General features: G+C 71.0%; 53 protein-coding genes and 1 pseudogene (1 of these 54 only partly in view). 26 read left to right on the top strand and 28 right to left on the bottom strand.

Translation table 11 applies throughout. From position 1 onward, the window contains the following. Window positions 1–1,227, top strand: the 3' portion of a protein-coding gene (locus tag EBH09_RS24185) for a fumarate reductase/succinate dehydrogenase flavoprotein subunit (protein ID WP_121749036.1). The gene continues 753 nt to the left of window position 1, outside the view; the window shows 1,227 of its 1,980 coding nt (coding positions 754–1,980); its start codon lies beyond the left edge, outside the window; its stop codon occupies window positions 1,225–1,227. Continuing rightward, the gene (locus EBH09_RS24180) at window positions 1,227–1,994 is read left to right on the top strand and encodes a succinate dehydrogenase/fumarate reductase iron-sulfur subunit (RefSeq protein WP_121749035.1); all 768 of its coding nucleotides are present in this window, start codon (window positions 1,227–1,229) and stop codon (window positions 1,992–1,994) included. Before EBH09_RS24185 ends, EBH09_RS24180 begins: the two co-directional genes overlap by 1 nt. A 24-nt stretch (window positions 1,995–2,018) precedes the next feature. Here the strand turns inward: EBH09_RS24180 and EBH09_RS24175 are convergent, their stop codons facing one another. From EBH09_RS24175 to EBH09_RS24145, 7 genes are all read right to left on the bottom strand, one after another. Further along, window positions 2,019–3,134 (bottom strand): glycosyl hydrolase family 18 protein, encoded by a 1,116-nt coding sequence (locus EBH09_RS24175; protein ID WP_238697430.1) that lies wholly within the window; start codon window positions 3,132–3,134, stop codon window positions 2,019–2,021. Between the two features lie 242 nt (window positions 3,135–3,376). Next, window positions 3,377–5,962: a SpoIIE family protein phosphatase gene (locus tag EBH09_RS24170; protein WP_121749034.1), complete on the bottom strand. Its 2,586-nt coding sequence runs from the start codon at window positions 5,960–5,962 to the stop codon at window positions 3,377–3,379. Window positions 5,963–6,253: 291 nt separating this feature from the next. After that, on the bottom strand, window positions 6,254–6,691 hold the full coding sequence (locus tag EBH09_RS24165; protein ID WP_121749033.1) for an ATP-binding protein: 438 nt from the start codon (window positions 6,689–6,691) through the stop codon (window positions 6,254–6,256). 109 nt (window positions 6,692–6,800) lie between these two features. After that, window positions 6,801–7,223, bottom strand: coding sequence for a (deoxy)nucleoside triphosphate pyrophosphohydrolase (locus EBH09_RS24160; RefSeq protein ID WP_121749032.1), 423 nt, complete (start codon window positions 7,221–7,223; stop codon window positions 6,801–6,803). Window positions 7,224–7,257: 34 nt separating this feature from the next. Further along, on the bottom strand, window positions 7,258–7,449 hold the full coding sequence (locus tag EBH09_RS24155; protein ID WP_121749031.1) for an SPOR domain-containing protein: 192 nt from the start codon (window positions 7,447–7,449) through the stop codon (window positions 7,258–7,260). Window positions 7,450–7,823: 374 nt separating this feature from the next. Beyond that, window positions 7,824–8,576: a GntR family transcriptional regulator gene (locus EBH09_RS24150; RefSeq protein ID WP_121749030.1), complete on the bottom strand. Its 753-nt coding sequence runs from the start codon at window positions 8,574–8,576 to the stop codon at window positions 7,824–7,826. 147 nt (window positions 8,577–8,723) lie between these two features. Beyond that, window positions 8,724–9,920: a DUF4190 domain-containing protein gene (locus tag EBH09_RS24145; protein ID WP_121749029.1), complete on the bottom strand. Its 1,197-nt coding sequence runs from the start codon at window positions 9,918–9,920 to the stop codon at window positions 8,724–8,726. A 93-nt stretch (window positions 9,921–10,013) separates the two neighbouring features. Between EBH09_RS24145 and EBH09_RS24140 the strand changes: the two genes are divergently transcribed. Further along, complete coding sequence (locus tag EBH09_RS24140; protein WP_238697429.1) at window positions 10,014–11,243, top strand: serpin family protein; 1,230 nt, start codon at window positions 10,014–10,016, stop codon at window positions 11,241–11,243. A 24-nt stretch (window positions 11,244–11,267) separates the two neighbouring features. On the opposite strand, the gene EBH09_RS24135 is transcribed toward EBH09_RS24140, so the two are convergent. Beyond that, complete coding sequence (locus tag EBH09_RS24135) at window positions 11,268–12,851, bottom strand: S8 family peptidase (protein ID WP_121749027.1); 1,584 nt, start codon at window positions 12,849–12,851, stop codon at window positions 11,268–11,270. A 264-nt stretch (window positions 12,852–13,115) separates the two neighbouring features. Further along, window positions 13,116–13,703 carry an XRE family transcriptional regulator gene (locus tag EBH09_RS24130; protein WP_121749026.1) on the bottom strand — a complete coding sequence of 196 codons (588 nt, stop codon included), beginning with the start codon at window positions 13,701–13,703 and terminating at the stop codon, window positions 13,116–13,118. Between the two features lie 129 nt (window positions 13,704–13,832). On the opposite strand from EBH09_RS24130, the gene EBH09_RS24125 reads away from it, so the two are divergent. From EBH09_RS24125 to EBH09_RS24115, 3 genes are all read left to right on the top strand, one after another. Beyond that, window positions 13,833–14,459, top strand: a complete 627-nt coding sequence (locus tag EBH09_RS24125) for a class I SAM-dependent methyltransferase (protein WP_121749025.1) — start codon at window positions 13,833–13,835, stop codon at window positions 14,457–14,459. A 79-nt stretch (window positions 14,460–14,538) separates the two neighbouring features. Then, window positions 14,539–15,030 (top strand): DinB family protein, encoded by a 492-nt coding sequence (locus EBH09_RS24120; RefSeq protein ID WP_121749024.1) that lies wholly within the window; start codon window positions 14,539–14,541, stop codon window positions 15,028–15,030. Between the two features lie 293 nt (window positions 15,031–15,323). Further along, window positions 15,324–16,508, top strand: coding sequence for a type III polyketide synthase (locus EBH09_RS24115; protein ID WP_121749023.1), 1,185 nt, complete (start codon window positions 15,324–15,326; stop codon window positions 16,506–16,508). Between the two features lie 21 nt (window positions 16,509–16,529). Here EBH09_RS24115 and EBH09_RS24110 read toward each other — a convergent pair whose 3' ends face one another. The 3 genes from EBH09_RS24110 to EBH09_RS24100 form a co-directional block, all read right to left on the bottom strand. Then, complete coding sequence (locus EBH09_RS24110) at window positions 16,530–18,692, bottom strand: SpoIIE family protein phosphatase (RefSeq protein ID WP_121749022.1); 2,163 nt, start codon at window positions 18,690–18,692, stop codon at window positions 16,530–16,532. A 552-nt stretch (window positions 18,693–19,244) separates the two neighbouring features. Beyond that, on the bottom strand, window positions 19,245–20,741 hold the full coding sequence (locus EBH09_RS24105; RefSeq protein WP_121749021.1) for a carboxylesterase family protein: 1,497 nt from the start codon (window positions 20,739–20,741) through the stop codon (window positions 19,245–19,247). A gap of 23 nt (window positions 20,742–20,764) precedes the next feature. Further along, window positions 20,765–21,679 carry an MBL fold metallo-hydrolase gene (locus tag EBH09_RS24100; RefSeq protein ID WP_121749020.1) on the bottom strand — a complete coding sequence of 305 codons (915 nt, stop codon included), beginning with the start codon at window positions 21,677–21,679 and terminating at the stop codon, window positions 20,765–20,767. A 431-nt stretch (window positions 21,680–22,110) separates the two neighbouring features. On the opposite strand from EBH09_RS24100, the gene EBH09_RS24095 reads away from it, so the two are divergent. After that, window positions 22,111–24,963: a LuxR family transcriptional regulator gene (locus tag EBH09_RS24095; RefSeq protein WP_121749019.1), complete on the top strand. Its 2,853-nt coding sequence runs from the start codon at window positions 22,111–22,113 to the stop codon at window positions 24,961–24,963. A gap of 268 nt (window positions 24,964–25,231) precedes the next feature. Here EBH09_RS24095 and EBH09_RS24090 read toward each other — a convergent pair whose 3' ends face one another. The 3 genes from EBH09_RS24090 to EBH09_RS24080 form a co-directional block, all read right to left on the bottom strand. Then, window positions 25,232–26,494 (bottom strand): cellulase family glycosylhydrolase, encoded by a 1,263-nt coding sequence (locus EBH09_RS24090; protein WP_121749018.1) that lies wholly within the window; start codon window positions 26,492–26,494, stop codon window positions 25,232–25,234. A 536-nt stretch (window positions 26,495–27,030) separates the two neighbouring features. Next, window positions 27,031–28,059: a LacI family DNA-binding transcriptional regulator gene (locus EBH09_RS24085; RefSeq protein ID WP_121749017.1), complete on the bottom strand. Its 1,029-nt coding sequence runs from the start codon at window positions 28,057–28,059 to the stop codon at window positions 27,031–27,033. Continuing rightward, window positions 28,056–30,500, bottom strand: a complete 2,445-nt coding sequence (locus EBH09_RS24080; protein WP_121749016.1) for a glycoside hydrolase family 2 protein — start codon at window positions 30,498–30,500, stop codon at window positions 28,056–28,058. The genes EBH09_RS24085 and EBH09_RS24080 overlap by 4 nt, the downstream gene beginning before the upstream one ends. A 272-nt stretch (window positions 30,501–30,772) precedes the next feature. Here EBH09_RS24080 and EBH09_RS24075 point away from each other — a divergent pair, with 272 nt between their 5' ends. From EBH09_RS24075 to EBH09_RS24050, 6 genes are all read left to right on the top strand, one after another. Then, a complete protein-coding gene (locus tag EBH09_RS24075) occupies window positions 30,773–32,095 on the top strand; it encodes an extracellular solute-binding protein (protein WP_121749015.1) in 1,323 nt (440 codons plus the stop codon). A 110-nt stretch (window positions 32,096–32,205) separates the two neighbouring features. Next, a complete protein-coding gene (locus EBH09_RS24070; protein ID WP_121749014.1) occupies window positions 32,206–33,186 on the top strand; it encodes a sugar ABC transporter permease in 981 nt (326 codons plus the stop codon). Then, window positions 33,183–34,052, top strand: a complete 870-nt coding sequence (locus EBH09_RS24065) for a carbohydrate ABC transporter permease (protein WP_121749013.1) — start codon at window positions 33,183–33,185, stop codon at window positions 34,050–34,052. Before EBH09_RS24070 ends, EBH09_RS24065 begins: the two co-directional genes overlap by 4 nt. A gap of 552 nt (window positions 34,053–34,604) precedes the next feature. After that, window positions 34,605–34,991 (top strand): CPCC family cysteine-rich protein, encoded by a 387-nt coding sequence (locus tag EBH09_RS24060; RefSeq protein ID WP_121749012.1) that lies wholly within the window; start codon window positions 34,605–34,607, stop codon window positions 34,989–34,991. After that, the gene (locus EBH09_RS24055; protein WP_121749011.1) at window positions 34,988–35,719 is read left to right on the top strand and encodes a HEAT repeat domain-containing protein; all 732 of its coding nucleotides are present in this window, start codon (window positions 34,988–34,990) and stop codon (window positions 35,717–35,719) included. The genes EBH09_RS24060 and EBH09_RS24055 overlap by 4 nt, the downstream gene beginning before the upstream one ends. 3 nt (window positions 35,720–35,722) lie before the next feature. Beyond that, window positions 35,723–36,352: a DUF6000 family protein gene (locus EBH09_RS24050; RefSeq protein ID WP_121749010.1), complete on the top strand. Its 630-nt coding sequence runs from the start codon at window positions 35,723–35,725 to the stop codon at window positions 36,350–36,352. Window positions 36,353–36,369: 17 nt separating this feature from the next. Here the strand turns inward: EBH09_RS24050 and EBH09_RS24045 are convergent, their stop codons facing one another. Together EBH09_RS24045 and EBH09_RS24040 are read right to left on the bottom strand one after the other, a co-directional pair. Further along, window positions 36,370–36,906 (bottom strand): CbrC family protein, encoded by a 537-nt coding sequence (locus EBH09_RS24045; protein WP_121749523.1) that lies wholly within the window; start codon window positions 36,904–36,906, stop codon window positions 36,370–36,372. A 66-nt stretch (window positions 36,907–36,972) separates the two neighbouring features. Then, the gene (locus EBH09_RS24040; RefSeq protein ID WP_121749009.1) at window positions 36,973–37,329 is read right to left on the bottom strand and encodes a hypothetical protein; all 357 of its coding nucleotides are present in this window, start codon (window positions 37,327–37,329) and stop codon (window positions 36,973–36,975) included. Between the two features lie 97 nt (window positions 37,330–37,426). Here EBH09_RS24040 and EBH09_RS24035 point away from each other — a divergent pair, with 97 nt between their 5' ends. After that, a complete protein-coding gene (locus EBH09_RS24035) occupies window positions 37,427–37,966 on the top strand; it encodes a hypothetical protein (RefSeq protein WP_121749008.1) in 540 nt (179 codons plus the stop codon). 18 nt (window positions 37,967–37,984) lie between these two features. On the opposite strand, the gene EBH09_RS24030 is transcribed toward EBH09_RS24035, so the two are convergent. From EBH09_RS24030 to EBH09_RS24020, 3 genes are all read right to left on the bottom strand, one after another. After that, window positions 37,985–38,218 (bottom strand): hypothetical protein, encoded by a 234-nt coding sequence (locus EBH09_RS24030; protein WP_121749007.1) that lies wholly within the window; start codon window positions 38,216–38,218, stop codon window positions 37,985–37,987. A 223-nt stretch (window positions 38,219–38,441) separates the two neighbouring features. Next, the gene (locus tag EBH09_RS24025) at window positions 38,442–38,978 is read right to left on the bottom strand and encodes an NUDIX domain-containing protein (RefSeq protein ID WP_121749006.1); all 537 of its coding nucleotides are present in this window, start codon (window positions 38,976–38,978) and stop codon (window positions 38,442–38,444) included. Window position 38,979: 1 nt separating this feature from the next. Beyond that, window positions 38,980–40,335, bottom strand: coding sequence for a tetratricopeptide repeat protein (locus EBH09_RS24020; protein WP_121749005.1), 1,356 nt, complete (start codon window positions 40,333–40,335; stop codon window positions 38,980–38,982). 224 nt (window positions 40,336–40,559) lie between these two features. Here EBH09_RS24020 and EBH09_RS24015 point away from each other — a divergent pair, with 224 nt between their 5' ends. From EBH09_RS24015 to EBH09_RS24000, 4 genes are all read left to right on the top strand, one after another. Then, window positions 40,560–41,309 carry a hypothetical protein gene (locus EBH09_RS24015; protein ID WP_121749004.1) on the top strand — a complete coding sequence of 250 codons (750 nt, stop codon included), beginning with the start codon at window positions 40,560–40,562 and terminating at the stop codon, window positions 41,307–41,309. A gap of 78 nt (window positions 41,310–41,387) precedes the next feature. Further along, window positions 41,388–42,299 (top strand): phosphotransferase, encoded by a 912-nt coding sequence (locus tag EBH09_RS24010; protein WP_121749003.1) that lies wholly within the window; start codon window positions 41,388–41,390, stop codon window positions 42,297–42,299. A 1-nt stretch (window position 42,300) separates the two neighbouring features. Next, complete coding sequence (locus EBH09_RS24005; RefSeq protein WP_121749002.1) at window positions 42,301–42,993, top strand: class I SAM-dependent methyltransferase; 693 nt, start codon at window positions 42,301–42,303, stop codon at window positions 42,991–42,993. A 31-nt stretch (window positions 42,994–43,024) separates the two neighbouring features. Continuing rightward, the gene (locus EBH09_RS24000) at window positions 43,025–43,570 is read left to right on the top strand and encodes an HAD domain-containing protein (RefSeq protein WP_121749001.1); all 546 of its coding nucleotides are present in this window, start codon (window positions 43,025–43,027) and stop codon (window positions 43,568–43,570) included. A 144-nt stretch (window positions 43,571–43,714) separates the two neighbouring features. On the opposite strand, the gene EBH09_RS23995 is transcribed toward EBH09_RS24000, so the two are convergent. Next, entirely contained in the window at window positions 43,715–44,311 is a 597-nt protein-coding gene (locus tag EBH09_RS23995) for a hypothetical protein (RefSeq protein ID WP_238697427.1), read from the bottom strand. Window positions 44,312–44,536: 225 nt separating this feature from the next. On the opposite strand from EBH09_RS23995, the gene EBH09_RS23990 reads away from it, so the two are divergent. Further along, entirely contained in the window at window positions 44,537–45,070 is a 534-nt protein-coding gene (locus tag EBH09_RS23990) for an SMI1/KNR4 family protein (RefSeq protein ID WP_121749000.1), read from the top strand. Window positions 45,071–45,121: 51 nt separating this feature from the next. Here EBH09_RS23990 and EBH09_RS39195 read toward each other — a convergent pair. Next, window positions 45,122–45,359: pseudogene (locus EBH09_RS39195) on the bottom strand (mobilization protein); the annotation flags it as partial. A gap of 2 nt (window positions 45,360–45,361) precedes the next feature. On the opposite strand from EBH09_RS39195, the gene EBH09_RS39830 reads away from it, so the two are divergent. Continuing rightward, window positions 45,362–45,484, top strand: coding sequence for a hypothetical protein (locus EBH09_RS39830; RefSeq protein WP_274595147.1), 123 nt, complete (start codon window positions 45,362–45,364; stop codon window positions 45,482–45,484). A gap of 108 nt (window positions 45,485–45,592) precedes the next feature. On the opposite strand, the gene ychF is transcribed toward EBH09_RS39830, so the two are convergent. Continuing rightward, on the bottom strand, window positions 45,593–46,681 hold the full coding sequence (ychF, locus tag EBH09_RS23975; RefSeq protein ID WP_121748999.1) for a redox-regulated ATPase YchF: 1,089 nt from the start codon (window positions 46,679–46,681) through the stop codon (window positions 45,593–45,595). Between the two features lie 176 nt (window positions 46,682–46,857). Between ychF and EBH09_RS23970 the strand changes: the two genes are divergently transcribed. Continuing rightward, complete coding sequence (locus tag EBH09_RS23970; protein ID WP_121748998.1) at window positions 46,858–47,496, top strand: DUF6542 domain-containing protein; 639 nt, start codon at window positions 46,858–46,860, stop codon at window positions 47,494–47,496. Window positions 47,497–47,772: 276 nt separating this feature from the next. Here the strand turns inward: EBH09_RS23970 and EBH09_RS23965 are convergent, their stop codons facing one another. Then, the gene (locus tag EBH09_RS23965) at window positions 47,773–48,537 is read right to left on the bottom strand and encodes a polyphosphate--glucose phosphotransferase (RefSeq protein WP_121748997.1); all 765 of its coding nucleotides are present in this window, start codon (window positions 48,535–48,537) and stop codon (window positions 47,773–47,775) included. 29 nt (window positions 48,538–48,566) lie between these two features. Further along, window positions 48,567–49,583: a 4-hydroxy-3-methylbut-2-enyl diphosphate reductase gene (locus EBH09_RS23960; RefSeq protein ID WP_121748996.1), complete on the bottom strand. Its 1,017-nt coding sequence runs from the start codon at window positions 49,581–49,583 to the stop codon at window positions 48,567–48,569. Window positions 49,584–49,711: 128 nt separating this feature from the next. On the opposite strand from EBH09_RS23960, the gene EBH09_RS23955 reads away from it, so the two are divergent. From EBH09_RS23955 to EBH09_RS23945, 3 genes are all read left to right on the top strand, one after another. Continuing rightward, window positions 49,712–51,085 (top strand): APC family permease, encoded by a 1,374-nt coding sequence (locus EBH09_RS23955; RefSeq protein ID WP_121748995.1) that lies wholly within the window; start codon window positions 49,712–49,714, stop codon window positions 51,083–51,085. Between the two features lie 75 nt (window positions 51,086–51,160). After that, complete coding sequence (xseA, locus tag EBH09_RS23950) at window positions 51,161–52,369, top strand: exodeoxyribonuclease VII large subunit (protein WP_121748994.1); 1,209 nt, start codon at window positions 51,161–51,163, stop codon at window positions 52,367–52,369. Window positions 52,370–52,378: 9 nt separating this feature from the next. Next, the gene (locus EBH09_RS23945) at window positions 52,379–52,624 is read left to right on the top strand and encodes an exodeoxyribonuclease VII small subunit (protein WP_121748993.1); all 246 of its coding nucleotides are present in this window, start codon (window positions 52,379–52,381) and stop codon (window positions 52,622–52,624) included. Between the two features lie 210 nt (window positions 52,625–52,834). Here the strand turns inward: EBH09_RS23945 and EBH09_RS23940 are convergent, their stop codons facing one another. Both EBH09_RS23940 and EBH09_RS37535 read right to left on the bottom strand, forming a co-directional pair. Continuing rightward, a complete protein-coding gene (locus EBH09_RS23940) occupies window positions 52,835–53,047 on the bottom strand; it encodes a DUF4287 domain-containing protein (RefSeq protein ID WP_121748992.1) in 213 nt (70 codons plus the stop codon). A 107-nt stretch (window positions 53,048–53,154) separates the two neighbouring features. Beyond that, window positions 53,155–53,340: a hypothetical protein gene (locus EBH09_RS37535; RefSeq protein ID WP_153182704.1), complete on the bottom strand. Its 186-nt coding sequence runs from the start codon at window positions 53,338–53,340 to the stop codon at window positions 53,155–53,157. A gap of 271 nt (window positions 53,341–53,611) precedes the next feature. Between EBH09_RS37535 and EBH09_RS23935 the strand changes: the two genes are divergently transcribed. Further along, window positions 53,612–54,202: a malonic semialdehyde reductase gene (locus tag EBH09_RS23935; protein ID WP_121748991.1), complete on the top strand. Its 591-nt coding sequence runs from the start codon at window positions 53,612–53,614 to the stop codon at window positions 54,200–54,202. A gap of 80 nt (window positions 54,203–54,282) precedes the next feature. Here EBH09_RS23935 and EBH09_RS23930 read toward each other — a convergent pair whose 3' ends face one another. Further along, window positions 54,283–54,816: a DUF4245 domain-containing protein gene (locus tag EBH09_RS23930; protein WP_193776495.1), complete on the bottom strand. Its 534-nt coding sequence runs from the start codon at window positions 54,814–54,816 to the stop codon at window positions 54,283–54,285. A gap of 126 nt (window positions 54,817–54,942) precedes the next feature. Between EBH09_RS23930 and glpX the strand changes: the two genes are divergently transcribed. Next, on the top strand, window positions 54,943–55,974 hold the full coding sequence (gene glpX, locus EBH09_RS23925) for a class II fructose-bisphosphatase (protein ID WP_121748989.1): 1,032 nt from the start codon (window positions 54,943–54,945) through the stop codon (window positions 55,972–55,974). Window positions 55,975–56,198 lie beyond the last annotated feature (224 nt).

The following is a 56,198-nucleotide window of genomic DNA, read 5'->3' as shown; positions in this document are numbered from 1 at the left end:
CCGCTGCTGAACATGGAGTTCGTGCAGTTCCACCCGACGGGCATGGTCTGGCCGCCGTCGGTGAAGGGCATCCTCGTCACCGAGTCGGTGCGCGGCGACGGCGGGGTGCTCAGGAACTCCGAGGGCAAACGGTTCATGTTCGACTACGTCCCCGACGTCTTCAAGGACAAGTACGCGGTGACGGAGGAGGAGGGCGACCGCTGGTACGACGACCCCGACCACAACCGGCGCCCCCCGGAGCTGCTTCCCCGGGACGAGGTCGCGCGCGCGATCAACTCCGAGGTGAAGGAGGGCCGGGGCTCACCGCACGGCGGTGTCTTCCTCGACGTCTCGACCCGGATGCCGGCCGAGGTGATCAAGCGGCGGCTGCCCTCGATGTACCACCAGTTCAAGGAGCTGGCCGACGTCGACATCACGGCGGAGCCGATGGAGGTCGGGCCCACCTGCCACTACGTGATGGGCGGCATCGCCGTCGACTCCGACACCGCCGCCGCGCGCGGGGTGCCGGGGCTGTTCGCGGCCGGTGAGGTGGCCGGCGGCATGCACGGCTCCAACCGGCTCGGCGGCAACTCGCTCTCCGACCTGCTGGTGTTCGGGCGCCGGGCGGGCTGGCACGCCGCCGAGTACGCGGCGGGGCGGGCGTCCGGAGCGCGGCCCCGGGTGGACGACGCCCAGGTCGACGCCGCCGCCGCGGAGGCGCTGCGGCCGTTCTCCGCCGAGGCCGAGGCGCCCGAGCCGTCCGACGGCCCGCCGGAGAACCCGTACACCCTCCACCAGGAGCTCCAGCAGACGATGAACGACCTGGTCGGCATCATCCGCCGCGAACCGGAGATGAAGCAGGCCCTGGAGAAGCTCGCGGAGCTGCGGGTACGGGCCCGCCGGGCCGGAGTCGAGGGGCACCGCCAGTTCAACCCGGGCTGGCACCTCGCCCTGGACCTGCGCAACATGCTGCTGGTCAGCGAGTGCGTGGCGCGGGCCGCGCTGGAACGCACCGAGTCGCGCGGCGGGCACACCCGCGAGGACCATCCGTCGATGGACCGCCGGTGGCGCCCGGCCAACCTGCTGTGCTCCCTGGCCGACCCGAGCGGCGGTCCGGCGGCGACGGATCCCGAGCGCGGCCAGATCACTCTGGAGCGGCGGACCACCGAGCCCGTCCGACCCGACCTGCTCGCCCTCTTCGAGAAGGACGAGCTGGCCAAGTACCTCGCCGAGGAGGAGTTGTCCTGATGAGCGGCTACGAGGCCCGCTTCAAGGTGTGGCGGGGCGACGTCGAGGGCGGCGGCCTGGAGGACTTCAGGGTCGAGGTGAACGAGGGCGAGGTGGTCCTCGACATCATCCACCGCCTCCAGGCCACCCAGGCCCCCGACCTCGCCGTGCGCTGGAACTGCAAGGCGGGCAAGTGCGGTTCGTGCTCGGCGGAGATCAACGGACGGCCGCGGCTGCTGTGCATGACCCGCATGTCCGTCTTCACCCCCGAGGAGACGATCACCGTCACGCCGCTGCGCGCCTTCCCGGTCGTCCGCGACCTGGTGACGGACGTCGGCTTCAACTACACCAAGGCCCGCGAGGTCCCGTCCTTCGTCCCGCCCGCCGACCTCGGGCCGGGCGAGTACCGGATGATGCAGGAGGACGTGGACCGGTCGCAGGAGTTCCGCAAGTGCATCGAGTGCTTCCTGTGCCAGGACACCTGCCATGTCGTCCGTGACCACGAGGAGAACAAGCCGGCTTTCGCGGGCCCGCGTTTCCTCATGCGCGTCGCCGAACTGGACATGCACCCGCTGGACTCGGCCGGCGACACCGGCCTGGACCGCGGACGCACGGCCCAGGACGAGCACGGCCTCGGCTACTGCAACATCACCAAGTGCTGCACGGAGGTCTGCCCAGAGGGCATCAAGATCACCGACAACGCGCTGATCCCGCTGAAGGAACGGGCGGTGGACCGCAAGTACGACCCGCTGGTGTGGCTGGGGTCGAAGATCGGGCGCCGGACCTAGCAGGCCGTACGGCCTCGGCGCTGCTCAGCGGACCCAGCCCTCGCGGTACTCGTCCCAGTTCGTCTCCGTCGCCGCGAAGTCGATGTACGGGGCGACACCGAAGAGCTTCCGGTCGGCGTCCGTCCGGGACAGACCGAGGCGGACGCCCCGGACGGCGGCCTCGACGGTCTCGGCGTGGCCCCAGTGGTCGAAGTTGCTCTCGTAGTAGAAGGGCAGGCCCATCAGCAGATGTGTGGTGGGCGGGGTGACCTCCAGGGCGAGGGAGGTCTGCTGGGCCACGTAGCCGCCGTAGGTGCCCTCCAGCGGCTGCGCGGTGTCGTAGGTCATCACGGCGATCTGGTCGACGCGGCGGGCGACCTGGCCGAAGAACTTCTGCGACCACCACTTGGGGTTCTCGGTGAAGACGCCGAAGACGGAGTGGAGGGCCGGGAGCGGGTCGATCTGGTGGGCGGCCACCGAGAGCCGCGCGTCCTGGGCACGGGTGACGGCGCGCAGGTCGTCCAGGAGGGAGAGGTAGTCCCGGTCGCCGGAGCGCACGGGCTCCAGGTCGAGGTGGACGCCGTCGTAGCCCGCGTCCAGGACCTGGCGGGCGGAGTCGACGACGGCGGCGCGGGTGTCGGCCTTCGCCAGCCGCATGCCCCCGGCGCCCTCGGTGACCAGGACGTCGCCGAGGAAGGCCTGGACACGGACGCCGGGCAGCTCGCGGTGCACGGCGTCGATCAGCCAACGGGCCTTGGGATAGCGCGCCTCGGGCAGGGTGCCGTCGTGCTCCAGCGGGCCGGTGTGAACGTACAGGTCGCGGATGCCGGTGTTCTCGATGCGGCGGGCGAAGGCGGCGAGGTCGGCGTCGTCCTTGCGGCCGTCGACCCAGGCGTGGCCGAGCCACATCGCGTCGCGGTTCCTGGTGTGGGTGCCGTCGGCGGGGTCGCCCATGTAGTTGACGCGGAGGGCCGCCGCGGCGGTGAGGAGGGGCACGAGCAGGACCAGCAGGACGGCGAGGGTGACGCGGCGCAGGCGGCGGAGCCGCCTCTTCCTGTTCGGGTTCCCGTCCGCACCGGCCGTGCGGCTCTCGTCGTCGGACTCGGGTGGTCCCTGTGGGGTGTCCTCGCCGCCGTCGGCTTTCGGTTCCGTGTGCTCCACGTCGTTCCCCTCCCTGTGGCCCGTCCCCGGTCGCGGTGGCCGGTACACGCGCATACGCTCCGAACGTGCTGCCAGCGTGGACGACTCGAACCGGTGTTCCGGTTGCGGTCGGGAGCGGGGCGCGATGATCTCCGCCGACCTGGTGCCGCCCCTGATCACAGCCGGGGCGGCGCTGCTCCTGGCCGGATACGGCCGCGTGCGCCGCACCCGGCGCGCCCGGAACCGTACGACACCGGGCCGGGTCAGAACAGGCTCAGCAGGGCCTCCGCCGGGTCCGTGAGCTGGGTGTCGGCGCCCGGGAGGGGCAGCTCGAACCACACCGTCTTGCCGCGCGGCGTACGGCGTGAGCCCCAGGCCGCGCTGAGCAGGCCGACCAGCTGCAGGCCCCGGCCGCCCTCGTCGGTGTCGCGGGCGCGGCGCCGGCGGGGCTGGACCAGGCCGGAGTCCCAGACCTCGCAGACCAGGGTGCGGTCGAGGAGGAGGCGGAGTCTGATCTCGCCCTCGCCGTATCGGAGGGCGTTGGTGACCAGCTCGCTCACGAGCAGCTCCGTCGTGTCGACCAGCGACTCCATGTCCCAGTCGAGCAGCTTGGCACGGGACAGCTCGCGGGCCCGGCCCACGCTGCGCGGTTCGCGCGGCAGGGTCCAGTCGCCGACGGACTCGCTGGGCAGGCCCTGGACGCGGGCCATCAGCAGGGCGATGTCGTCCTCGCCGTGGTGGCTGTCGAGGGTGTTGAGGACCTGGTCGCAGACGTCCTCAAGGGGGCGCGCCGGGTCCGTGAGTGCCCCCACGAAGGCCTGGAGCCCCTCGTCGAGGGGGTGATCGCGGCTTTCGACCAGTCCATCCGTGTAGAGCGCGAGCAGGGAGCCTTCGGGCAGTTCGACCTCCACCTCCTCGAAGGGCTCGCCCCCGACACCGAGCGGCAGTCCCGGCGGCACGTCCAGCATCAGCGCGGACTCGCCGGGCTCGACCAGGACGGGCGGCAGGTGGCCCGCGTTGGCGAAGGTGCAGCGCCTGGTCACCGAGTCGTAGACGGCGTAGACGCAGGTCGCCAGGTAGACCTCGGAGAGGTCCGCCTCGCGGGGACGGCGGGCGGCCCGGGTCGCCTGCTGGACGCCGCCCGGGGCGCCGAGACCGCGCGCGATCTCGTCCAGCTGCGAGAGCACCTCGGCCGGTTCGATGTCGAGCTGCGCCAGCGTCCTTACCGCCGTGCGGAGTTCACCCATCGCGACGGCGGCGCGCAGACCGCGCCCCATGACGTCGCCGACCACCAACGCGGTGCGGTGACCGGGGAGTTCGATCACGTCGAACCAGTCGCCGCCGACCTCGCTGGGCCGGCCGGTGGCCGCGTTGCCGGGCAGGTAGCGGCAGGCGATGTCGAGGCCGGACGCCTCGGGGTCGCCGGGCGGGAGCAGGGAGCGTTGCAGTATCAGCGCGCGTTCGTGTTCGCGCCGGTAGAGGCGGGCGTTGTCGATGCAGACGGCGGCCCGCGCGGCCAGTTCCACGGCGAGGTCGCGGTCGCGGTCCCCGAACGGCTCGCTGCCCTTCGTCCGGGCGAACCGGGCGAGTCCCACGACCGTGTCGTGGGCGACCATCGGCACGGCGAGCGTGGACTGCACGAGGCCGCCGGCCTCGGCCGGGACGATGCGCGGGCGGGCGGTTCGCAGGGCGTCGGCGCAGGGCGAGTTGAACCCGTAGTGGTGGACGGCGCCGAGCTCGACCTGCTCGCCGGTGCCGTGGAACGGCGCGTCGGAGACGGCGCTGGAGAAGGCGACGCGGCGCAGCTCCGCGCTGCCGTCGGCGAGGCCGGGCGGGGTCTCGTCGCCCACCAGCAGCCCCTGGTAGAGGTCGACGGTGGCCAGGTCGCAGAAGCCGGGGACGACGACGTCGAGGAGTTCTCGGGCGGTGGTCTCCAGGTCGAGGGAGTTGCCGATGCGGGCGCCCGCCTCGTTGAGCAGGGCGAGGTTGCGGCGGGCGGCGGCGGCCTCACGGGCGGCCTCGCGGCGGGCGGTGATGTCGGTTCCCAGCCAGGCCACGCCGATGGGCCGGCCGGAACCGCTGTGCACGCGGTAGAGGTTGACGGACCAGTGGCGGCGTCCCTCGGTGCCCGGCACGAAGCCCGTGACGTGCATGTCGGTGATGGAATCGCCGGTCTCCAGCACCCGGCGCAGGGTGGCGGAGACCCGGTCGCCCTCGGCGCGCGGCAGGTAGTCGTGGACGCCCTTGCCGCGGTGGTCGTCGGGCGTGCCGCCGAAGACGGAGGCGAACCGCTGGTTGGCGCGGCGCACCCGGAGGTCGGGGTCGATCAGCAGGAAGCCGAACGGAGACTGGCCGAATATGGCCTGCGAGGCGGCGAGGTCGGTCTCGATGCTGCGCAGGACGCGGACGTCGACGACGATGCAGACGGCGGCCTTCTCCCCGTCCTGCGTGCGCGTCGGCATGACGTACACCTCGGCGAGCCCGCGCTGCCCGCGTCCGCGCTGTGCGCCGCCGGCCTCGGCGTCCGGCACCCGGAAGGGGACCACACCGGTCCACTCCCGTCCGTCGAGGATCTCGGCCATCTTGCGCTGGCCGCGTTCCCGCAGATCGGGATCGATGAAGGCCTCAATGGGGTCGGTGCCCACGGCGTGCTCGGCCGGAATGCCGAGCAGTTGCTCCGCGCGCAGGCTCCACTGGTCGACGAGTCCGTCGGCGCCGATGGAGAAGGACGCGACCTTGATGTAGTCGTAGATGGAGCCGGGCGGGCTGCTCTGCCACACCGCGTCACCGAACGGCACACCGTCCGACGGGCCCTCGGACCCCGTGGCCCTCGCTGGTATCTCGCTCACGCGAACCGTCCCCTCCAGCTCACCGCGTCCGGCACCGGTCACCGGGGGCGGCTGCCCGCAGTATCCAGCACTACGGCGCCGCACAACACGGTGTTCACGATCACAGCACGGTCCCGATGGTTTTCGGTCCGGACCGTGACAACACTTCCAGTCTTCTAACCAGCGGACACGGCATCGAATCACGTAGTTCCACAACTGCCACTGGCCTGAACCAGTTGGCCCGTGGGGCCGGGCCCGGCGCGGGGGCGTTTCGGCACGGTTCCGGGCGTCGTGAAACGGTGTGACACCCGGTCATTCCGGCACCGTGAGTTCGAACCACACCGTCTTGCCCACCTCTCCGGGCCGCGTCCCCCAGCGGTGTGCGGAGGAGGCGACCAGTTGCAGGCCCCGGCCGTCCTCGTCCCCGGGGCGGGCGACGCGCTCGCGGGGCGGGTCCGGAAGCGGGTCGGAGACCTCCACCAGCAGCATGCCGTCCGGTCCGGCGGGGTGGCGTACCAGGCGGACGCCGATGGGGCCGGTGGCGTGCCGCAGGGCGTTGGTGACCAGCTCGCTGACCAGCAGGGCGGCGATGTCGCCGACGCTGTCGAGGTCCCAGCCGTGCAGGGTGCGGCGGACGAGGGAACGGGCGGTCCGCACGGCGTCCGGCGCCGCGGGAAAGACCCATTCGGCACAGCCGCCTTCGCTGTCGATCACGCCGATCACTTCCCCGGCCGGCGACCCCCCACCCATGTCCGGATTCGTGGGGTTAATGGGCACATACCCGATATCCGGGCCCCGGTACCGTCCGGGAGGGCGCACTGTGGCACCGACAGCGCGTGGGGCGCTCAGGCCGGTGCGCTCACACGCCCCGCGCGTCCGTCGCCGCCATACCGAGGTGGGCGAGTGCCCGCTCGACGGCCGGCACGTCCTGGTCGAGCCAGGGCACGTCCCAGATCTCGGCGGGGGCGAGCCAGCGCAGCGCGTCGTGGTCCTCAAGGGGTTCGGGGCAGGCGGATCCGGGGAGCAGCCGCGCGGTCCACACGTGCAGGACGAAGGGCGTTCGCAGGGGCCACCGCCCCGGTACCCGCTCACCGGGCTCGGCCGTCACGCCCAGCTCCTCGCGCAGTTCGCGCACGAGCGCCGCCTCGGGCGTCTCGCCCGCCTCGACCTTGCCGCCGGGCAGCTCCCACCGTCCGGCCAACTCCGCCGGTGCGCTGCGGCGCGCGGCGAGCAGCCGTCCGCCGTCGACCAGGGCGGCGCCCACCACGATCCGTTCCGTCATGCGCCGGAGCCTACGGCCCGTCCTGCCGGCGCGGTCAGCCCGCCGCGCCCGTGGCGTTCGGGCCGAGCTTCTCGACCCAGTAGAGCTGCTGGTGGCCGCGACCGTCGAGGGTGTCCGCGATCTTCTGGGCCTCGGCCCGGGTCGCGTACCTGCCCACGCGGTAGCGGTTGCCATTGTCGTCCTGCCGGAAGACCAGCCAGGGAAGAGTGACCGTGCCGTCGTTCATCGCGCCCCTCCACTTCCCGTCCGCGGCCCGCGCCGCGCCCCGCCCGCCAAGGAAACCGCAATCCGCATATGCCCGAGCCTACGCCTAACCTTCACGCAGCGAATACGGCTTTTCACAAAGAGGTACGCAACCAGTCAGAACGCAGGGGGCGCACGCCACGAAACGCGCCGTCCGCGCGCGCCGACGCCTCCGGTCGGAGGCATACCGGGGGCCTCCCGGACGACCTGCGAGAACGACCGGATTCCGGCACCACGCGGACGGCGCCACGGAGTACGGACAACAGTGCGAGCGAGGAAGAGGGGCGCGGGAGGCGCACGAGAGGCGTGCGCCATCTCACACCACCGGCAGGCGCGTGAACTCCCCCGGCGCCGCCGCTACCTGACGGGCAGGTGGTACGCCACCCGGTAGCGGTCGGCCGGAACGACCACGTCGGCGGTCTCCACCGCCCGGCCCGAGGCGTAGAACGTGCGCTGGATGACCAGGACCACGTGCCCCGGAACACCCCCGAGGGCGAGCAGCTCCTCGGCGAGGCCGGGGCGGGCGCCGACCTCCTCGGTGACGTTGTCGACGACCACGTCGATGGCGGCCATCCGCTCCACGACACCCATGCCGCCGAGCGGGCCCTCCTCGGGCAGCATCACCGGCGTCCGGCCGATGAGGTCCAGCGGCTCCCAGGAGGTGGAGAGCATCATGGCCTCGCCGGCCTCCCGGAAGACGTACCGGGTGCACATCACCCGGTCCCCGGGCTTGATACCGAGCCGTTCGGCGACGGCGCCGCTCGCCTCGGCCTGCTCGCTGCGCGACTCCCAGGTGCCGCGCGCCCCGGCGTCGGCCTGCTCCTGCCGGAAGGGCGTGGCACCGCCGGCCGGCCGGTACCCGGAGCGGGCGATGCGCCGGGGCACGGGCCGCTCGCGCACATACGTCCCGGAACCGGAGCGGCCCTCGACCAGCCCCTCGGCCATCAGCACCTTGCGCGCCTCGAGGGCGACGGTGTCCGAGACGCCGTATTCCTCGCGGATCCGCGCCTGGGACGGGAGGCGGGTGTGGGGCGGCAGCAGGCCGTCGGCGATCTTCTTGCGGAGATCACCCGCGACACGCAGATACGCCGGCTGCTCACCGAATGTCACTGGCCGCTCCCATCAGGTTGTACAGACAGCAACAGCGTGGCAACCGTAGGTTGTACCAGGCAAGCAAAGGCCAGAGAATCACTCGATGTGATGACTTGTATCGCCGGAGGGCTTTACGCAGGCACTTTCTCCCCGCTATAGCCGCCGTCACACCTCCCTGCCGGGGCTCTCTTCCCCGCCGTCACCGCTCTCCTCGTACACCGGCGGCGTGGTATCCAGCCCCAGAGCCTTGCGGGCGGTGACCGTCGAGTCGGCCTCGATGAGCGCGAAGCCCTTGTCGAGGTGCAGGTAGTACGTGTCGACGTCGGCCGCCTCGGCCGCCAGATCCCACTCCTCCCGCGCCGTCTCCAGGTCCTCGACCAGATCGGCGACCGGCCGCTCGGCGTCGTCGGGCCAGCTGTGTCCCCGCAGCATCCCGGTCTCCCGCACGAGCGCCTGCGACATCCGCCCCGCCCACACCTGGTACCCGGCGAGGTCCTCCTCGACGGTCTCCGCCACCGGCATCTCGTCCATGGCCCGGTTGAGGAAGCCCTCGGCCACCAGGTAGGTGTGCTGGCCCGAGTCGAGCCTGGTGCCGTCCCTGCGCAGCGAGCCGGTCAGCGTGCCCCCCTCGTCCGTGTTCCCGAACAGGCAGGTGATCTCGCGGTCACCCGTGCGCCAGCTCTGCGAGGTCGGGGTCAGGTAGTACACGTCGACGTCGGCCGGCAGGGCCCACCGGTCCATGGCGTACGTGTCCTGGAGGGCGTAGCACCGCTCGTCGGCGGCCCGGGTGATCTCCCCGTCGCCCGGGAAGGCGCCGCCCGGCAGCTCGAAGGCGGCGAACACCTCGCCGTCGTGCTCCTCCTCGCAGGGCACCTCGTCGACGTCGTACGTCACCCCCTGCAGGGATCCGCTGGGGGTGGTGAAGCACTGGCCCTTCTCGAGCGAGTAGGCGGTGCCCTCGCCGCGCGCGGCGTCCCGGAAACCCTCCCAGAAGTCCCCGGCGGCGCCCGTGGAGAGCGACACCACCCACAGTGCCAGCCCCACGGAGGACAGCACGGAACCGGCCACGGCGAACCCCTTGCCCCGCTCGCCCCGCCGCCTGATCTGGGCCAGCGCGATCAGCCCCAGCACGAGCCCGACCGCCGGCACGAAGCACAGGACGCCGAGCACGAACGCGGCGATGGCCACACCGTTGACGGGAGGCTGCCGGGGATACGCCCCGTAGGGCTGACCCCAGCCGCCGGGATACGGCTGCTGCGGCGGGTAGGGCCCCGGCGGGTACTGACCCGGTGAGTGCGGCCCCGGCGGGTACTGCCCCTGGTTGTAGGGCCCTTGAGGGCCGGGCGGCGGCGGTATGGACACGTGTACCGTGCTCCTGTTTCGGGCGGTGACGCGAAGGCGCCGCGGGGCTGGGGGCGGCCGGTCCCGACGGACGGCCGGCCGATCACTGAGCGCATGGTAAGCACGCGACGGGGCGGGGGCGGTATGCGGGTCACGAACGCGACGATCCGGGCGGTGAACGGCCTCACCGCCCGCTGGGCGGCCACCACGAGCGGCGGCACCGTGTTCTCCGCGGTGGGTGTGTGGCCGCTGCTCGCCCTCCTCGCGGACGGCGCGGCGGGCGCGGCCCGGGCGGAGTTGGAGGAGGCGGTGGGTGTCTCCGCCGGCCGGGCGTCCCGAGCGGCCCGCGAACTGCTGGCCGGACTCGGCACCGTGGGCGGCCTGGAAACGGCCCTGGGGCTGTGGACCGGACGCACACTGGAACTGCGCGAGGAGTGGGCGGCGGGGCTGCCCACCGAGGCGCACGGCGTGCTCACGGGTGACGTGGAGACCGACGGGACGGCGCTCGACGCGTGGGCGGTACGGCGCACGGGTGGGCTGATCGAGCGAATGCCGGTGGCGGTCGCACCGGGCACCGATCTGGTGCTGGCGAGCGCGCTGGCGCTGCGCACCCGGTGGCTGCGGCCCTTCGAAGAGTCCTGCGTCGTACCGGAGAGCGGCCCGTGGGAGGGGCGCGAACTGCTGGGCCTGCGCCGGGAGAGCGTGCTGCTGGACCGGATCGGCGTGGCGGACACGCCCGAGGGCCACGTCACCGAGCTGAAGGTGCTGGGCGGCACCGCGGTCGACGTCCATCTGCTGCTCGGCGAAGAGAGCATGACGCCCGGGCAGGTCCTGGGAGCGGGGCTCGGCGTCCTCGCGCGCGCCCATCAGGTGACACCGGGCTCCCGACTGCCGTACGGCGAGGCGGGCCCCGGACTCCATGTCGGGCGGGAGCACACGAGCAGGCCCGAGCCGCCTGCGCTCGACGTGACGACGACGGCGTACGACGTGACGGCCGGCCACGACCTGCTGGAACGCCCCGAGTTGTTCGGTCTCGCGACGGCCGCGCGGGAGGCCCCCGGTCACTTCCCCGGCATCGGCTCGCGTCTTCCCCTGTACGTCGAGGCGGCCCGGCAGTCCGCCGTGGCCAGGTTCGGCGCCCGGGGTTTCGAGGCGGCTGCGGTCACGGCGATCGGCGCGGCCGGCTGTGCCCTGCCTCGGCCGCTCTGGCTGCGCACCACCGTCCGGGCCGCGTTCGACCGCCCCTTCGGCTTCCTCGCCGTGCACCGGCACACGCGTCTCGCCCTCGTGGCGGGCTGGGTCGTCGACCCGGAGCCGCACCGCGAGGGCGAGGTTCTTCACTGAGGCGTCGTCAGACTGACGGACTTGTCAGAACTGCAGGGCCCAGGCATCGATACGCCCGGTGTCCCAGGACGCGTTGTCGCTGACCCGCAGCTTCCACGTGCCGTTCGCGGTCTCCGAGGAGGCGTTCACGGTGTACGTGGTGTTGATGTCGTTCGCGCTGCCGCCGGTGCCGTAGGACTTCAGCGTGTACGCCGTGCCGTCCGGGGCGACCAGCTGGACCTGGAGGTCACCGATGTAGCTGTGGACGATGTTCACGTCCACGGAGAGCGCCGAGGGGGCGTTGCCCGAGACGCCGGTGACGGTCACCGGGGACTCGACGGTGGCGTTGTCCCGGATGGTGTAGTCGCCGGTGTTCTCGAAGCGGTCGCCGGTCGGCGGGGGCGTGGTGTCGCCGTCGCCGACGTACAGCAGGCGGTTGGGCGAGCCGCTGCCCGGGTTCGAGACGACGCCACTGGTGGCGGTGGACGTCAGCGCGGAGGCGACCTGTGAGGGGGTGGCCGTGGGGTTGTCGGCCAGGTACAGCGCGGCCGCCCCGGCGACGTGCGGGCTCGCCATGGACGTACCGGAGATGGTGTTGGTGGCCGAGTCGCCGCTGTTCCAGGCCGAGGTGATCGACGAGCCGGGCGCGAACAGGTCCAGGACCGAGCCGTAGTTGGAGTAGCTCGCGCGGGCGTCGCTCGACGTGGTGGCGCCGACCGTGATCGCCTCCGTCACCCGGGCCGGCGACTTGGTGGAGGCGTTGGTGGACTCGTTGCCGGCCGCGACGGCGAAGGTGACGCCGGAGGCGATGGCGTTGCGCACGGCCGTGTCGAGGGCGCTGTCGGCGCCGCCGCCGAGGGACATGTTGGCGACGGCCGGCTTGACCGCGTTGCGGGCGACCCAGTCGATGCCGGCGACGACCTGCGCGGTGGTGCCGGAGCCGGAGTTGTCGAGCACCCGGACGCCGACGATCTTCGCCTGCTTGGCGACGCCGTAGGCGCCGCCGCCGACGGTGCCGGCGACGTGGGTGCCGTGGCCGTGGCCGTCCTGGGCGGTGTTGTCGTTGTCGATGGCGTCGTAGCCGTAGGAGGCGCGGCCGCCGAAGTCGTTGTGGGAGATGCGGACGCCGGTGTCGATGACGTACGCCGTCACGCCCTGTCCGGCGCTGTCCGGATAGGTGTACGAGCTGTCCAGCGGGCGGTTCCGCTGGTCGATGCGGTCCAGGCCCCAGGACGGCGGGTTGGGCTGGGTGCCGGTGGCGTGGAAGGTGCGGTTCTGGACGACGGAGGCGACGGCCGGGTCGGCGGCGAGACGTTTCGCCTCGGTCTCGGACGCCTCGACCGCGTAGCCGTTGAGGGCCTTGGTGTACGTGCGCTCGATGTCGGCGCCGTACTTCTTCGCCAGCGCGCGGCCCTCGGCGGAGCCGGACCTCGCCTCGTCCGCCTTCAGGGTCACGATGTAGCTGCCGGCGACCGCGTTGGCCGCGTCCTCGTACTGGATGCGGCCCTCCGCCGCGGTGGCGGGGAGCGCGGAGACGAGGCTCGCGGCGAGGGCCGCGGTGGCCGCGGCGCTGACGGCGGCCAGTCTTCGCCGGGTGGTGCGGTGGGGGTGGTGACGCAGCACTGCCATGTGAGGGGTCCTCCTCAGTCGGTGGTGCGTGGTGGGGTTCGTGCACGCCGAGCAGGCCGCCCTCGGCGACGACCATGGGTCATGGTCATGTCAATCCGGGACGACTTTGGTGCGTCAGCCGAAAGATTGAGGCTTCCAGAGGAATTACACAAGGGTGCGGCACGGATGTGCGGACCCCCGTGCCGTTTGAGCGACTCGCATTCCGATCCGCTTCCTGAACCGCCGTTCAGCCGTCCGTCCGTGGGACCGGACCCCCCACGTGCGCTACGCGACCGGTGGCGAGCCGGTGCGTACGTGCGCGCGCACCCCTTGCAGGCCGAACAGGACGAGCAGCTCGACCGCGCCGCCGTCGGCACTGCCCAGCCAGTGCGGCAGGGACGTGTCGAACTCGGCGGCCTCACCGGGCGCCAGCGTCAGGTCGCGCTCGCCGACCACCAGCCGCAGCCGGCCGCTCAGCACGTAGAGCCATTCGAAGCCCTCGTGCGTCTGCGGGGTCGGTTCGAGAGGGCGGGGGCGGCTCGGGATGATCATTTTGAAGGCCTGGGTCCCGCCCGGCCGCCGGGACAGCGGCACGAAGACCATCCCGAACCGCCGGATCGGCTTCAGGTGGATGCGGGGGTCGCCCGTGCGCGGGGCACCGACGAGGTCGTCCAGCGGAACGTCGTAGATCCGGGCGAGCGGCAGCAGCAGCTCCAGGGTCGCCCGGCGCTGCCCGCTCTCCAGCCGGGACAGCGTGCTCTCCGACACCCCGGTGGCCGCCGAGAGGTCGGCGAGGGTGACGCCGCGGTCGCGCCGCAGCGCACGCAGCCGCGGGCCCACCGCGCCGAGTACGTCTTCCGTTCCGCCGTCCATCGGGCCACCTTGCCACAACGGCAAGTTTCCGTGCCGGTTCGCGCGGCGTCCGGTGAGACTGGCCGCATTCCGACGGGCAATCCCGACAGGCATTGCTCGCAGGACATCCCGACAGACGAAGGAGCTTCGATGAGCGCCACCGATGCGGTCACGTTCTGGGACGGCGTCTACGCCGGCCGGCCGTCGGCCACCGACCCGCGGCCCAACGGCCGTCTCGTCGAGACGGTCACCGGCCTGCGCCCCGGCGACGCACTGGACCTCGGATGCGGCGACGGCGGCGACTCGCTGTGGCTCGCCCGCCGGGGGTGGCGGGTCACCGCCGTCGACATCTCGACCGTGGCGGCCGAGCGGCTCTCCGGCCACGCCCGCTCACTCGGCCTCGGCGACCTGGTCGCCGCCGAGCAGCACGACCTGCGCGCGTCCTTCCCCGGGGGCCGGTTCGATCTGGTCTCCGCGCACTACCTCCACACCCCCTTCGACCTGGACCGGGCTGCGGTCCTGCGTACGGCCGCACACGCGCTGCGCCCGGGCGGGCGGCTGCTGGTGGTCGACCACGGCTCCACCGCGCCGTGGTCGTGGAACCAGGATCCCGACGTCCGGTACCCGACTCCGCGGGAGGTCGCGGCGGGCATCGGCCTGGACCCGGCGACGTGGACCGTCGAGCGGGCCGACGCGCCCCGCCGGATCGCGACCGGCCCGGGCGGACGCACCGCCGAGGTCGTCGACCACGTCCTGCTCGTCCGACGCACCGCCTGACCGGCCGGCCGGCCCGAGACCCACTCCCCGGTGCCGAGACCCACTCCCCGGTGCCCGATGCCCGACGAAGGAGGCCACCATGCCCACCTCAGCCCGCCGCAGGGACACCCCTCCGCCCCGGACCGGAAGCAGCGAGGCCCAGGTTCTGCGCGGATTCCTCGACTACCTACGGATCTCGATGACCGCGAAGGTCGAGGGCGCTCCCGAGCCGCGGGTCCGCACGGCCCAGGTCCCCTCGGGCACGAACCTGCTCGGCCTGCTCAACCACCTGACCCGCGTCGAGCGTGCGATCTTCCTGGGCGAGCAGGTCACCGACTGGCAGGCGACCTTTCACGCCGCACCGGAGGACGGTGTCGCCGACGTCGTCGCCCGCTACCGGGAGACCGTCGAGCGTGCGAACGCGGTCCTCGACGGGTGCCCGGACCTCGGCGAGCCGGTCCCCCGGCCGCGGCCGGGCCGTCCCGCGCCCAGTGCCCGCTGGGCCCTCACCCACATGATCGAGGAGACCGGCCGCCACGCCGGTCACGCGGACATCCTCCGCGAGCTGATCGACGGCACGACAGGGCGCTGACTCCGCCCGGACTCGCGGTTGACGACGCGTCAGAGCAGGTCGGCCGAAGCACGCCGGGGCCTCCCCTCCGTGGGTGTGTGCCGTGTCACGCACCCAAAGGCCGCCCAAGTTGCCTGCATCACAGCGGAAATGTCCCTTTAGCGTCCATGCTCGGAACGGATGCCGACGCCCGAGGCAGAGCGCAGCGGCGTTCTCCCGGACGTTCCCGGTTCTTCCCGGGTGCGAAGTGCCAAGTACCCCGTCCCCAGGCACTCCTGACGTCCTCCTCCGTTCCCCGCAGAAAGGCGCGAACCGTGGCCGCTTACCTGTGCCCTCCCGCCGTGATACACGGCGAGCACACCGTGGAGACCGATCAGATCGTGGCGGAAGTACGCGGCCGGCACCCGCACGCGTCGTGGGCGCCCCGGATCGACGGCATCGCGGCCAGTACGGGCATCGAGACCCGCGGGTGGATGCTGCCGCTGGAGACCGCCGTCGCACCCGGCGACGGGAGCGGCCTGATGGCCGGCGGCAGCGGGGCGGCCCGAGAGGCGCTGGCCCGCGACGGGTTCACCGAGCAGGACGTCGACCGCGCGGTCGCCGCCCTGGAGTCGATACCCGCGCCGCAGACCGTCCAGGAGCGCACCGCGCCGGCCTGGGAGGCCGTGCAGGCCTACGGGGAGCGCGCGGCGCGCGGGGCCCTGCAGATCGCCGGGCTGGACGCCTCGGACGTCGACTGTCTGATAACCAGTCACTCCACCACGCCGGCGCTGCCGGGCCTGGACGTCGCACTGGCCAACAGGCTTCCGCTCCGCAACGACGTGATGCTGCTGCCGGCCACGCAGTGGGCCTGCGTGGCCGGGACCCGCTCCCTGGCGTTGGCTGCCGATCTCGTGGCCGCGGACCCCGACCGGGTGGTCCTGGTCGTGATCGCGGAGGCGCTCAGCACGACCTACCAGCCCGCGGACGACACTCTGGAGTCCCTGATCGTCCGCCTGCTGTTCGCGGACACCGCGGTCGCCGCGGTGGTCACGGGCCGCCAGAGGCCCGAGTCGGTGCTGCGGCTGGACACCGCCTGGCACCACACCCTGCCGGGGACCCAGGACCTGCACCGCCTGGACACCCGGTCGGACGGCACCCACTTCGTGATGGACCGGCGCGGGCCGCGCGCCGTTCAGGAGACGGTCACCGCGATGTGGGAGTGGCTGCGTCTGCGCTACCGGGACGACCCCGACTCCTGGCACCCCGACGTCCTGCTCGCGCACCCCGGCGGAACCCGGGTGCTGGAGTACATGGAGCAGACGATGCCCGACGCGTGGCCGTCGGGGCTGCTGGACTACAGCCGGGACAGCTACACCAGCGGCAACCGCGGAGGCGCCGCCGTCTTCGACATCATGCGCAGGGCACACGACGCCGGGCAGAAGCCGGGCGACCGTGCCGTCCTGTACGCGGCGGCCCCGGGCCTCACGGCCACCGCCCTGGAAGGCGAGTGGCTGTAGCACGCCGACCCCACGGCCGCGTCACCTCGCGACCTTCGCCCAGACCACCTTGCCGTTGTCCGTCCAGCGCACCCCCCACCCGGTGGTGAGGCGGTGCACCACGTGCAAGCCGCGACCACGGTCGTCGAGGAGCCCGCACGGGCCCAGTCTCGGCCTGCCGTTGCCGGTGTCCTCCACCTCGCACAGCAGGTCGTGACCGGCCCTGATCAGCCGCACCGTGATGGGCCCGCCGGCGAAGCGGACCGCGTTGGTGACCAGCTCGCTGACCAGGAGCAGCACTCTGTCCCGGGCGTCGTCCCTGCTGCGCCATTGCCGCAGCAACGCGGAGACCAGCGTGCGGGCCCGGGCGGCCGCGTCGCCGCGGGCTGGCAGCCGCCAGGCCGCGGTGTCCCCCTTGCGGTACCCGATCATGCGTGCCAGCAGCAGGGTCACGTCATCACGCCGGCGCACGGGCGCCAACCCGGAGACCACGTGCCGAGCAGCCGCCTGCAGGCCGTCCCAGGGGTGCACCGCGGCCACGGCGTCCGCCAGCCTGCCGATGCCCTCGTCGATCGATATGGCGGGATCCTCCACCAGGCCGTCGGTGTAGAGGGCGAGCAGGGAGCCCGGGGGGACGGCGAACGTGTGCACGTCGAACGGCTCCCGCAAGGCGAACTCGGCGCCCAGGCCGGGGTGGGGGCGGACCGCGAGCGGGCCGGAGCGCCCGTCCGGGGGCACCAGTACCGGGGGGAGGTGGCCGGCGCTGGCCAGCGCCACGTGGTGGCTGACCGGATCGTAGACGGCGATGCAGCAGGTCGACCCGAGCGCGCTGTAGCCGGCCGCCAGCCCGGACTCCGCGTCGTCCAACAGCGACACGGTCTCGTCCAGGTGCTCCAGCACCTCGTCGGGCGCCAGCCCCGCGGACAGCAGAGCGCGGGCCTCCATGCTCAGCTGGCCCATGGTCGCCGCGGCTCCCAGACCGTGCCCGACGACGTCACCGACCACCAGCGCGGTACGGCCGTCCGGCAGCGGAAAGCTGTTCACCCAGTCACCGCCGACGCCCGCGCTGTCGGGGGTGGCGGGCTGGCAGACGCTGGCGGTCTCGATGGTGTCGCCGCCGGCCCGCGGCAGCAGGCGGCGCTGCAACGCCAGCACCTGCGTGTGCTCACGCTGGTGCTGACGGGCCAGGTCGACGTGATGGGCGGTCCTGGCCACCAGTTCCTGCAGGTCGAGCAGCTCGCTGTCGTAAAAGGGACGGTCCGCCCGCCGCCAGACCTCCGCCACACCCAGCACGACGGGCGGCGTGCCCTCCAGGACCAGCGGTACGCACGCCACACCCGCCGACCGCTCACCGGGCACCAGGGCACGCACCAGCCTCGGACTGCCGAGTACCCGCTCGATCGCCTCCCGGTCGGGTATGACGATGGCCTGGGCGGCGTCGTCACGCCGTATCGCTTGGGACAGCAGGCGGCTCGCGTCGCGGGGAAGATCATCGCCCGGAGTCAGATATCCCTCGGGCCACGCGCGGTCCGGCACCAGGGCCGCCCGCCGCAGCCGGATGCGCCCCGGCGCCTGATCGGTGACCCCCTCGCCCGTCCACACGGCGAAGTCGAGGTCGATGGCGGCCACGTCTCCCCAGGCCAGCAGGGACTCCGCCAGCGACTGCGCGGTCTCCCCGATGTCCAGCGAGGTGCCGATCGCGGTCTCGGCGGCGTACAGGTGCAGCCTTCTGGCCATGGCGATCAGGGAGACGGTCAGGCCCTCATGGGGCTCCGCGGCGGGCAGGATGCTCATCGAGACCACCAGCTCCGACCCGTCTCCGCGCCGCAGGCGCTGGACCCGGGCGACGTGCGCGTCACCGGTCTCGAGAACCTGCCGCAACCGTCGCGTGACCGTCGGTACGTCCCCGGGCGGCAGAAGATCGACGACCGGGCTCCCGGTCACGGCGTCCAGCCCCGCGAAGACGGGGGCGTCCAGATTGCTGCGGGTGATCCGGAGATCCCGGTCCAGGTTGACCACGCCGAGGATCTGCTCCTGACGGCGGGCAGCCGGGTCGGCGGGCAGGGGCGGGCGGGCGGTGCGGTCACCCTGCGAGTCGGCCGGACCGGCGGCCGCTGCCGCTCCGCCGCGCGGGATGTACTTCCCCAGGGCACTGCTGACCAGTTCGAACGGCGACGAGGACGAGGGGGAGGGTGTGGAGTCCATGCGGCTCTCTCAGCTCGCTCACCGACCCCGGCAGCGCCGGGGACGTACCAGAAGCCGTGCGACGGGACCCCGAGCTTCCTGACCGCACACCTCATTCAATAACACCCGGACCCGCTTCGCCCACACCAGCGGAAAGCGCGGTGAACCCGGACAATGAGGGAATACGACTCTCATCGGCACCCAGCCTCGCCCGTCGTCCTGGGGTTCAGCGCTGCGGCCTCGGCTCCCCCGCTTAAGGATCAGTGTCTCGTCTCAGGCGGCGGCGACCGCAGCGGCCGCGGCCCGGGCCTCGCGGTCGTCCGGACCCTCGTGCGCGGCCACCGGGGCGCCGTGACGGCCCGGGCGAGGACCACCGGCGGCCTTTCCCTACCGGGTCGAGCTGCCGGCCCGGCAGGGCGCGCCGACCGGGTGAGCCGGCCGCACCCCGGCCGCCGCATCCGTCGGCTCGGACGTCCTTGGCCGGCTCGGACGTCCTTGGCCCGGGCGCGGTCGCCGCACAGCTCCGACCTCCCGTCCGCGACACCCCCGGGGGGGCTGATCGTGGACGAGGGGTCAGCTCCAGACCCGGCGTTCCCGGCTGCGGGGGTCGTCGACCTGGGTCCACTCGGTGTCGATGCGCATGGTGGCCCGGCGGTCGGTGTCGTACGGGTCCCAGCCGGGGTCGCCGGTCCGGGCGAACCGGATCCAGGTCTCGTGGACGCGGGTGGCGAGGTCCGCGGGGGCCTTGCCGGGGCCGAGCAGGGCGGCCGGACCGTTGAGTTCGGGCCGGTCCGCGAGGTCGAAGACGAAGGGCAGTTCGACCGCGTGGGCGGCGCCGAGTTCACCGTCCAGGGCGTGGGAGCGCCAGGCGAACTCGTAGGCGAAGGTGGCGGACCGCGGGTGGGCGGCATGGGCGCCGGCCAGAGCGCGGCTGCCCGCGCCGAACAGGGCGTCGGTCATGATGGCGGAGCGCAGTTCGGCCAAGGACGCCTCGGGGCGGGACTCGCGGTAGGCCTCGACGAGACGCGCCGGATCCGGGTGCGAGCGGGCGGCGGCCTCGTCGACGTCGGCGGCGGTCGAGGTGGCGTACTTGCCCACCGGGACCAGGTACAGGTTGCCCTCTTCGGTGTTGGTGCCGACGAGCAGGTCGACGTCGGCGGCGAGGCCGGCGGCGACGGATGCGGCGGGCTGGGTGTCGAGGACCAGGCTGAAGGGGCTGAGACCGATCAGCGGGTCGCCGTGGGTCTCGGTCCGCAGGTCGATGCCCGCGAGCTTGGATGCCGCCTCGACGAGCTGCTCGTCGGGGATGCCGGCGAAGGCGTCGACGTGGGGCTCGATGCCCAGGGCCTCGGCCGCGGCCTCGGTGACGCGGGCGGCCTGCTCGGGTGTGAACGCGCCCAGACCGCTGCCGCTCTGCACGATCGCCCGGCGGAACAGGCCGGCGGCCTCGGGGGTGGCGAGGACGCCGCCGACGGTGGTCGCCCCGGCCGACTGACCGAAGAGGGTGACGTTGCGCGGGTCGCCGCCGAAGGCGGAGATGTTCTCCCGCACCCAGCGCAGCGCGGCGACGACGTCGAGCAGGCCGCGGTTGGCGGGCGCCCCGGGGATGTCGAGGAACCCTGCGATACCGAGCCGGTGGTTGAGGGTGACGAGGACGACACCGTCACGGGCGAACGCGGAGCCGTCGTACAGGGTGGACCGCGTGGATCCGGCGACGAAACCGCCGCCGTGGACGAAGACCATGACCGGACGTCCGTCACCGCCGGCGGCGGGCGTGAAGACGTTGACGGTGAGGTAGTCCTCGCCGCGGCTCCAGCCGGTGCCGAAGTAGGGGGTCATGTCGACGTCGCCGAGCTTGCGTTCGGACTGCGGGGCGTTGGGCCCCGGCACGGTGGCGTCCCGTACGCCGTCCCACGGCTCGTGCGGCTGCGGCGGGGCGAACCGGCCGGCGCCGCGGGGCGGAGCGGCGTAGGGGATGTTCAGGAACGTGAGGGTGTTGGTGCTGCCCTGGCGCAGGCCGCGCACGGCGCCCCGCGCGGTGGCCACGACGGTGTCGGGGTGGCGGTTCATCTCTCGTGTCCTTCCGCGGGCCTTCAGGCCGGCTCGGTGTACTTGGCGAAGGGCGCCCAGCCCTTGATGGCGAACTTGCTCCCCTCGCGGACGACTTCGGCGGCGCCGTGGCCGCCGAGGTGCGCGGGGAAGACGAGGGCGTTGCTGTCGACCGCCGAGCCCAGGAGCTTGCGGCGGGTGGCGCGGGCCTCGGCGGGGTCCTCGCAGAAGCAGCTGTTGGCGTCGGGCTCGACGATCTGGATCGGGCTGTGCATCAGGTCGCCGACGAACAGGGCCCGGTCGGAGCCGGACTCCAGCCTCAGCACGGACGATCCGGGGGTGTGGCCGGGGGCGAGGTCGAGGCGCAGGCTGCCGTCGATTCGGTGGCTGCCCTCCCACAGCAGGGTGAGGCCGGCCTCGTGCACGGGGGCGACGCTGTCCTCGAAGACGTTCTGGTTGCCTCGGCCGAGCAGGGTCTTGACCTCGTTGGCGGGGTTCCAGTAGTCGAAGTCCGCCTTGGCCATGAGGTAGGTGGCGTTGGGGAACGTCGGTACCCAGGTCCGGCCGTCGAGGTAGGTGTTCCAGCCGACGTGGTCGACGTGCAGGTGGGTGTTGATCACGATGTCGACGTCCTCGGGGCGGACCCCGGCGCGGGCGAGATTGCCCAGGAAGTCGGTTTCCAGGCGGTTCCACACCGGCGCGTACGGCCGGTCCTTGTGGTTGCCGACGCCGGTGTCGACCAGGATGGTCCTGCCCTCGCTGCGCAGGACCCAGGTCTGGATCGCCGAGTTGACGATCCGGGTCTCGGCGTTCAGGAAGTCCGGAACCAGCAAGGAGCGGTGCGTGTCCCACGCCTCCGCCGGGCTCTCCGGGACGAACGCCTCGGGCGTCAGGTCCACGGGGCCGTAGTACTCCCGGACTCGGGTCACGGTGACCTCGCCCAGGGTGATGGTGTCCATGGTTCGCTCCAGGTCAGTCGGTTCCGCGTGCTCGGGCCGCGGACGCGGGCGTGATGCGGTGAGCGGTGCTCTTGGCGGGGGCGGCGGTGCCGCGTCCGGCGGCAGAAGGTCGGATGCCGGGGGCAGGCCGTCTGGTCCTCGCCGGTGAGGACAGGGCCGTCCGCTTGACGGGTCCGTTCCGTGAACGACCCCGTTCCCCTGTTCCGCAATGGTGCGCCGCAGGTGACGGACCGCGGTATGCGTCATGTGACTGCACATGGACGCCCCGGTCGGCGACGTCCGCCGCACGGACAGCAGACGGCGCCACTCCGGTGACGGTCGGCCGCGGCGCACACGCCGCGGGCCGTCCACGGACGTTCGGAACGTACTGGCGGGCATCTCGCCGGCCGCGCGGAATTGTCGCTGCCCGTTCCTCCTTGCACTCCAGTGGAATGGGGCGCTTCTCCCCTTCCTCGTGCAGCAGCCTCGCGTCAGTCTCTGGAGCATCCGTGGAAAATGCTGGAAGCGCTCAAGCGGGCCGGAGCCCGGCGGTAGACCCCGGTCCGACCGTGGTGGGCCGGGAAACCGAGACCGCGGAAATCATGAAGCGGACGGCCGCCGACCGGTCCCACGGCGAAGTGCTGATCGTCGAGGGCGACCCCGGTGCCGGCAAGAGCGTCCTGCTCGACCTCGCCGTGCGGCGCACGCGCAGGACCGGCCATCGGGTGCTGCGAGCGGTCGGCAGCGAGTCCGAGGCACATCTCGCGTACGCCGGTCTGCACCAGCTGCTCCGCCCGGCCCTCGGCGAGTTGGACGGCCTGCCCGCGCGGCAGCGTTCCTCGCTCCAGGGCGCGCTGGGACTGGCCGAAAACGCCGAGGCCCCCGATGCCATGCTCGTCGGCCTGGCGGTGCTGACCCTGGTGTCGGATCTCGCGGAACCGGCACCGCTGCTCGTGGTGGTCGACGACGCCCAGTGGATCGACCGCGCGTCGCTGGACGTTCTCTCGTTCGTGGCCCGGCGCATGGCCAGCGAGCCCGTGACACTGCTGGTGGGCGTGCGTGCCGCGGACGTGCTGCCCGGGTTCGACAAGGGGTACGAGCGCCTGGAGATAGGTCCCCTGAGCGGCGATGCGGCGAACCGGTTGCTCGATGAGCAGCCGACGCGGCCCGCCGGCCGCACCCGGGTCCGGATCCTGCAGGAGGCGGCGGGCAATCCGCTGGCCCTGGTCGAGCTCGCCCGCGCCGCCGCGAGCGGACAGCCGGGGGGCAGCGGAGTGGAGGGACCGCTGCCCGTCACCGACCGGCTGGAAGGGATCTTCGCGCGGCACGTGAAGCACCTGCCGGAAGCCACCCGCCGCGCCTTGCTGCTGCTCGCCGCCACCGACGCGGCGGACGCGCCGGTGGCCGCGCGGGGTCTGCCCGAGGCGGACGACACTACGTGGGTGCCCGCCGAACGGGCCGGACTCGTACGACAGGACAGCGCCGGGATCTCCTTCCGTCACCCGCTCGTCCGCTCGGCGGTGTACCACGCCGCGTCCTTCGAGGAACGCAGGCGCGCACATCTCGCTCTCGCCCAGCTGCTGGACGAGGAGCCCGACCGCCGCGCCTGGCACCTCGCCGCCGCGACCGTGCGGCCCGACGAGCGGGTGTCGGCGGCCCTCCTGGAGACAGCCGGCCGGGCCAGGCGCCGGGGCGGCCACGCGGCCGCTGCCGCCGCTCTGGAGCGCGCCGCGCAGCTCAGCCCGCGCCGCGCGGACCAGGCTCGGCTGCTGGCCGAGGCCGCGGAGATGGCCGTCCTCACCGGTCAGCTCGGCTGGGTGGAACACCTGGCCGACGAGGTCCGAAAGCGCAGTGACGACCCGGCACTGATCAGCCGGGCCGCGCTGGCGACGGGGCAACTCATGACCATGGGTCCGCACCACACGGCCGCCTTCACGCTGCTGGCACGCATCGCCGACGAGGCGGCGGACGCCCGTTCGCCGCGCCTGCCGGACGCGCTCGCCGCGGCAGCGGTGGTCCGCTACTACTCGGGCGAGGAGGTCCAGCGGCAGCGGATCGAGACCCTCCTCCCCCACATGCCGGACTCCGCCACCGGTGGCGGACTGCGTGCCTGGGTACTGGCCGTCTCCGATCCCACCGGCGCGGGAGCGCCCCTCGCCCCGGCGCTGCCGCAGCTCATCACCGAGGCCAAGGACGACGCCGGATCCCTGACCGCGCTCGCCATCGTGGCGTGGCTCCTCGACCAGACCTCCCTCGCCGTCGGCACCTTCGACGAGGCGTTCGGCCGTTGGCAGGCCCTTGGCCCGCTACCGGCCGGGCTGGGCTGCGCCGCCGGCTGGGCCTATCTGGAGCAGGGCCGCTGGGCCGAGGCCCGCTCGGTGGCCGCCGAGATCGCGGCGGTGGCCTCGCAGGCCGGACTGGACCACGCCGAGGCATGCGCACGAGCGCTCGAGGCGACAGCACTGGCGTTGCTCGGTGAGCCGGCCGACGCACGCAGGAACGCCGAGCAGGCGCTGGCCCTCGTCGATCCGCTGGAAAGCCGCTCCGTCGCGGTCTGCGCCCGGCGCGCGCTGGGGCTGGCGGCGGTGGCCGACGGTGACTACGACACCGCGTACGCACAGTTCCGCTCCGCCTTCACCGAGGGCGGCGACCCGGTCCACTACCACGTCTCCTACACCGTCCTGGCCGAACTCTGCGCGGCGGCCGTCCGCCGAGGACGGCGCGAACACGCGGCGGAACTGCTGGAGCGCTCGGTGCGGCGCCTGGGCACCGGCATGTCGGCTCGTGTCTCCCTCCTGGTCGAGCGAGGCCGCGCCCTGCTCGCCGAACCGGAGCATGCCGAACGGCACTTCCAGGCGGCGCTGGCGGACGAAGCGGGCGAGCAGTGGCCCTTCGAGCGGGCACAGACCCGGCTGGACTACGGAGAGTGGCTGCGCCGACAGCGACGTATCGCGGAGGCCCGCCCGCTGCTGACCGGAGCACTCGACACGTTCCGGCGGCTCGGCGCCCGACCGTGGATCGCACGCGCCAAGGCAGAACTGCGAGCCGCCGGCATCGAGGCGGACAGCGTCGCCCCCAGCGCGATCACCGAACTCAGCCCTCAGCAGCAGCAGATCACCCGGCTCGCGGCCCGCGGCCTGACCAACCGTGAGATCGGGGAAAAACTGTTCCTCTCCCCGCGTACGGTCGGCTCCCACCTCTACCGGGTCTTCCCCAAACTGGGCATCACCGCGCGCTCCCAGCTGCGCGACGTGGTCGACGGCACCCTGCCGGGCGGGGAGGCGGTTGGGGCTTGCCGGCGTTGAGCGAGGCCGAGATCCAGGCCGCGCGGCGTGAGCTGCGGGCCGGCGCCCCTCCAGTGCGTGCACACCTGGCTCAGACATCTCCGACCTGCACGCGGGCGCCGCGGTTTCGACCAGTCGTCGCGGTCCGACGGTGACTGCACTGCACGAAGCGGCACCCCGGCGGCCCGGCCCCGGTTACTCACGTCCATGGCCGATGCCTGACGCCGTCGTGCGACCGAACGCCCCGCCCGGGGGCTTTCCTCGGGCGAGGCGTCACCGCGTCCGTCGGTCAGCGATCCGCGGCGCTGCCCCGGACGACGCAGGAACGGCTGTTCTCCCAGCCCCACCCGTCACCGTCAGGATCGGAAGCGCCGCCGTTCGCGCAGTACGGGTAACCGTTGGGAGCGATGCCGCCGGGGACGACGCAGGAACGGCTGTTCTCCCAGCCCCACCCATCGCCATCGGGGTCGGAGGCGCCGCCGTTGACGCAGTACGGGTAACCGTTGGGCGCGGTACCGCCCGTGCTGCCGTCGTCGCCACCGCCGTACACGGTGGCGGTCTTGGACGTGGCTGCGATGCCGTCGCTGCCGTTGAAGAAGCGGTCGCCCCAGCCGGTCGGCGAGTTCGGGTCGAAGCCGTTGACCATGTCGAGGTACTCGACGCCGCTGCCGTTGCCGCTCCAGGACCAGCCGATGTAGCCGACACCGAGAGACTGGGCCGTCGCCATGATGGCGTCCTCGTCGGGGTTGCCGTCGCTGTGCTGGTCGCCGAACTCCCCCACGACGATGGGCAGTCCGCCGCCGACGAAGGCGTTGAGATAGTCCTGAACCTCGGTCGCGGTGTCGTAGACGCCGTACATGTGGATCGAGAAGACGGTGTTGCGGTCGGGGTCGGAGGCGAAGACGGAAGCCGCGTTGGAGCGCATCGTGCCGGACCAGTCCTGGCCCCAGTTGGGTGCGTCGACCATCAGGGCGTGATCGATGCCGGCGCCGCGGAGCTTGGTGATGGCCGCCTTGGTCGCGTCGGTCCACGCCGTGTAGTCGGTGTTGCCGAAGGGCTCGTTGCCGATGTTGACGACGACGTAGTCCTCCTGGCCCTCCAGCGCGCTCTTCACGCTGATCCAGTAGTCGGCCGCCTGGTCCAGGCTGGTCGCCGCGCCATCCTCGCCGTACCCCGTGGTGTCGTGCACCTCCAGCACGCAGATGACCTTGTTGGCCTTGCACTGGTCGATGAGCGCGGAGACCTCGGAGGCACTCGTCCTCGTCCATCGGCCGCCGCTGCTCAGCACGACGCGGACGGTGTTGGCGCCCTTGGCCGCGATGTCGGCGATGGAGCTGGTGCGCTCGGGGTACCAGGTGTAGGCGTGGTTGACCCCGCGCATGACGAACGCGTTGCCGTTGCCCTCGACGACACGTCCGTTGCTGACGTGGATACCGCCTTCAGCGGCCTGCGCCGTGCCGACGGAAGGGCCGGCGAGTGAGAGCAGCAGTCCGAGAACGGCGGTGAACGCCATCCCCGCGGTCGTGATCAGCGTGCTTCTTGGCCTTCGCATGTGTCTCCTCGGACAGGTCGGAGGGGGGTGCCGTCGCTTGTCCCGGGCCCACCGGGCGCCCCTTGCCGACGCTTGCCTGACAACGATGTCAGGCGATGAACAGCCGCCACCCGGGGCACGCTTCGTAAGCGCAGGGAGTTGCGAGGCAGGCACCGGGCGAGCGGTGTGACGGGTCGGCGAGGCGGCCGGACAGGACTGCGGACCGCTCAGCGCAACACCATGAGGCACCGGATGTTCCATCCATGTCAATAGACCGTTCCGAATTCGCCTCAGCGAGCTGAGCACCCTTCGGAACTAAACCGCTAAACCCGCCGTACAGTGCCAGTGAGCACACCTGGTGCGGCGACTGCCAGCAGGAAAGCGCGCTGTGTGATGGATTGACAGCCGAAGTAGACGCCTCTACGTTCCCCTCCTGTTAACCGGTACATGCGAGCCATCCTGCGAACGAGAGAGCCGCCGAATTCGTCCGTGAAACTTCGCACGTGAAAGGGCGCGGCATGACGCCGCGCCCCTCACCGTCCGTACCCCTGCCCCCTCTACGCAGGAGGCGCGGCGGTCGACGCTCTCGGTACCAGGGTCGGCGTCGCGACGGGTTGGGACGTCACGTCGTGGCCCGCCAGCACCTCGAACAGCACCCGCGCGACCTGCGCTCCGAAGCTGTGCACGTCGTGACTCATCGCCGACAGTGTCGGATGCGTCAGCCGGCACAGCTGGGAGTCGTCCCACGCGAGCAGCGACAGTTCGTCCGGCACGGAGACGCCCATCTCCGCGGCGACACCGAGCCCCGCGACCGCCATGATGTCGTTGTCGTAGAGGATGGCCGTGGGCCGCTCGGCGGACAGCAGCAGGGAGCGGGTGGCGCGGGCGCCGTCCTCGCCCGAGAAACCCGTCTCGACGTGCGGCCCGCGCTCGATGCCGAGTTCGGTCATGGTCTGTTCGAACGCGGTCGTCCGGATGGCGCTGTGCCCCAGCCCCCGGGGGCCGCCCACGTGTGCGATGCGCCGGTGCCCCAGCACCGCCAGGTAGCGCACCGCTTCGGTGACTGCCGCGGCGTCGTCGGTCCAGACCGACGGGAACCCGCCGGTGAGCGAGGGGTGGCCGACCGCCACGGCGGGGAGGCCGATCTGCCGCAGCGGCGCGATCCGCGGATCCTCGTGATGGAAGTCGACCAGGATCGAGCCCCCTATCTGGCGTTCCCGCCACCAGCGTTCCTGCAGCCCGATCTCCTCCTCCAGCGAGTCGACGAGGCGCAGTAGCAGCGAGCAGTCGCGCTCGGCCAGCACACTCTCGATGCCGGAGACGAACTCCATGTAGAAGGGCTCCAGGCCCAGCAGCCGGGCGGGCCGGCAGATCGCCAGCCCCACGGTGTCGACGGACTGGCGCGACAGGCTGCGGGCCGAGGAGTTCGGCGCCCAGCCCAGTTGACGGGCCGCCGCGAAGATCCGCTCGCGGGTGGCGTCGGAGACGCCCGGCTTGTCGTTGAAGGCCAGGGACACGGCACCCTTGGACACGCCCGCGGCCGCGGCGACGTCCTTGATGGTGACGCGTACGGACGGTGCGCTCACGCCGGTTCCACGCAGAACAGTGCCGCTCGCACGGCGTTGGCCCCCGTCTCGGCCGCGCCGGTGACCCGCAGCCGGAGCTGTTCCCCGGGGAGCAGGGTGCGCAGTCCGGTGTCGCAGACCGCGTCGGGTCCGAGCCGGTCGGCCTGCAGGAGGAGATCGCGTACGAGGGTGTGTGCGGTTACCACGACTTCGACAGTACCCGTCCCGGCACCCATCGGAGACTCAACGGCCACGTCATAGTCCGGAAGCGGGTAGGCGAACTCCCGGTCCGTGACCGCCAGGTGCACACTGCGCAGTTCCTCACTGTCGGCGACAAGGAACTCCTTGGCGCTACGCGGAGCGGGTGCCAGGTCCTGCGGCACGGACTGCCGGTGCACCGAACGAGCGGGGACGGTCACGTCGAGCACGTCCTCGGCCACCCCGGTGCCGTCCGCCCGCAGCCGACGCAGGGCCACGCGCGCCTGCCAGGGCTCGGCGGACTGGTTGACGACGGCGAGCACCGGGCCGTCGTCGCCCTCCCCGGGCCGCAGCGTGAGCAGCCGGTCCGCGTAGACACGGCGCAATTCGTGGTAGAGGGGCTTGAGCCGGCCGTCACCGTCGATGGCCGACCAGGAGCTGACCGGCCAGCAGTCGTTGATCTGCCAGACGACCGTGCCCGCGCACACCGGCCAGTGCGAGCGCCAGTGCTCGATCCCGGTGGCGATCGCCCGGGCCTGCACGACCTGAGTGAGGTAGTGCCAGCGGTCGAAGTCGTCCTCGGGCAGCACGAAGTGACGTGCCACGCCCCGGTTCAGCTTGCCGTTGCCGTCCTCGGCCTTCTGGTGGTGCAGCATGCCGGGCGAATCGGGCGCGAGCCGCTCGCCGGGCAGCGCGCGGCGCAGGGTCGCCATCGCGGGCGGCGCCTGCCACCCGAACTCCGACACGAACCGGGGCACCGAGTCGCGGTACTCGGTGTAGTCCCGGCGGTTCCAGACCTCCCAGGAGTGGTGGGTGCCGTGGGCCGGGTCGTTGGGGTGATGGTCCCAGGAGCCCGACCAGGGGCTGCCGGCGGCGTAGGGCCGGGTGGGGTCGAGTTCGGCGACGATCCGCGGGAGCAGGTCCAGGTAGTAGCCGCCGCCCCAGGAGTCGCCCCGCAGTTCTGGTTCCCAGTCCCAGTCGCGGAAGCCCCACAGGTTCTCGTTGTTGCCGTTCCACAGCACGAGCGACGGGTGCGGCATCAGTCGGACAACGTTGTCGCGCGCCTCGGCCTCGACCTCCCCGCGCAGCGGCTGCTCCTCCGGGTAGGCCGCGCAGGCGAAGAGGAAGTCCTGCCAGACCATGAGGCCCAGCTCGTCGCAGGCGTCGTAGAAGGCGTCGTCCTCATAGATGCCGCCGCCCCAGATCCGCACCAGGTCCACGCCAGCGCCGGCCGTCTGACGCAACCGGGCGCGGTAGCGCTCCGGTGTGATCCGGGACGGGAACACGTCGTCGGGGATCCAGTTGACCCCGCGCGCGAAGATCCGTTCTCCGTTGACGACGAGGGTGAATCCGGTGCCGTGCTCGTCCGCCGAACGGTCCAGCTCCACGGTCCGGAAGCCGACGCGCCGGTGCCAGACGTCGAGGGGTCGTTCTTCGGAACCGCCACCGTCCTCGATCAGCGCGAGTTCCAGGTCGTACAGGGGCTGGTCGCCGTAGCCGCGAGGCCACCACAGGGACACGTCGGGCACCTCCAGCGTCAGCACGGCGTGGGTCCCCTCCACGGCACCGCGCGCCTCGGCGAGGCCGTCCCCGACGGTGGCACGCACGGCGAGCGAGCGGGCCGTCCCCTGCGCGGTGCGCTCGACCTCGACGCGCACCTCGACGCGGCCCGTGGCGTCGTCGACCGTCACCAGCGGGCGTACGTCGGCCAGCCGGGCCGTCGACCAGCGCTCCAGCCGGACCGGGCGCCAGATGCCGGCCGTCACCAGGGTCGGCCCCCAGTCCCAGCCGAAACTGCACGCCATCTTGCGGATGTACTGGAACGGCTCCGGGTAGACGTTGGGCCGCTCACCCGTCAGTGCCCGCACCGAGGCCGCCTCGTCGTAGGCGGAGGCGAACTCCACCGCCAGGAGCCCGTGGCGACCGGTGACGTCGAAACGGTGGCGCCGGTGCATGTTTCGGGTGCGGCCCAGTTCGCGCCCGCCCAGGGTGATGGTCGCGGCGGTGTCCAGGCCGTCGAAGACCAGGTCCGTCCGTTCGTACTCCTCCTCCCCGGCAGTGTCGGTGGCCCGCAGGTCGCGGACGTAGGTCCAGGCACGCCTGCCGACCCAGGCCACGTCGGTCTCGTTGGCGCCGAGGAAGGGGTCCGGGATCAGGCCGGCCGTGAGCAGATCGGTGTGGACACAGCCGGGGACCTGGGCGGGCAGCAGGTTCTCGCGATGGCGGAGGCTCCAGCCCTCGGCGAGCGGGACGACTTCCTTCATGTACGGCTCCTTCGGCGGGACGGACCCCGTGTCGTATGCAACGCGGCTCAACCTAACCCCACACAAGTGAACCGGTCTAGCCCTCTTTGCCTGACAGGACCTCCCTCGCGCACCCAGTCAATACAGGGGCTCTACGGCCGAAGCCCTCACCTAGTGTAACGATTGAGTATCGCGAAGGATTGGGAAGCTTTACCGGTTCACGGCCGACTGACATAGTCACCGTCAACCACCACCGGAGCCCGAGCCGTAATCCTTGGAAAGGAGCTGGGCACATGGGGAAGAGGACGCTGAGCGTCGCACTGCTCGCCACCGCGATGCTGACCGTTGCGGGGTGCAGCGGAGGGGGCGGCGCGGACGCCGGCGAGACCGCGGCCGCGCCGGTGAACCCGGACGGCGTCTCGGGGGACATCACCGTGCTCACCAATCGCACCGACCTCGTCGAGGACGGGACGATGAAGAAGTACGCCACCGAGTTCAACGAGACCTACCCCGACGTGAAGGTCGAGTTCGAGGGCCTCACCGACTACGAGGGGGAGGTGAAGATCCGTATGAACACGGAGGACTACGGCGACGTCCTGCTGATTCCGTCGGCGGTCGCCAAGGGCGACTACCCCAAGTTCTTCGCGCCGCTCGGCGAGACCTCGTCGATGAAGCCCATCTACCGCTTCACCGACAAGACCGACGTCGACGGCAAGACCTACGGCATCGCCACCTTCGGAACCGCCAACGGCCTGGTCTACAACAAGGCGCTGTGGAAGAAGGCCGGGATCGCCGACTGGCCGACGACGACCGAACAGTTCCTCGACGACCTCAAAGCGGTCAAGGACAAGACCGGGGCGACCCCGTACTACACCAACTTCAAGGACGGCTGGCCGCTCGAAAGCCCCTGGACCAACAGTGTCGGCTCCGTCAGCTGCGACACCCAGGGCCACGACAAGCTCGCCGACATGGACAAGCCGTGGGCCGAGGGCAACGACCTCAACGCCCTCGACACCCTGCTCCACGACATCGTCCACGAGAAGCTGTCGGAGAAGGACCCGGCCACCACCAACTGGGAGAGCTCCAAGACCCTCCTGGCCAAGGGCAAGGTGGGCAGCATGGTGCTCGGCTCCTGGGCCATCAACCAGATGCGGGACGCGGCCGAGAAGGCCGGCCAGAATCCCGACGACATCGGCTTCATGCCCCTCCCGTCCCAGAAGGACGGCGAGTTCTGCTCCACTCTGGTCTCCGACTACCAGCAGGCCGTCAACATCCACTCCGGCCACAAGGAAGCCGCACGGGCGTGGATCGACTGGTTCACCGAGAAGTCCGGGTACGCGGCCAAGGAGGGCGCCGTCTCCGCCCTGAAGTCCCAGGGGATGCCGGAGACCCTCAAGAGCTATGTTGACAACGATGTCAAGATGATCGAGCGCTCCGCGGCCCGGACGGCCGAGGTGGACGCCATCGACAACGCCTCCGAGATCGGACTCAACAAGCCGGACTACCGCAAGAAGCTCATCGACATCGCCCGCGGCGCCACCGACGGGTCGCTCCAGGGCTATTTCGACGAGCTGAACAAGCGCTGGTCCGAGGCCAGGCAGACCGTCGGTTCCTGACCCGGCACCCGCCTGAACCCAGCACCCGCCGGGTCCTCTCCCCACCGCCCCGGTGAACGGGACCCGGCACCCAGTGCCCTCAGCGGACGACGAAAGGCCCTGGCTCCGCAATGACCCGAACCCGAACCGTCTCGACCGCGTCACCGCCCGCCCCGGCCGCCGAGCCGGGCCCATCCGGCAAGCAAGGCTCCCGGCACCGCGCGCGGGCCGGCGCCTCGTGGCGCGACCGGCCGATGCGCAGGATCACGCCGTGGCTGTTCCTGCTGGCCCCCCTCGCCCTGCTGATCACGTTCACCTACGTGCCGGTGGGCAACATGATCTACTACAGCTTCACCGACTGGGACGGCGTCAGCCCCGACCGCGACTACGTCGGCACGGAGAACTACACCGAGATCTTCACCCGTCCCGAACTCTTCCGGGTGTTCGCGGTGAGCTTCTACTACCTGGCGGCGTCCGTCGTACAGATCGTCATCGCCCTGTACTTCGCCGCCGTCCTCAGCTTCGACCTGCGCTTCAGGAATCTCTTCAAGGGCATCCTGTTCTTCCCGTACCTGATCAACGGCGTCGCGATCGGCTTCGTCTTCCTGTACTTCTTCCAGGACGGCGGCACACTCGACTCGGTCCTGTCCTGGTTCGGCGTCGGCACCGACCACGCCTGGCTGGGCACTCCGGAGTCGGCCAACACGTCCATGGCCGGCGTGTCCGTCTGGCGCTTCACCGGCCTGAACTTCGTGCTGTTCCTCGGCGCCATCCAGTCGATCCCGGGCGAACTCTACGAGGCCGCCCAGCTGGACGGCGCGAGCCGCTGGCAGCAGTTCATGCACATCATCGCGCCGAGCATCCGGCCGGTGCTGAGCCTGAGCGTCATCCTGGCGATCTCCGGCTCCCTCTCCGTCTTCGAGATCCCGTACATCATGACCGGCGGTGCGACGGAGACCTCGACGTTCGTCATCCAGACGGTGAAGTTCGCCTTCCAGTTCAACAAGACCGGCCTGGCCTCGGCCTGCGCGGTGGTACTGCTGGCGATCATCCTGGTGATCACCTGGATCCAGCGCCGCCTCGTACCCGACGAGAAGGTGGATCTCGTATGACCCTCACCGCCCCCGCCCGCCCGCAGGGAAAGGCACGCCGTCGTCCGCGCATCGGCACCGCCCTGACGTACCTGTCCCTGGTCGTCGCCTCCCTCGTGGTGCTGCTGCCGCTCGTCGTGATCTTCCTGACCTCGCTCAAGTCCTACGGGGAGGTTTCCGACGGCCAGGGCGCCCTGGCCCTGCCGGACGACTGGCTCAACTTCTCCAACTACGCCACGGCCTTCAACGACGGCCACATGCTGCAGGCGTTCGGCAACACGGCCTTCATCCTGCTGTTCTCCATCACCGGCACCGTGATCATCGGCTCGATGACCGCGTACGCCATCGACCGCTTCGATTTCCGCTTCAAGAAGCTCGTCATGGCCCTGTTCCTGATCGCCACGCTGGTGCCGGCCGTGACGACACAGGTCGCCACCTTCCAGGTCGTCAACAGCTTCGGGCTGTTCAACACCCGGTGGGCCCCGGTCCTCCTGTACATGGGCACCGACATCGTGGCCATCTACATCTTCCTGCAGTTCATCCGCGGCATCCCCAGGTCTCTCGACGAGGCCGCGCGGCTCGACGGTGCCAACTCCTTCACCATCTACCGGAAGATCATCTTCCCGCTGCTGAAGCCGGCTGTCGCCACCGTCGTCATCATCAAGGGCATCACCACGTACAACGACTTCTACATCCCGTTCCTCTACATGCCCCAAGAGGATCTCGGGACCATGTCAACGGCCCTGTTCCGGTTCAAGGGGCCTTTCGGGGCGCACTGGGAGTACATCTCCGCCGGAGCCGTCCTCGTCATCGTGCCGACCCTCGTGGTCTTCCTTTTCCTCCAGCGCTACATCTACAACGGCTTCGCCCAAGGGGCCACGAAATAGCCGTTCCACCGACGCGCCGTATGCGCGGCCGAGGGCCTGACCCCGCGGAGCCGGACCCGTCAAGGGGCCCGCCTCATCGTCGACGGATGCCTCGCCGCGACCGGACTCACCTTCACGACACCCGCACTCGCGGTGTGTCAAACGAGTAGGAAAAGCGCCACGGGCCCGCGTTCCCGCCCTCCGGGCTGGAGCCCTCACGCGACGCACGTCCGAAACCCAGCACTGTCGCCCTCATCCGTCCTGGCGCAATCCCAGCGAGGGAAGAACAAAGGGCCCGACTCCGAAGAGTCGGGCCCGCTCTGACCTGCGTATTTGCTGGATCAGCGAGGTGAGGACACGTGACCCACTACACGTTGAAGCGGAATGTCTGCGGACTGATCCTGACCTGCGGCGGAGCCCCACACGGGGCCCTGACCTGGGATTCCTCGTTGACATGCGTTGGCTCCCGACGGCCGTTTACGGGTGTCCTGCGGACTGGCTGCGGACTGGCCGGGGGTGCCGAGGCAGAGAAATCCATGGCACACGGGCGGGGCCTGCAAGGAGACTGCGCAGGTGAGCGACTCCCACCCCTGCCCGTGCTGCGGGCACCGCGTGCTGGACGCGATGCCCGGCTCGTACGAGATCTGCCCCGTCTGCTTCTGGGAGGACGACGGGGTCCAGTTCCGCTGGCCCACCATGGCCGGCGGGGCAAACAAGGTCTCCCTGATCGAGGCCCAGCGCAACTACCAGGACTTCGGCGCCTGCGACCAGCACGGCCTTCGGTACGTCCGCCCGCCGGCCGAGGACGAACCGCGCGACCCCGCCTGGCGCCCCATCGACCTGACGCGCGACTCCTTCGAGGACTGGGCGGCCGAGGACCGCGCCCCGTGGCCCGCCGACCGCTCGGTGCTCTGCTGGTGGCTGCCCACTTTCTGGCGCCGGGACCACTCCGCGTCATGACCTCCCACATCGAGACACTCATCCAGCAGCTCGACGGCAAGGCCGACGAGTCCTACGACGCCCGTGCGGAGCTGATCTGGATCGGCGCCGACGCCATACCCGCCGTCATCGACGGCCTGCCTTCCCTCGGCGGCTTCGGTCAGCTGACCGCCATCGAGGTCTTCGAGGAGGTAGGCGATCCCCGTTGCGGCCCCGCTCTCATCGGCCTGCTGGACAGCGACAACCCGACCGTCCGCGAATGGGTGGCCATGGGTCTGGCGAGCCTGGAGATCGACGGGGCCATCGAGCCCCTGCGCCGCGCCTACCGCGCCTGCTTGGAACGGGCGACCCCACCGGACTGGACCGAGTCCGTCGGCATCCGCTGGGCCCTGACCGAACTCGGCGCACGCACCCCCGTGGTCCCACCGCTCACCGCGCGCCTACGAGCCACCGCTGAGGACGACGCCCCGGGCTGGCCCTCGGCCCACTTCGCCGAGATCATCAATGACCTGGCCGACCACGCCCAAGTGATCCTCTACTCCCAGTTCTGGCGGGTGGACGCCGGCCGCACGTACGGCGTTTCCGGCCCCGGCCTGGACTGGGAACTCGACTGGACCGCGCCCTGGGAGCACCTGGTCGATGAGTCCCGCACCTGGTCCCTACTGGAAGCCTCCGAAGCCCCCGCCGGCGACAACATCTTCGTCGCCCCCACCTGGATCGACCGTACCGACCTGCACCCGGAGAGATGACCGATGCCGTCCCAGCACCCCGAGGAGATCGGCTACGGCCATGTGGTCAAGAGCTACGTGACGAGGACGTACGGGGGCCTCCCGCGCTACCTCGTACTGAACGGCGGGCGGTACCTGAGCCCCCGGTGGTGGCACACCACACGCTTCACCCGACACCTACTCGACGACGCCGCCGCGATCAACGACGAGGAACTGGAAGCCCTCCTCGGCTACGAATGGCGCTCGCGCCTCACCGCCGCCTGGCTGATCGGCGTCGACCGCCGCGAACGATTCCGGACACGCATCGGCGACCTGCTCCTGGCCAGCGAGGTCTGCTACTCCGGCAGCGCCTACTGCTTCGCCCTGGCCCGCCTCGGCACCCACGCCGACGCCGAGATCCTCACCGCCTACCTCGACCACTACCTCCCCCGCACCGACCTCCACTACGATCAGCCCGCCGCCCTGGGCACCCTCCTCCGCCTCGACGCCCGCCTCGGAACCCACCACGCCGACCGCTTCACGGAGCCCGACGGCCTCTGGGACGAGTGGGTCAAGGGCGTGGGACGCCTCGGCTACCCCAACCACACCCCCGCCGAACAGCGCCGCTGGACGGACCTCCACTGCGAGTTCGCCAACGGGTGGACCCGGCCGTAGCAGCCGCCTGACTGCGGCTACGTGAAGTCCGCGTACGCCATGTGTCGGCCGCACGTGCGGCACATGAAGAGGTAGCCCGTGGGCTGACTGTCCTTGTCCAGAGCACCCAGATAGCTCTCCATCGCCTCGGCAGACCACCCCCACGCGCCAACCTCGCTGCGCAGCGCCTGCAGGGCATCCGGGAACATGGCCAGCTCGGCCATCCCGACCGCCCCCAGGAACGCCGCACCATCACCGCAGTGGAAGAACCACTGCGGGTCCTGCCAGGAGGAGAAGCCCGGCGTACATACATCGACGGACATCACGACCTCAAGCGGGACATCGTCACCGATCGGGTCACCGATGAAGTGCGCGTCGTACTTCGCAGCTGCGCTGCCATCCGCGATGCACCACGGGCACAGCAGGTTGGAAAGTTCCTCGACCGCGTACACCGGGCCCGTGTAAATGAACCCCCGCACTCTCCCGCAGCAAAGGCACGTCGTGCTGGACTCAACGACCGCCCCGGTCGCCAAGGGGTCGGGGTGGTAGGGAAAACCGGGCAACTCCTCGGACATGCCGGTCACGCTACCTGCGCACAAGAAGGCCGTGCCGGACTGCACCCGCCCTCGGTCCGATGGCGGTCACGGCCGCAGCAGCCGAGCCTGCGGGTCATAGCAAACGAGCCCCATCGATGCCGCGAGATCGGCTGCGTAGGCCGAAGCCTCCTCGGCCATGCTGTATCGCATCGGGAAGTAGATGAACGGCCCGGACGCCTCGCCGATCAACGGCCCCGTCGACCAGGGGGAGGTGTCCTCCTTGTCCTCCGTGAGATCCACCCATCGCGCCAAGAGCCCAGCAACGTACTCCGCGATACGCGGTGACGGCGGAAACTCTTCCTCCGTGTCGATGTAGCGGTCGTACAACTGAGTGAGGACCTCGCCCGCGATCACATCGTCAGCGGGCTTGTTGCCTTCCCACACCGCCAGGTCGTAGCTCATGGCCGAACTGTGCCACGCCCTACTGACAGCACCGCTTTAGCGTCGATCAGCAGGCCAGCCGCACCAGACGTCCGAGGGCGCTGTTACGTTCCGTCCCATGACCGCATCAGACGATCTACTCCGCAGGATCGAGCAGGAGCCTTCCCTTGCTACCGCGCTCGCCTGGCCTGGCGATTTCGACGTCGAGCGCCGGGATCCCATCGAGCAACTTGCTCTTCCTACCAGGATCCCCCTACACCCGATAGCCGGCTGCGGCGCCGGCGGCACGTACTACCTGTGCGGGGAGGAGACCGAGGAGAGGCCCGTCCTGTACGCCGAATCGGAGGGCCAGGCCACATTGATCGGCGCCGACCTCGTCGAGGCGATCACGCTCATCGCCGTACTGCCCTTCTGGCGCGACCTGGCGAAGGGCTTCGCGATCAGCGAGCTCGGTTCGGACCTTCGGGCCGACCACCCGGGCTTCGACGCCGAGCGCGACCGCCCTCTGCACGCCCTCGGGCTTGCCTCCCTCACCGAGGAGGAGGCTGCCGCTCGCCTGCTGGCTGTGGCCGCGCGCACGGCCCCGGACTACATACCTCGCGTACCGGACGACGATCACCTGCCGTACGAGCTTCTGTTTCCGAGCAGCCCGGCATAGCGAAGCCAGCGCTTGACGTCAGTACCGGGCGATGACCTGTCGCAGGTCCGTGCCCAGGAGGTCCTCCAGCGCCTGGACGCTGGCCGGCGATAGCGGCAGCTCGCATTCTGGGTCTGTGGTGACGAGGCTGTACCTGGCGAAACCCGCAGCCTCGACGTAGTCGAGGGCGTTCAAGTCCGTCTGGGCAGAGCAACAGGGCATCGTCACGGCAAGCGCGTCGAAATAGCCGTCCGGAAGGGCCGCTGTGTCCATCGCGTCGCCCCACCAGTTTCGATGTCGGAGCCGCATACGGGGCACCGGAGACCACACCAGTTCTCCCCGGGATCGATGAAGGCTGTGCAGGGGATGTCCCAGACGTCGTAACCGCCCAACGCCTCAGGAACCAGTTGTCGTAGCCGGGCTTGCGCAGCCTCGCTCGCAGCGGGCGCAGGCGAAAAGTGCGGGTCCTTGGATATAAGGTGGAGCAGCGTGATGCTCACGCTGCCGACCAGCCGTCCAGCGAGACCTCCAAGCCATCATTCAGGTATTGGTGGAGGGCGCTGGCGGTGGTGTCGACGAAGGCTTCGGGGATGGCGTTGGCGTCTACCCAGCGGACCTGGGAGTGCTTGCGGGGTTCGCGGTTCTCGGGTTCGCCGGTCCATTCGTGGGCGGCGAAGACGACGGTGAGGAAGCCGTTGGGGGCTTCGACGCCCCAGGCGCCGTGGATGATGTGGGCGACCTTGAGGGACTCGGGCCTCACGATGAGGCCCGTCTCCTCGTAGAGCTCGCGGACTGCGGTCTCCGTGATGGGTTCGCCCGGCTCGCTCTTGCCGACGGGGAGGTCCCACATGCCCTGGGCGAACTTGGCGTTCTCGCTACGTTGGAGGAGGACCACGCGGTTGGTGGCCTTGTCATGGACGATGACGGCGGCGACCAGCAGGGTCATGGATTCGAGCGCCGGCTTCAGGGCCTTCGGCTGATCGTCGGTCTGCTGGGCCACGGTGTTCCCTTCGTCGGACGGGTTGTTGGGCATGTTAGGCGAGGGCCTCGCGGGCGCGGCGGGCGAGATCGGCGGCGCCCGGCACTTTGCGGCGCTGGTAGACCGCGAGCGTGGAGCGGATTGAGGTGATCGCCTTCCGGGTCCGATCGGAGGTCATGCCGTCCATCAGGACCAGGGCCTGGGTCCAGGCGGCGACGGCCTCGTCGGCGCGGGCCTGGGCGGCGAGGCTGTCGCCGAGGTCGGCGTGGGTGAGGGCGTGGACGCGCTTGTACTTCTCGGGGTCCCAGCGGGTGAGGGCGTCGCGGTGCTGTTGTTCGGTGCCGATGTGGTCGGCGAGGTCGGTCAGGGTGCGGGCGGTGTGGCTGGCCACGGTGCCGACGGCGGGGCCGCTGACGCGGGAGTAGCTGGGCTGGGTGCCGTCGTCGCGGAGGAGGGCGTCCTCGGCGGCGAGCAGCGCGCGTGCGGCCGACGGGTTCTCGTCGGTTGCGGCGTAGGCGCGGGCGTGAGTGATGTGGAGGAGAGCTTCGGTCTGGCCGTCGACGTGGCCGAGACCCGTGCGTAGGGCGCCTTCGACGAGGTCTACGCAGTGGTGGGGCTGCTTGAGGCTCAGGGCTTGGTGGGCGAGGGCGCGCATCATCCAGGCGGCGTGGCCGTGGGGGTCGGCTTCGCAGGCGAGCTTGTAGCCGACCTGGTAGTAGCGCTGGGCGGCGCCTTCCTGGCCGAGGTCGTGGTGCTTCCACCCTGCGAGGTAGGCGAGTTCGGCGACGGCACCGAAGGCGGCCCGGCGTAAGGCTTCGCTGGGGAAGCGTCCGCGGAGCATCGGGGCGGCGGTGTCGGCGAGGTACGCGGTGACGGTGGTCAGGCCGTGCCCGCCGCCGAGGCGCTCGTCGGCGGCGCTGAAGGCCGTGGTGATCTGGCGTACGACGTCCACGTCCTCCGTGCCGACCAGGGACGTGCCGGTGCGGGCGCGGAGCATGCGGGCGGTGGCCGCGTGGTCGTAACCGAGCGGCATGGCGACGCCGGCGGTGGTGAAGGCCGCGATGGCGAGGAAGCGACGGCGCTCGACGTCGGCACGGCCCAGGTCGGTAGCCGCGAGGACGGGGTCGGATTCCGCCGGCTCTTCGTCATCACCGGCCTGGAAGCCGATCTCGGTACGGGTGACCGTGCGCCCCGCTCGGCGGGACAGTGCCTCGGCCAGGTATTGACCTACCCGGCCCGACGGGGTGCGGGTGCCGTTCACCCAGTGCGAGATGGCCGACTTGTTGGTCTGGAGGATCTCGCCGTTCTCGGCGGCGATGCGCCGCACGTCTCGGGCGAGGGCCTCGTAGGTACAGTCGACCGCCGCGATGACGTCGCGCAGACGGGAGTTGGGGTCTCTCTGCGCCGCCACGATCGCCTCCGCTCTGGAGCTGTAAACCGCGTATACCGCTTCAACTGCCTTCCACCGTACCCACTCAGCGTGACCAACGGTTCACTTATCAGCAGCCACCCGGAACGGCACGACCGTGATCCAGGCTCCCCCCTTGGTTCGGGCGGCACCCCGAAGTTCTGTACGCCCACACCAGGCTCGGGCATTCCTGTGCCCGAACCCGGCCAATCAGAGACGGAGACACGGTGACCACCATCGACACCACGGCCATCACGGTCGAGCTGCCCGAGGCGTTCGACCCGCGCTGGAGCCGCCTACCCGGCATCCAGGTCGACGGCCGGCGCATCACCATCGACCCGGCCGAGTACTTCTTCCGCTTCGAGTCGAGCACGTGGCTCGTCGCCGACTGGGAGCTGGTCAAGTCCCAGCTCCTGGAGCTGGACGAGACGACCGAGAGCGCGGTCGAGCAACTCGCGCTCGACTTCATCAAGCACCACGGTGAGTCCACCTCCGACGCGGCCCGCGTCCTGGCCACCGCGTACGAGGTGTACGCCTACCTCTTCCGCGACGAGCACCTGGCCGGCCTCGGCCTCCCGCAGATCACCGCCGAGCACCTGCGGATGCTCCGCGAGGCGGCCACTCTCATGGCGCTCAACAAGGTCGAGCTCGACGGGCACATCTCCAACGTCGGCCCGTGCTGGTTCTTCCCCGCCGCCACGTCCGTCGTCTTCGACCTGGACGACGAGATGGGCGGGATGCTCGACGAGGTCTACCACGGCGGCTGGTTCAACGAGCACCGCCGGATCGAGTCCATCAAGGCCCACGCCGCGCTCGGCGGCCGGCTCGTGCACGGCTGCCAGTCCGTGCCGGACCAGTCCGGCGGCGTGATCGCGCCCTACGGTGCCTCGATGGCGAACTTCCGCGACGACCTCGCCGCGTTCAAGGCGGGCTGGATCGAGCAGGTCTACGCCCACCGCGTGAACCCCGCCGCGTAACCCACCCGATCAGGCTCCGGGGCGGACGGGCATCTGTCGCCCGCCCCGGACGCTACCACCCATCCCCGGAGCACTCCCGTGACCACGAACCCCAGCGCCGAACTCCTCGACAACCTGCTCACCGTGGCCGGCCAGACCACCGCCGTACGGGAGGAGGTACGCGTGTGGTCGATGTCCGGCGTCGAGCGCGTGGCCTTCCCGGACGGCTCCACCGCCATCTTCAAGTACGCCAAGAAGCCGTTCGACTGCGAGGACCAGGCCCTCCGCCTGGCCCACACCCTCGGAGTTCCCGTCCCCCAGGTCCACGCCTCCGCCGTCCTGGACGGCTGGCTCGGCATGCTCCTGGCGGACCTCGGACCGTTCGTCCGCGAGGCCGACGACCTCGACGGCGTCGCCGCGGCCGTACTTCTGCACGGCACCCGTACGGCTCCGCCCTTGCCCGTCCTCGGCCAGGAGCGCCTGCGCGCACTTCCGGCCCGGGCGCTGGAACACCTCGAACGGCTGCGCAAGGCCGACCGGTGGCAGGACGCCGACGACGTCGAGGACGCGCTCGACCGGATCGCCCAGGCCGCCGAGGCCCGCTCGGCCGGAGCGACGCTGGAACCGTTCGGCTGGGTCCACTCCGAATTCCACCCCACCAGCCTCCACATCGGCGAGCGCGGCTGGCGGCTGCTCGACTTCGCCCGCGCCTTTACCGGGCCCGGCCTGCTCGACCTCGCCAGCTGGCACGGCAGCATCGAGCCCCCGCACCCCGTGCGCCTGCGCGTCCTCTTGGAGCAGTACGTCACTGCCGGCGGCGCCCCCGACGCCCTCACCCCGCGCGGTGGGCTCACCGCCGAGAACTGGGCCCTGGGCTGGCACCGCATGTGGGCCGTCGAGTGGTTCATGGAGCAGTCCATCCGTTGGATCAACGACCCGGCCACCGATCCCGCCTACACGAAGGCCGTCCGCCGCCACCTCACCGACGTCCTCCACCTCCTGGAGATCTGACGTGCTCGCCCAGGCATCCCCATGGCACGCCCACGCCGTTCAGCGCACCGCCGCTGGACTCGCCGAACCTCTCTCTGTACCCGCCCGGATGGAGTGGACCACGAGACCCGGCCAAGGGTCTGGAGCGGAGACCCTCGGGCCTGACCTGCGCGGCAAGCGGCTCCTGGAACTCGGCTGCGGCCCCGGCCACAACGCCGCCCACCTCGCCATCCGACACGGTGCCCACGTCACCGGCGTCGACCTGGTCGGCCTCCAGGTCCGCCGCGCCCGCTCCCACTACGGACGGCTGAACAACCTCACCTTCGTGGCCGGCCACGCGCTGCACTACCTGCAAGCCTCCGACGAGCAGTTCGATGCGGTCTACTCCGTCTTCGGCGCCGTCGGCCTTGTCGCCCCCGAGCTCCTGCTGCCGGCCATCGCCCAGCGCCTCATGCCCGGCCGGGTGCTCGCCTTCTCCGTTCCGCACCCGCAGCGCGGCGGCCGCAGCCCCTCCGGTGACGACCGGCCCCGCCGCGACTTCGTCACCCTTCCCGACCGCACCCGGCTCCCCATCGCCCGCTGGGAGTTCGACACCGTCCGCTGGGAGAAGCACCTTAGCCAGGCGGGCTTCTGGCTCACCTCAGCCCAGGAGTTCCACGACCCCCGCATGGGCCACTGGCCCACCACCCTGCTGATCCGCGCCCGCAAGCTCTGACAGCCGCGTTCATCCAGCCCATGGAGGACCGATGCGCCCGCCCTACCTGCTCCTCGACATCGACGGCGTCCTCATACCTTTCCCCAACGCGGACGGCTCGACCCCGGCCACCCACGCCCGCCACGACGTCGTCCCCACCGGCCGGAGCGCCGACAACCCGGTCACCGTCTGGCTTGACCCTGCCCACGGCCCCATGCTCATGGACGTGATCCGCACCGGCCTGGTCACCCCCGTCTGGTGCACCAGCTGGCGGCAGGACGCCACCACCCTCATCGGCCCGCTCCTGGGCCTCCCGGACCTGCCGCACGTCGACCTGCCGCGTCCGCAGATCACCACCAGCCACCCCAACGGCTACCTCTGGAAGCGCGACCACGTCGACGCCTGGCGGGCTGACGTACCCGTCGTCTGGATCGACGACGACTTCACCGGTCTTGACCTCGCCTGGGCGGCGGAGCGCACCGCCAAGGGAACGCCAACGCTCCTCATTCAGCCCGACCCGCACCTCGGTCTACAGCCCAAGCACCTGACCGAAGTCACGAGGTGGGTCGCGCAGTTACGCACAGCCCGCGCCGCCTGACGACTGATGCGCTCGCTGCTCGTGGCAACGAGGGCATGGGTGGCTGTGGGCCCTGCCTGTATGGGAGCCGTTCAGATTCTGAACGGGATGGCAGCGAACTTGGTCGCACGGCTGAGTACGCTCAGCGTGTTTTGGGCGTCGCTCTTATGGCCCAGGTGGGGGCTGAGCGGCCGGGAGGAAGCCCAACTGGTCGAGTAGCGTGCCGAAGAGGTCTTCTGCGAAGGTCTCGTGTGAGCGCAGCAGCTCTTCGATTCTGTCTGTCTGTGGCGTGACCGGGATGCCGGCGGTTGCGGCCCAGGCAACGGCGCCCGCGGCGTCGGTGGGGATATCCGCTTCGAGCTCCGCGCGCTTATGTCTGACGGCATCGTGGAACTCTGGCGTGTCCAGCCAAAGGAGTTGATCATCGAGGTCTACGGGCTCGTTGACCAGGAGCCTGGCGGCGGTGTCCAGGTTGAGCCATGCCTGCCAGCGCTGTCCGATGGTGCCCAGCCCGGTCACGAGGGCGAGGGAACTGTCGGAGATGTCGGCGACGCAGGCCGGTGCCCTGCTCCACTCAGTCAGGGCGGGCAGGTCCGCGTCATCCCACGTCCCGTAATCGAATTGGAGTGTCTGCCAGCCGCCCGGCCGTGACTCCCATGTGTGCACGGTGGCCTTGACCTCTTCGTCGAGTCTGTCGAACACGGGAGCGTCCAGCAGAGGGTAGTTACTGCGAGCAAAGACAAGGTGGCCCGAGAACCCCACGACAGTTCCTCCTTCGAGATGTTGGGCGCACCCTATGGGCTGCCGCTGACAACGCCGGCATGGTCAGCATCTGCGCGCGGCCCGTCCAGCTCATCTGCTGCGACGGCGATATCGATGAAGGATGCGGCGATGGCAAAGAACGCGAGGAAGTGACGCCCAGGGAGAGAAGGCTCTGGCAGCCGGAGGCGATGCTGCCAAGACCAAGCCGATCGCTACTCTCTTCGCATGACCGCGAACGGAGATCGCCACTTCCCCGCCGCGCTTGCCGCCGCCATGGCAGTCCGGGTCGAGTGCATTGGCGAGGACGGTGTCGACTTCGAACCCTACGAGTCCTTTCTGACCGCCGATGAGACCACCGAGTGGTTCCGCGCGTGGACAGGCAACGGCGAGCTGAACGGCGACGATTTCCGCGTATTCGGCCAGGACGGCAGCGGCGGGAACGCGGCGTTCTGGCTGATTCGCCAAGGTCAGGGACTGGCAGAGCAGCCCGTTGTCTTTCTGGGCTCCGAAGGAGAGACCGGCGTCGTCGCTCGCGACCTGGGCGCCTTCCTGTGGCTGCTGGCTGACGGCTTCGGCCCGTGGGAAGCAGCCGCCTCATACGAGCCCGAGCCCGATTGGGCTCCCCAGATCAATCGCGACCTGGCGGCCATCGCGGAGCAATTCGCTCCGGACCGCCGCGCGTCGGCAGCGGCAATCATCGCGCAGGCCACACGAGAGTTTCCCGACTTCGACGACACCATCGTGAAGCTCTGCCGTTGAACCCGACCCGATGCCCCCACCACGACGTGTGGCGAGGGCATCTGACCGGGGTCAGCGGTGTCGACTGCGCTCTTCGGGACTCGTAGCCGCTGGTGGGCCGGATGGTGTGGCGTGGCGGGCCTGGACGATGTTCCGCTGGTGGTGCTTCGGCTGCGAGCTGCTTGCGTACGCCGGTTCAGCTGACTGGCGATGCGCCAGTTGAGGACTCGGCGGGGTGCTCGGCGCTGGCGAGTTCTCGCTGGGCGCCCACTTCGGTCAGGAGGCGTCGGGGGTTGTGGCCGACGGTCTCCCATGACGCTGAACATCTACACCCACCTGTGGCCCGACTCCGAGGAGCGGACCCGGGCGGCGGTCGACAAGGCGTACGCGGACCAGTCCACTGACGCCCGGCCACAGGTCGGCGAAGCGGCGTAGCTGCTCCCCCACGCGCTGACCGAAGTCAGCACGCTGCGGACTCTGTGCGGACCGCAAAGGCCGCCCGACCCGCTCCGCCGCAGGTCAGACGGCCTTTCGCCGAACGTATTAGACGTTGAAGCGGAACTCCACCACGTCCCCGTCCTGCATCACGTAGTCCTTGCCCTCCATGCGCGCCTTGCCCTTGGCGCGGGCCTCGGCGACCGAGCCGGTGGTCACCAGGTCGTCGAACGAGATGACCTCGGCCTTGATGAAGCCCTTCTGGAAGTCGGTGTGGATGACACCGGCGGCCTCGGGGGCGGTGGCGCCCTTGTTGATGGTCCAGGCGCGGGATTCCTTGGGGCCGGCGGTCAGGTAGGTCTGCAGGCCGAGGGTGCGGAAGCCGACGTGGGCGAGGGTGGCGAGGCCGGGTTCCTCCTGGCCGACGGACTGGAGGAGCTCCAAGGCCTCGTCCTCGTCCAGCTCGGCGAGGTCCGCCTCCAGCTTGGCGTTGAGGAAGATCGCCTCGGCGGGGGCGACCAGGGCGCGCTGCTCGTTCTTGAAGTCCTCGTCGGTCAGCTCGTCCTCGTCGACGTTGAAGACGTAGAGGAAGGGCTTGGTGGTGAGGAGGTGCAGGTCGTGGAGGAGCTCGGCGCGCTCGCTGCCCTGGAGGATGCCGTGGGCGAAGAGCGTGTCGCCCTTCTCCAGGATCTCCTTGGCCTCCTCGACCGCCTTCACCTTGGGCGCCACGTCCTTCTTGATCCGGGACTCCTTCTGGAGGCGCGGGAGGACCTTCTCGATGGTCTGGAGGTCGGCGAGGATCAGCTCGGTGTTGATCGTCTCGATGTCGTCCTTGGGCGAGACCTTGCCGTCGACGTGGACGACGTTCTCGTCCTTGAAGGCGCGGATGACCTGGCAGATCGCGTCGGACTCGCGGATGTTGGCGAGGAACTTGTTGCCCAGGCCCTCGCCCTCGCTCGCGCCCCGCACGATGCCCGCGATGTCGACGAAGTCGACCGTCGCCGGGAGAACCTTGTCCGAGGAGAAGATCTCGGCCAGTTTGGTCAGGCGGGGGTCCGGCACGCCCACGACGCCGACGTTGGGCTCGATCGTGGCGAACGGGTAGTTGGCCGCCAGCACGTCGTTCTTGGTCAGGGCGTTGAACAGGGTCGACTTGCCGACATTGGGCAGACCGACGATTCCGATCGTGAGCGACACGTTGCGACTTCCCGTACGTGAGGATGCGGAGGGGTGGGGCGGGCCAGGCAGGGCCGATCCACCAGTCTACGGGGTGGCCGGTACCGGACCCGCGCGGCGTCGAACGCTTGGCCGGGCTCGGACCGACGGCGTGTCTGTCGGGCTATTCGGCACATAAACCGACCTAAGTTGGTCCAGTGGAGCAACACAGGACGCGACCTGCGCAGTACGGACCGCGACGGGGCCGGGCGCCGCTGCCCCCGCAGGGGCGGGGAGCGGGCGGCGCCGCGGTCGGGCGGGCCGTCGCGCGCCCGGTCGGACCGGGTGCGGGCGGCGCTCCGCGCAGGCCGGCCACGGGACGGCCGCCGGTGCGCTCCGGTGCGCCGGTGGCGCGGTCCGGTCCGCCGGTGGTGCGGGCGCTGCGTGCCCTGCGCGGGATGCCCAACCCGCGGCTGACCGGGCTGGGCAGCGGCCTGTTCTGCGCGGCGGTGATGCTGGTGCTCGGCTTCCTCGACCAGTTGCTCTTCGGCGCGTCCCTGACGGTGTACGGCGTGCTGTTCCTGCCGGTGTGCCTGCTCACCGCGCTCTGGGTGCGCAGGGGCGATCTGCTGACCGCCCCCGTCGTCGTGCCGATCGCCTTCGCCGTGGGCCTGGTGACCGTCGCCGAGAGCGGCAACGGGGTAGGGGCGCGGCTGATGGGGCTCGTCACCGCCCTGGCCACCGAGGCGGGCTGGCTGTACGGCGGGACGCTGGTCGCGGCGTCGACCGTGATCGTCCGGAGGATCCGGCTGCTGCGGCGCCGGCGGGCCGCCGTCCGGGAGCGTACGGCCGCGTGACGGCAGGTTCGGCCCGTGACCGGGGCTCAGCCGAGACCGGCAGGTTCACCCCGTGGCCGGAACTCAGCCGAGCCCCGCGGGTTCAGCCCGCGGCCGGGACTCAGCCCGCGACCGACAGCTTCAACCCACCACCGAGAGTCAGCCCGAGACCGGCAGGCTCAGCCCGAAGCCGACAGCTTCAGCCCACGACCGGGGCTCAGCCCGAGACCGGCAGGCTCAGCCCGCGACCGACAGCTTCACCCGCGCGACAGAAGCTCAGCCCCGCGACCCACGGCCTCAGCCCACGACCGGCCGGCCGTCTCCCTCCGCCGCCCGCATCGCCGCCCCCACGATCCCCGCGTTGTTCTGGAGCTGCGCGGGGACGATCTCGGCCTGGACGCCCTCGATGTAGTGCAGGAACTTGTGCGCCTTGCGGCTGACCCCGCCGCCGATGACGAACAGTTCGGGTGAGAACAGCATCTCGACGTGGGCGAGATAGCGCTGCACCCGGTGGGCCCAGTGCTCCCAGGACAGGTCGTGGTCCTCCTTGGCCTTGCTGGAGGCGCGCTTCTCCGCGTCGTGGCCGTCCAGCTCCAGGTGGCCCAGCTCGCTGTTCGGGACGAGGACGCCGTCGGTGAAGACGGCGCTGCCGATGCCGGTGCCGAAGGTGAGCAGGACGACCGTGCCCTTCCGGTCGCGGCCGGCGCCGAAGCGCATCTCGGCGACGCCCGCCGCGTCCGCGTCGTTGACGACCGTCACGTCGAGCCCGCCGAGCCGCTCGCTGAACAGGGCCCGCGCGTCGGTGTCGACCCAGCTCTTGTCGACGTTGGCCGCCGTGCGGACCATCGCGCCGCCCGTGACCACGCCCGGGAAGGTGAGTCCGACCGGTCCGGTCCAGCCGAAGTGCTCGACGACCTGCTTCACCCCGTCGGCCACGCCGTCGGGGGTCGCCGGTTGCGGGGTCAGTACCTTGCAGCGCTCCTGGGCCAGGTCGCCCCTGTCGAGGTCCACAGGGGCGCCCTTGATCCCGGATCCGCCGATGTCCACGCCGAAGATCTGCATGGCACCACGTTACGACGGACGACTGACGGTCACGCCCCGGCCGTACCCGAGCCGCCCCGATCCGCCACCAGGGACGCCGCCTCCTCGCGCAGGTCGCGGCGGAGCTCCTTGGGCAGCGAGAAGATGATCGACTCCTCGGCGGCCTTGACGATCTCCACGTCCTCGAAGCCGCGCTGCGACAGCCACTCCAGGACCTGCTCGACCAGCACGTCCGGGACGGAGGCGCCGGAGGTGACGCCGACCGTGGTGACGCCCTCCAGCCAGGACTCGTCGATCTCGTCGGCGAAGTCCACCAGGTACGCCTCCCGGGAGCCGGCCTGCTTGGCGACCTCGACGAGCCGCTTGGAGTTGGAGGAGTTGCGCGAGCCGACCACGATCACCAGCTCGGCCTCGGCGCCCATCTGCTTCACGGCGAGCTGGCGGTTCTGCGTGGCGTAGCAGATGTCGTCGCTCGGCGGGGAGATGAGCTGCGGGAACTTGTCCTTGAGCGCGTCGACGGTCTCCATGGTCTCGTCGACGGAGAGGGTGGTCTGGGAGAGCCAGACGACCTTGGACGGGTCGCGGACCTCGACCTTCGCGACGTCCTCGGGGCCGTCGACGAGCTGGATGTGGTCGGGGGCCTCGCCGGAGGTGCCGATGACCTCCTCGTGGCCCTCGTGGCCGATCAGGAGGATGTCGTAGTCGTCGCTCGCGAAGCGGACGGCTTCCTTGTGGACCTTGGTGACGAGCGGGCAGGTGGCGTCGATGGTGGCGAGCTTGCCGCGTTCGGCCTCCTCGTGGACGACGGGGGCCACGCCGTGCGCGGAGAACATGACGATGTTCCCCTCGGGGACCTCCTCCGTCTGCTCGACGAAGATGGCGCCCTTCTTCTCCAGGGTCTGGACGACGTACTTGTTGTGGACGATCTCGTGCCGGACGTAGACGGGAGCTCCGTACTGCTCCAGGGCTTTCTCGACGGCGATCACGGCGCGGTCCACACCCGCGCAGTAGCCACGGGGGGCGGCGAGCAGGACACGGCGGCCAGGCGAAGCAGTCATGGCACCCATCGTAAGGCCGCGTTCGGCGGGTCAAAGATCGCGTGGGTACGACGTCGCCCGGGAGACTGACGGGGACGTTGAAGGGGACGCTGACGGGAACGTTCCGAGGCACAGTCCGATGCGCTGGCGGAGGCACGATGTCCGAGACCGGTACGGCGGCCCAGGGGGCCGGTGGGGAACACCAACTGAAGCGCAGCCTGAGCTTCAGGGACCTGGTCGTCTACGGGCTCCTGTTCATCGCGCCGATGGCGCCGGTCGGCGTGTTCGGCACGCTGGACGCCAAGTCGCACGGCGCGGTGGCTCTGGTGTACGTCGTCGCCACGATCGCGATGGCGTTCACCGCGTTCAGCTACGCGCAGATGGTGCGGGTGGTCCCCCAGGCGGGGTCGGTTTTCGCGTACGCGCGCGCGGGGCTCGGCAACGGGGCCGGTTTCGTCGCCGGCTGGATGGCGATGCTGGACTACGTCCTCATCCCGGCGGTGGCGTATCTCTTCTCCGGCATCGCGATGGAGGCGCTGGTTCCGGAGGTGTCGCGGTGGGTGTGGACGGCGATCGCGGTGGTCGTCACGACGCTGCTGAACCTGTGGGGGGTGCGCGCGGCGGCCCGGGTGGGTTTCCTGGTGCTCGCCATGGAGATCGTGGTGCTGCTGGTGTTCGTGGTGGCGGCGATCGTCGTCCTCGCGCGCGACGGGGCCGAGCGCGGCTGGCTGTCGCCGCTGAGCGGGGACGGCACGCAGGGGGCGTTCGCACTGTCGGCGGTGGTCGGCGCGGTGTCGGTCGCGGTGCTGTCGTACCTGGGTTTCGACGCGATCGCGACCTTCGCGGAGGAGGTCACCGGCGGCTCGGCGAAGGTCGCGCGTGCGCTGCTGTTCTGCCTGGCGCTGGCGGGCGTGCTGTTCGTGGCTCAGACGTATCTGGTGGCGCTGCTGGAGCCGGTGTCCTCCGCCCGGCTCGCGGCGGAGCCGGAACGGCAGGGCTCGGCGTTCTACGACGCCGTGGACGCGTCGGTCGGAACGTGGCTGCACGACCTGGTGGCGGTGAGCAAGGCGATCGGCGCGGCGTTCGCGGCGCTGGCCGGGCAGGCGGCGGCCGGGCGGCTGCTGTTCGCGATGGGCCGCGACCGGCGGCTGCCGAAGGTGCTGTCGCGGACGGACTCCGGGGTGCCGCGCGTGGCGCTGCTGGTCTCCGCCGTGATCACCATGGTGGCGGCGGTGTGGGCGGCGCGCCGGGACGACGGTCTCGACCATCTGGTCTCGGTGGTCGACGTCGGCGCGCTGACCGCGTTCACGCTGCTCCACGCGAGCGTGGTGGGCTGGTTCGTCGTCCGGCGCCTCGGTGACACGGTGAGCTGGTGGCGCCACGCGCTGATTCCGGCGCTGGGTGCGGCGATCACCATCGCGGTGATCGTGGAGGCGTCGCGGACCGCGCAGGTGGTCGGGGCGATCTGGCTGGTGGTGGGGTTGGTGGTCCTGGCGGTGCAGGCGCGCGGGAGGCGCTCGGTGGGAGCGTGAGGCGGGTGGGCCGGACCCGGCGACGGGCGCCGCGTGGCGGGTGGGTTGTCACACCCGGCCGTTACGCTCGGGCGCATGGCTGTTAACTCGACTCCCGAAGCCCCGCTGCCCGTGGGTGAGGTGTCCCGGCTGATCGGGGGCTGGATCGACCGGCTCGGCGCGGTGTGGGTCGAGGGTCAGATCACGCAGTTGTCGCGGCGGCCGGGTGCGGGTGTCGTGTTCCTGACGCTGCGCGACCCGTCGTACGACATCTCCGTGAGCCTGACCTGCTACCGGCAGGTCTTCGACGCGGTGGCGGACGTGGTGGGCGAGGGCGCGCGCGTCGTCGTGCACGCCAAGCCGGAGTGGTACGCGCCGCGCGGGCAGCTGTCGCTGCGGGCCGCCGAGATCAAGCCGGTGGGTGTCGGGGAGCTGCTCGCGCGCCTGGAGCAGCTGAAGAAGGCACTCGCGCGCGAGGGACTGTTCGCGCCGGAGCGGAAGAAGCCGCTGCCGTTCCTGCCGCAGCTGATCGGCCTGGTGTGCGGGCGGGCGTCGGCGGCCGAGCGGGACGTCCTGGAGAACGCCCGGCACCGCTGGCCCGCCGTCCGCTTCGAGGTGCGCAACGTCCCCGTGCAGGGCGTGCACGCCGTGCCGCAGGTGGTGCAGGCGGTGAAGGAGCTGGACGCGATGGACGACGTGGACGTGATCGTCGTCGCGCGGGGTGGCGGCAGCGTGGAGGATCTGCTGCCGTTCTCCGACGAGCAGCTGGTCCGGGCGGTCGCCGCCTGCCGTACGCCGGTCGTCTCGGCGATCGGCCACGAGCCGGACAATCCGCTCCTCGACCATGTCGCCGACCTGCGCGCCTCCACGCCGACCGACGCCGCGAAGAAGGTCGTGCCGGACGTCGGCGAGGAGTACGAGCGGGTGCGCCAGCTCCGGGACCGCGCGCGCCGCTGCGTGGCCGCCTACGTCGACCGCGAGGAGCGCGGGCTGGCCCACGCGCTGGCCCGGCCGTCGATACAGGATCCGCATCGGATGATCGACGAGCGGGCCGAGCAGGTGACGGCCCTGCTGGAGCGGGGCCGCCGCACGCTGCGGCACCACCTCGACCGGGCCGACTCCGAGCTGACGCACACGCACGCGCGCGTGGTGGCCCTCTCCCCCGCCGCGACCCTGAAGCGCGGGTACGCCGTGCTGCAGCGGGCCGACGGCCACGCCGTCCGTGACCCGGGTGAGGTGGAGCCGGGTGAGACGCTGCGCGCACGCGTCTCCGAGGGCGATTTCTCCGTACGAGTCGACGCATAGGGTGGGTGGATGACCAGCGAGGTGGAGCAGCCGACGGCCGTGTCCGAGGCGCTCGGGTACGAGCAGGCGAGGGACGAGCTGATCGAGGTCGTACGGCGGCTGGAGGCCGGCGGTACGACGCTGGAGGAGTCCCTCGCCCTGTGGGAGCGGGGCGAGGAGCTGGCGAAGGTCTGCCGCCGCTGGCTGGACGGCGCCCGGGCCCGCCTCGACGCGGCGCTGGCCGAGGAGGCCGGGGCGGAGGACGAGGACGGCTAGCTAGGGGGCGTTCGGATCAGCGGGCTCCGGGCAATGGTGTCTTGTGCCCGACCCGAGCGGGTCCGGTGCGTGGGGCTGCGAGGCGGAGGAGGGCGACAGGGCGGAGCCCTGGCAACCAACGGCAACGCCGCAGATGTGCGTGCCAGCCCCCGCGACCCCGGCAAGTTCCAATCGTCACCCCCTGGCCCCGCCCGCGCGGGGACGGGCGGGCTACTTCCCGCTGTCCTCGGCCAGGGTGTGCGCGACGAGCGCGTTGGCGTGTCCGTGGCCCAGTCCGTGCTCGGTCTTCAGCCAGGCGACGAGCTCCATGTGCTTGGTGAGCGGCGAGGAGCGGATCAGCTCCTTCCACTCCGCGACCGGGCGGCCGTACTTCCTCTCTATCGACGGGAAGTAGGAGGCGGGGCCCTTCACGGTGGCGGTCATGTCCGTTGTGCTCCCTGGGTGCGAGTGGTCGTGGTGCGAGTGGCGTGTACTGCTCTGTACGACCGTGAGTTACGGGAGAAGTGATCGCCCAGCCGGTGTGATCCGCGTCACCGAACCTTCAGGGCGGTGAAACGGGACCACGACGTGTCCGGTCCGGAGTCGCCCGCGACGCCGGTGCCGAGGACGAAGCCGGCCGCTTCCTCCGCCGGGTTCCTCCAGTCCGCTCGCAGGGTCAGCCGGTGGCTGCCGTCGACGGCCGCGCGTACCGCCTCCGGTGTCACGGAGAGGCTCACGCTGTGGGTGGTCGCGGGTTCGAGTCGGCGGCCGGGGCCGGTACGGGCACGTCCCGGCCCGCGCCCGGTGAGGTGGGCCGTGTCGCGGCCGATCCACCACGCCTGAGCGCCGCGGCACCCGGGCCCTCTTCACTCCAGCGGCCGTGTGAAGCGGATCACCGCGTTCGCGTTTTGGTTGAAGCTTGAACTTCCTTGCCGTAGCGTCGTACGCGTCAACGGCTCCCCCGTCGATCGCGCGGAGCGCCGACGCACACCCCAAGGAAGATCACGTATGTCTCTCGTTCTTGACCCCGCCGCCCAGGACCTGTTGTTCCGCGAGGCCCGCACCGCGAACACCTTCACCGACGAGCCGGTGACCGACGAGCAGGTGCAGGCGATCTACGACCTGGTCAAGTACGGCCCGACCGCCTTCAACCAGTCGCCTCTGCGCATCACTCTGGTTCGCTCCCCCGAGGCCCGCGAGCGTCTCGTCCGGCACATGGCCGAGGGCAACCAGCCCAAGACCGCGGCCGCCCCGCTGGTCGCGATCCTGTCGGCGGACAACGAGTTCCACGAGGAGCTGCCCGAGCTCTTCCCGCACTTCCCGCAGGCCAAGGACGCCTTCTTCAGCGAGCGCCCGGTGCGCGAGGGTGCCGCCACGCTGAACGCCGCCCTTCAGGCCGCGTACTTCATCGTCGGCGTCCGCGCCGCGGGTCTCGCCGCCGGCCCGATGACCGGCCTCGACTTCGAGGGTGTCCGCAAGGAGTTCCTGGACGACGACCACACCCCGCTGATGGTCGTCAACATCGGCCGTCCGGGCCCGGACGCCTGGTTCCCGCGCTCCCCGCGCCTGGCGTACGACCAGGTCGTCACCACGGTCTGAGCCGCGCCACCCCGATGACGTGACGAAGCCCCCGGCGCCTCGCCGGGGGCTTCGTCACGTCGTCCGCATGCGGCGGACGCTCACGTCAGCTTCAGCGCCGCCGCCATCCTGCCCAGCTGGTCGAACGAGCCCGTGCCCGCCACAACCGTCGTCGCGCCCTTCATCCCGTCCGCGTCGTGCAGCACCAGCGCGTCGTACCGGCCGCCCGTGTACCGGGTCCACGTCCGGCCGCCGATCTCCTGAGTCGCCTCGGTCTCCCGTGCTCCCTGGCTGGCGTCGTCGATGAACGTGGACGGCTTCTGCGTGGACTGCTCGACCGCCACGTACTCGCCGTCCGGTGCGCGGAAGCCCAGGTGCCATGCCTCGAACTCGTCACCCCGGAAGCGGACGGAGGTCGGCTTCCAGTCCTTGGAGAGGCCCTCCGGCGCCGCCACCGGATACGACGCCGCACGCTGCGCGGTGAGCAGCTCGACCCGGTAGTCCACCCGCTTGACGGGAGGCTCGCCGTCGTCGTGCGGAATGAAGATCCAGATCACGCCCGCCGCGAGCACGATGAGCCCGAGGGAGAGGATCATGTCCCGGGCCGACTTCTGCTTGCCTTGCATACCTGCCACGCCCCCTATCGTCGCAGGTGCCTGAGCCGCTCATACGTGGGGTCCCCTGCTCATTTTGTCGGACTGACGATAGAGTGCGGCTCATACCCTCATCCGGCCGTCGTCGTATCAGAAAGGTGCGCTCCGATGACCGAGCATCATCTGCCGTCCGAACTGGACGTCCCCTCAGAGGCCCCCGACCGCAACCTCGCCATGGAACTCGTGCGGGTCACCGAAGCCGCGGCGATGGCCGCCGGCCGGTGGGTCGGGCGCGGCGACAAGAACGGCGCCGACGGCGCCGCGGTGCGCGCCATGCGGACCCTCGTCCACACCGTCTCGATGAACGGCGTCGTCGTCATCGGCGAGGGCGAGAAGGACGAGGCCCCGATGCTCTTCAACGGGGAGCGGGTCGGCGACGGGACCGGGGCCGAGGTCGACATCGCCGTCGACCCGATCGACGGCACCACGCTGACCGCCAACGGCATGACCAACGCCATCGCGGTGCTGGCCGCCGCCGAGCGGGGCTCCATGTTCGACCCGTCCGCGGTCTTCTACATGGACAAGCTGGTCACCGGGCCGGAGGCCGCCGACTTCGTCGACATCAACGCGCCCGTGTCCGTGAACATCCGCCGGATCGCCAAGGCCAAGCGGCGCACCCCCGAGGACGTCACCGTCGTCATCCTCGACCGGCCCCGGCACCAGAGCCTCATCAAGGAGGTCCGGGAGACCGGCGCCCGCATCAAGCTGATCTCCGACGGCGACGTGGCCGGCTCCATCCTGGCGCTGCGCGAGGGCACCGGCATCGACCTGCTGCTCGGCGTCGGCGGCACGCCGGAGGGCATCATCTCGGCCTGTGCCGTGAAGTGCCTGGGCGGCACCATCCAGGGCAAGCTGTGGCCGAAGGACAACGAGGAGCGGCAGCGCGCGATCGACGCCGGGCACGACCTGGACCGCGTGCTGACCACGGACGACCTGGTCGCCGGGGACAACGTCTTCTTCGTCGCCACCGGCATCACCGACGGTGAGCTGCTGCGGGGAGTGCGGTACCGGTCCGAGACCGCCACGACCGACTCGATCGTGATGCGGTCCAAGTCGGGCACGGTGCGGCGGATCGACTCCGAGCACCGGCTGAGCAAGCTGCGGGCGTACAGCGCGGTGGACTTCGACCGGGCGAAGTGACTCCGTCGGTTTCGCGGGGCGCCTTCTGAAGCGGGGGTGCGGGTGCTTGCGGCGGGCGCCGGTGCGTCGTGACTCCTCGCGCCCACACGGCGGAGCCGCAGATCGGACACAGCCCCGCGACCCTTGGTCGGCTGCGGCTCGCGGCGTCGGAAAGTGCGGCCCGTGCCCCGTCCCGCCGGCGTGAGTCACCCCGGCGTCGAAAGGGCGCCCCCTGCGCGGAGGGG

It is taken from the genome of Streptomyces sp. E2N166, from assembly GCF_003671715.1.
Taxonomy (GTDB): domain Bacteria; phylum Actinomycetota; class Actinomycetes; order Streptomycetales; family Streptomycetaceae; genus Streptomyces; species Streptomyces thinghirensis.
The sequence above is the reverse complement of the archived record's forward strand: the minus strand, read 5'-3'. Positions and strand labels throughout refer to the sequence as shown.

Bases quoted from the DNA above. Each gene is read 5' to 3' on its own strand.
- EBH09_RS24160 (WP_121749032.1), bottom strand. From the start codon at position 7,223: ATGACGGAACGGATCGTGGTGGGCGCCGCCCTGGTCGACGGCGGACGG.
- EBH09_RS23990 (WP_121749000.1), top strand. From the start codon at position 44,537: ATGACCGCGAACGGAGATCGCCACTTCCCCGCCGCGCTTGCCGCCGCC.
- EBH09_RS24090 (WP_121749018.1), bottom strand. From the start codon at position 26,494: ATGCGAAGGCCAAGAAGCACGCTGATCACGACCGCGGGGATGGCGTTC.
- xseA (WP_121748994.1), top strand. From the start codon at position 51,161: ATGGCTGTTAACTCGACTCCCGAAGCCCCGCTGCCCGTGGGTGAGGTG.
- EBH09_RS24000 (WP_121749001.1), top strand. From the start codon at position 43,025: ATGCGCCCGCCCTACCTGCTCCTCGACATCGACGGCGTCCTCATACCT.
- EBH09_RS24105 (WP_121749021.1), bottom strand. From the start codon at position 20,741: ATGAACCGCCACCCCGACACCGTCGTGGCCACCGCGCGGGGCGCCGTG.
- EBH09_RS23940 (WP_121748992.1), bottom strand. From the start codon at position 53,047: ATGACCGCCACCGTGAAGGGCCCCGCCTCCTACTTCCCGTCGATAGAG.
- EBH09_RS24180 (WP_121749035.1), top strand. From the start codon at position 1,227: ATGAGCGGCTACGAGGCCCGCTTCAAGGTGTGGCGGGGCGACGTCGAG.
- EBH09_RS24025 (WP_121749006.1), bottom strand. From the start codon at position 38,978: ATGCCCAACAACCCGTCCGACGAAGGGAACACCGTGGCCCAGCAGACC.
- EBH09_RS24040 (WP_121749009.1), bottom strand. From the start codon at position 37,329: ATGAGCTACGACCTGGCGGTGTGGGAAGGCAACAAGCCCGCTGACGAT.
- EBH09_RS24045 (WP_121749523.1), bottom strand. From the start codon at position 36,906: ATGTCCGAGGAGTTGCCCGGTTTTCCCTACCACCCCGACCCCTTGGCG.
- EBH09_RS24080 (WP_121749016.1), bottom strand. From the start codon at position 30,500: ATGAAGGAAGTCGTCCCGCTCGCCGAGGGCTGGAGCCTCCGCCATCGC.
- EBH09_RS24125 (WP_121749025.1), top strand. From the start codon at position 13,833: ATGAGCGCCACCGATGCGGTCACGTTCTGGGACGGCGTCTACGCCGGC.
- EBH09_RS23945 (WP_121748993.1), top strand. From the start codon at position 52,379: ATGACCAGCGAGGTGGAGCAGCCGACGGCCGTGTCCGAGGCGCTCGGG.
- EBH09_RS23935 (WP_121748991.1), top strand. From the start codon at position 53,612: ATGTCTCTCGTTCTTGACCCCGCCGCCCAGGACCTGTTGTTCCGCGAG.
- EBH09_RS24155 (WP_121749031.1), bottom strand. From the start codon at position 7,449: ATGAACGACGGCACGGTCACTCTTCCCTGGCTGGTCTTCCGGCAGGAC.
- glpX (WP_121748989.1), top strand. From the start codon at position 54,943: ATGACCGAGCATCATCTGCCGTCCGAACTGGACGTCCCCTCAGAGGCC.
- EBH09_RS24130 (WP_121749026.1), bottom strand. From the start codon at position 13,703: ATGGACGGCGGAACGGAAGACGTACTCGGCGCGGTGGGCCCGCGGCTG.
- EBH09_RS24030 (WP_121749007.1), bottom strand. From the start codon at position 38,218: ATGGACACAGCGGCCCTTCCGGACGGCTATTTCGACGCGCTTGCCGTG.
- EBH09_RS24165 (WP_121749033.1), bottom strand. From the start codon at position 6,691: ATGGGTGGGGGGTCGCCGGCCGGGGAAGTGATCGGCGTGATCGACAGC.
- EBH09_RS24055 (WP_121749011.1), top strand. From the start codon at position 34,988: ATGACCTCCCACATCGAGACACTCATCCAGCAGCTCGACGGCAAGGCC.
- EBH09_RS23960 (WP_121748996.1), bottom strand. From the start codon at position 49,583: ATGGGTGCCATGACTGCTTCGCCTGGCCGCCGTGTCCTGCTCGCCGCC.
- EBH09_RS24110 (WP_121749022.1), bottom strand. From the start codon at position 18,692: ATGGACTCCACACCCTCCCCCTCGTCCTCGTCGCCGTTCGAACTGGTC.
- EBH09_RS24050 (WP_121749010.1), top strand. From the start codon at position 35,723: ATGCCGTCCCAGCACCCCGAGGAGATCGGCTACGGCCATGTGGTCAAG.
- EBH09_RS24035 (WP_121749008.1), top strand. From the start codon at position 37,427: ATGACCGCATCAGACGATCTACTCCGCAGGATCGAGCAGGAGCCTTCC.
- EBH09_RS24140 (WP_238697429.1), top strand. From the start codon at position 10,014: ATGGTAAGCACGCGACGGGGCGGGGGCGGTATGCGGGTCACGAACGCG.
- EBH09_RS39830 (WP_274595147.1), top strand. From the start codon at position 45,362: ATGACGCTGAACATCTACACCCACCTGTGGCCCGACTCCGAGGAGCGG.
- EBH09_RS24095 (WP_121749019.1), top strand. From the start codon at position 22,111: ATGGGGCGCTTCTCCCCTTCCTCGTGCAGCAGCCTCGCGTCAGTCTCT.
- EBH09_RS23955 (WP_121748995.1), top strand. From the start codon at position 49,712: ATGTCCGAGACCGGTACGGCGGCCCAGGGGGCCGGTGGGGAACACCAA.
- EBH09_RS24070 (WP_121749014.1), top strand. From the start codon at position 32,206: ATGACCCGAACCCGAACCGTCTCGACCGCGTCACCGCCCGCCCCGGCC.
- EBH09_RS24075 (WP_121749015.1), top strand. From the start codon at position 30,773: ATGGGGAAGAGGACGCTGAGCGTCGCACTGCTCGCCACCGCGATGCTG.
- EBH09_RS24065 (WP_121749013.1), top strand. From the start codon at position 33,183: ATGACCCTCACCGCCCCCGCCCGCCCGCAGGGAAAGGCACGCCGTCGT.
- EBH09_RS24135 (WP_121749027.1), bottom strand. From the start codon at position 12,851: ATGGCAGTGCTGCGTCACCACCCCCACCGCACCACCCGGCGAAGACTG.
- EBH09_RS24100 (WP_121749020.1), bottom strand. From the start codon at position 21,679: ATGGACACCATCACCCTGGGCGAGGTCACCGTGACCCGAGTCCGGGAG.
- EBH09_RS24120 (WP_121749024.1), top strand. From the start codon at position 14,539: ATGCCCACCTCAGCCCGCCGCAGGGACACCCCTCCGCCCCGGACCGGA.
- EBH09_RS23965 (WP_121748997.1), bottom strand. From the start codon at position 48,537: ATGCAGATCTTCGGCGTGGACATCGGCGGATCCGGGATCAAGGGCGCC.